This window comes from Streptomyces sp. SP18CS02 (genome assembly GCF_036322365.1).
GTDB lineage: Bacteria > Actinomycetota > Actinomycetes > Streptomycetales > Streptomycetaceae > Streptomyces.
Genome location: NZ_JAQYXC010000269.1, coordinates 226,535 through 283,124, shown reverse-complemented (window position 1 = coordinate 283,124; position 56,590 = coordinate 226,535). Strand labels below are relative to the sequence as shown.

Annotated in this window: 51 protein-coding genes, 1 tRNA gene and 1 pseudogene (2 of these 53 cut by a window edge); 26 read left to right on the top strand and 27 right to left on the bottom strand. The window is 71.1% G+C overall.

Annotation, left to right across the window (positions count from 1 at the left end; genetic code table 11):
* Positions 1-143, top strand: the 3' portion of a protein-coding gene (locus PUR26_RS10690) for a hypothetical protein (protein ID WP_329871501.1). 76 nt of this gene lie to the left of the window's left edge; 143 of the gene's 219 nt are visible here — the last part of the coding sequence; the start codon falls outside the window, past its left edge; it ends in the stop codon at positions 141-143.
* An 83-nt stretch (positions 144-226) separates the two neighbouring features.
* Here PUR26_RS10690 and PUR26_RS10685 read toward each other — a convergent pair whose 3' ends face one another.
* The gene (locus PUR26_RS10685; RefSeq protein ID WP_329871499.1) at positions 227-820 is read right to left on the bottom strand and encodes an MBL fold metallo-hydrolase; all 594 of its coding nucleotides are present in this window, start codon (positions 818-820) and stop codon (positions 227-229) included.
* Positions 821-903: 83 nt separating this feature from the next.
* On the opposite strand from PUR26_RS10685, the gene PUR26_RS10680 reads away from it, so the two are divergent.
* A complete protein-coding gene (locus PUR26_RS10680; protein ID WP_329871497.1) occupies positions 904-1,863 on the top strand; it encodes a GlxA family transcriptional regulator in 960 nt (319 codons plus the stop codon).
* A 203-nt stretch (positions 1,864-2,066) separates the two neighbouring features.
* Complete coding sequence (locus PUR26_RS10675) at positions 2,067-3,512, top strand: DUF4158 domain-containing protein (protein ID WP_329871496.1); 1,446 nt, start codon at positions 2,067-2,069, stop codon at positions 3,510-3,512.
* Positions 3,513-3,620: 108 nt separating this feature from the next.
* Here PUR26_RS10675 and PUR26_RS10670 read toward each other — a convergent pair whose 3' ends face one another.
* Both PUR26_RS10670 and PUR26_RS10665 read right to left on the bottom strand, forming a co-directional pair.
* The gene (locus PUR26_RS10670) at positions 3,621-3,830 is read right to left on the bottom strand and encodes a DUF4287 domain-containing protein (protein ID WP_329871494.1); all 210 of its coding nucleotides are present in this window, start codon (positions 3,828-3,830) and stop codon (positions 3,621-3,623) included.
* Positions 3,827-4,558 carry a DUF998 domain-containing protein gene (locus PUR26_RS10665; RefSeq protein WP_329871492.1) on the bottom strand — a complete coding sequence of 244 codons (732 nt, stop codon included), beginning with the start codon at positions 4,556-4,558 and terminating at the stop codon, positions 3,827-3,829. Before PUR26_RS10665 ends, PUR26_RS10670 begins: the two co-directional genes overlap by 4 nt.
* 126 nt (positions 4,559-4,684) lie before the next feature.
* On the opposite strand from PUR26_RS10665, the gene PUR26_RS10660 reads away from it, so the two are divergent.
* The 3 genes from PUR26_RS10660 (at position 4,685) to PUR26_RS10650 (ending at position 7,360) form a co-directional block, all read left to right on the top strand.
* Positions 4,685-5,332: a winged helix-turn-helix transcriptional regulator gene (locus PUR26_RS10660; RefSeq protein ID WP_329871490.1), complete on the top strand. Its 648-nt coding sequence runs from the start codon at positions 4,685-4,687 to the stop codon at positions 5,330-5,332.
* A 36-nt stretch (positions 5,333-5,368) separates the two neighbouring features.
* The gene (locus tag PUR26_RS10655) at positions 5,369-6,190 is read left to right on the top strand and encodes an alpha/beta fold hydrolase (RefSeq protein WP_329871489.1); all 822 of its coding nucleotides are present in this window, start codon (positions 5,369-5,371) and stop codon (positions 6,188-6,190) included.
* A gap of 222 nt (positions 6,191-6,412) precedes the next feature.
* Entirely contained in the window at positions 6,413-7,360 is a 948-nt protein-coding gene (locus PUR26_RS10650) for a recombinase family protein (RefSeq protein ID WP_329871487.1), read from the top strand.
* 788 nt (positions 7,361-8,148) lie between these two features.
* On the opposite strand, the gene PUR26_RS10640 is transcribed toward PUR26_RS10650, so the two are convergent.
* The 5 genes from PUR26_RS10640 to PUR26_RS10620 all read right to left on the bottom strand — a co-directional run bounded on the left by PUR26_RS10640 (position 8,149) and on the right by PUR26_RS10620 (position 15,574).
* Positions 8,149-8,598 (bottom strand): SRPBCC family protein, encoded by a 450-nt coding sequence (locus PUR26_RS10640; protein WP_329871485.1) that lies wholly within the window; start codon positions 8,596-8,598, stop codon positions 8,149-8,151.
* Positions 8,599-9,032: 434 nt separating this feature from the next.
* Positions 9,033-10,901 carry a CASTOR/POLLUX-related putative ion channel gene (locus tag PUR26_RS10635; protein WP_329871483.1) on the bottom strand — a complete coding sequence of 623 codons (1,869 nt, stop codon included), beginning with the start codon at positions 10,899-10,901 and terminating at the stop codon, positions 9,033-9,035.
* 258 nt (positions 10,902-11,159) lie between these two features.
* Complete coding sequence (locus PUR26_RS10630; RefSeq protein WP_329871481.1) at positions 11,160-13,484, bottom strand: Orn/Lys/Arg decarboxylase N-terminal domain-containing protein; 2,325 nt, start codon at positions 13,482-13,484, stop codon at positions 11,160-11,162.
* A 115-nt stretch (positions 13,485-13,599) separates the two neighbouring features.
* The gene (locus PUR26_RS10625; RefSeq protein ID WP_443077027.1) at positions 13,600-14,499 is read right to left on the bottom strand and encodes an SDR family oxidoreductase; all 900 of its coding nucleotides are present in this window, start codon (positions 14,497-14,499) and stop codon (positions 13,600-13,602) included.
* 577 nt (positions 14,500-15,076) lie between these two features.
* Positions 15,077-15,574: a quercetin 2,3-dioxygenase gene (locus tag PUR26_RS10620; protein ID WP_329871478.1), complete on the bottom strand. Its 498-nt coding sequence runs from the start codon at positions 15,572-15,574 to the stop codon at positions 15,077-15,079.
* 656 nt (positions 15,575-16,230) lie between these two features.
* Here PUR26_RS10620 and PUR26_RS10615 point away from each other — a divergent pair.
* Both PUR26_RS10615 and PUR26_RS10610 read left to right on the top strand, forming a co-directional pair.
* The gene (locus tag PUR26_RS10615) at positions 16,231-17,421 is read left to right on the top strand and encodes an amidinotransferase (RefSeq protein ID WP_329871476.1); all 1,191 of its coding nucleotides are present in this window, start codon (positions 16,231-16,233) and stop codon (positions 17,419-17,421) included.
* A gap of 478 nt (positions 17,422-17,899) precedes the next feature.
* Complete coding sequence (locus PUR26_RS10610) at positions 17,900-18,403, top strand: metallophosphoesterase family protein (protein ID WP_329871475.1); 504 nt, start codon at positions 17,900-17,902, stop codon at positions 18,401-18,403.
* A 332-nt stretch (positions 18,404-18,735) separates the two neighbouring features.
* On the opposite strand, the gene PUR26_RS10605 is transcribed toward PUR26_RS10610, so the two are convergent.
* From PUR26_RS10605 to PUR26_RS10590, 4 genes and pseudogenes are all read right to left on the bottom strand, one after another.
* Positions 18,736-18,812: transfer RNA gene (locus tag PUR26_RS10605), tRNA-Met, on the bottom strand.
* Between the two features lie 329 nt (positions 18,813-19,141).
* Positions 19,142-19,333, bottom strand: a pseudogene (locus PUR26_RS10600) (TetR/AcrR family transcriptional regulator); the annotation flags it as partial.
* Between the two features lie 71 nt (positions 19,334-19,404).
* On the bottom strand, positions 19,405-24,111 hold the full coding sequence (locus tag PUR26_RS10595; RefSeq protein ID WP_329871473.1) for a tetratricopeptide repeat protein: 4,707 nt from the start codon (positions 24,109-24,111) through the stop codon (positions 19,405-19,407).
* A 54-nt stretch (positions 24,112-24,165) separates the two neighbouring features.
* Positions 24,166-24,504 carry a trypco2 family protein gene (locus PUR26_RS10590; protein ID WP_329871471.1) on the bottom strand — a complete coding sequence of 113 codons (339 nt, stop codon included), beginning with the start codon at positions 24,502-24,504 and terminating at the stop codon, positions 24,166-24,168.
* Between the two features lie 331 nt (positions 24,505-24,835).
* On the opposite strand from PUR26_RS10590, the gene PUR26_RS10585 reads away from it, so the two are divergent.
* Complete coding sequence (locus PUR26_RS10585) at positions 24,836-25,900, top strand: hypothetical protein (protein ID WP_329871469.1); 1,065 nt, start codon at positions 24,836-24,838, stop codon at positions 25,898-25,900.
* 165 nt (positions 25,901-26,065) lie between these two features.
* Positions 26,066-26,815: a ZIP family metal transporter gene (locus PUR26_RS10580; protein ID WP_329871468.1), complete on the top strand. Its 750-nt coding sequence runs from the start codon at positions 26,066-26,068 to the stop codon at positions 26,813-26,815.
* Between the two features lie 189 nt (positions 26,816-27,004).
* Here the strand turns inward: PUR26_RS10580 and PUR26_RS10575 are convergent, their stop codons facing one another.
* From PUR26_RS10575 to PUR26_RS10565, 3 genes are all read right to left on the bottom strand, one after another.
* Positions 27,005-27,508: a hypothetical protein gene (locus PUR26_RS10575; protein WP_329871466.1), complete on the bottom strand. Its 504-nt coding sequence runs from the start codon at positions 27,506-27,508 to the stop codon at positions 27,005-27,007.
* A 393-nt stretch (positions 27,509-27,901) separates the two neighbouring features.
* The gene (locus PUR26_RS10570; RefSeq protein WP_329871464.1) at positions 27,902-29,038 is read right to left on the bottom strand and encodes an SRPBCC family protein; all 1,137 of its coding nucleotides are present in this window, start codon (positions 29,036-29,038) and stop codon (positions 27,902-27,904) included.
* A gap of 3 nt (positions 29,039-29,041) precedes the next feature.
* Positions 29,042-30,004: a histone protein gene (locus PUR26_RS10565; protein WP_329871462.1), complete on the bottom strand. Its 963-nt coding sequence runs from the start codon at positions 30,002-30,004 to the stop codon at positions 29,042-29,044.
* A gap of 214 nt (positions 30,005-30,218) precedes the next feature.
* Here PUR26_RS10565 and PUR26_RS10560 point away from each other — a divergent pair, with 214 nt between their 5' ends.
* The 8 genes from PUR26_RS10560 to PUR26_RS10525 are packed head-to-tail and all read left to right on the top strand — an operon-like array spanning position 30,219 to position 34,046.
* Positions 30,219-30,593 carry a gas vesicle protein GvpO gene (locus tag PUR26_RS10560; RefSeq protein ID WP_329871460.1) on the top strand — a complete coding sequence of 125 codons (375 nt, stop codon included), beginning with the start codon at positions 30,219-30,221 and terminating at the stop codon, positions 30,591-30,593.
* 27 nt (positions 30,594-30,620) lie between these two features.
* A complete protein-coding gene (locus PUR26_RS10555) occupies positions 30,621-31,079 on the top strand; it encodes a gas vesicle structural protein GvpA (RefSeq protein ID WP_329871459.1) in 459 nt (152 codons plus the stop codon).
* A 3-nt stretch (positions 31,080-31,082) separates the two neighbouring features.
* Positions 31,083-31,802 (top strand): GvpL/GvpF family gas vesicle protein, encoded by a 720-nt coding sequence (locus PUR26_RS10550; RefSeq protein ID WP_329871457.1) that lies wholly within the window; start codon positions 31,083-31,085, stop codon positions 31,800-31,802.
* A 45-nt stretch (positions 31,803-31,847) separates the two neighbouring features.
* The gene (locus PUR26_RS10545; RefSeq protein WP_329871455.1) at positions 31,848-32,096 is read left to right on the top strand and encodes a gas vesicle protein GvpG; all 249 of its coding nucleotides are present in this window, start codon (positions 31,848-31,850) and stop codon (positions 32,094-32,096) included.
* A gap of 21 nt (positions 32,097-32,117) precedes the next feature.
* Positions 32,118-32,540 carry a gas vesicle protein gene (locus PUR26_RS10540; RefSeq protein ID WP_329871453.1) on the top strand — a complete coding sequence of 141 codons (423 nt, stop codon included), beginning with the start codon at positions 32,118-32,120 and terminating at the stop codon, positions 32,538-32,540.
* Positions 32,537-33,418 carry a GvpL/GvpF family gas vesicle protein gene (locus PUR26_RS10535; protein ID WP_329871451.1) on the top strand — a complete coding sequence of 294 codons (882 nt, stop codon included), beginning with the start codon at positions 32,537-32,539 and terminating at the stop codon, positions 33,416-33,418. The genes PUR26_RS10540 and PUR26_RS10535 overlap by 4 nt, the downstream gene beginning before the upstream one ends.
* The gene (locus tag PUR26_RS10530; protein ID WP_329871450.1) at positions 33,415-33,633 is read left to right on the top strand and encodes a gas vesicle protein; all 219 of its coding nucleotides are present in this window, start codon (positions 33,415-33,417) and stop codon (positions 33,631-33,633) included. The genes PUR26_RS10535 and PUR26_RS10530 overlap by 4 nt, the downstream gene beginning before the upstream one ends.
* Positions 33,630-34,046, top strand: coding sequence for a gas vesicle protein K (locus tag PUR26_RS10525; protein ID WP_329871448.1), 417 nt, complete (start codon positions 33,630-33,632; stop codon positions 34,044-34,046). The genes PUR26_RS10530 and PUR26_RS10525 overlap by 4 nt, the downstream gene beginning before the upstream one ends.
* Positions 34,047-34,303: 257 nt before the next feature.
* Here PUR26_RS10525 and PUR26_RS10520 read toward each other — a convergent pair whose 3' ends face one another.
* Together PUR26_RS10520 and PUR26_RS10515 are read right to left on the bottom strand one after the other, a co-directional pair.
* Positions 34,304-34,582 (bottom strand): GlsB/YeaQ/YmgE family stress response membrane protein, encoded by a 279-nt coding sequence (locus PUR26_RS10520; RefSeq protein ID WP_329871446.1) that lies wholly within the window; start codon positions 34,580-34,582, stop codon positions 34,304-34,306.
* 352 nt (positions 34,583-34,934) lie between these two features.
* A complete protein-coding gene (locus tag PUR26_RS10515; protein ID WP_329871444.1) occupies positions 34,935-35,105 on the bottom strand; it encodes a hypothetical protein in 171 nt (56 codons plus the stop codon).
* A 685-nt stretch (positions 35,106-35,790) separates the two neighbouring features.
* Between PUR26_RS10515 and PUR26_RS10510 the strand changes: the two genes are divergently transcribed.
* The gene (locus tag PUR26_RS10510) at positions 35,791-36,204 is read left to right on the top strand and encodes an LGFP repeat-containing protein (protein WP_329871442.1); all 414 of its coding nucleotides are present in this window, start codon (positions 35,791-35,793) and stop codon (positions 36,202-36,204) included.
* A 315-nt stretch (positions 36,205-36,519) separates the two neighbouring features.
* Here the strand turns inward: PUR26_RS10510 and PUR26_RS10505 are convergent, their stop codons facing one another.
* Positions 36,520-36,993, bottom strand: a complete 474-nt coding sequence (locus tag PUR26_RS10505) for a GNAT family N-acetyltransferase (protein WP_329871440.1) — start codon at positions 36,991-36,993, stop codon at positions 36,520-36,522.
* 575 nt (positions 36,994-37,568) lie between these two features.
* On the opposite strand from PUR26_RS10505, the gene PUR26_RS10500 reads away from it, so the two are divergent.
* A complete protein-coding gene (locus tag PUR26_RS10500; protein ID WP_329871438.1) occupies positions 37,569-37,961 on the top strand; it encodes a hypothetical protein in 393 nt (130 codons plus the stop codon).
* Between the two features lie 164 nt (positions 37,962-38,125).
* On the opposite strand, the gene PUR26_RS10495 is transcribed toward PUR26_RS10500, so the two are convergent.
* Positions 38,126-38,770: a TetR/AcrR family transcriptional regulator gene (locus PUR26_RS10495; protein ID WP_329871436.1), complete on the bottom strand. Its 645-nt coding sequence runs from the start codon at positions 38,768-38,770 to the stop codon at positions 38,126-38,128.
* A 62-nt stretch (positions 38,771-38,832) separates the two neighbouring features.
* On the opposite strand from PUR26_RS10495, the gene PUR26_RS10490 reads away from it, so the two are divergent.
* The 4 genes from PUR26_RS10490 (at position 38,833) to PUR26_RS10475 (ending at position 43,513) form a co-directional block, all read left to right on the top strand.
* Complete coding sequence (locus tag PUR26_RS10490) at positions 38,833-39,810, top strand: GNAT family N-acetyltransferase (RefSeq protein WP_329871435.1); 978 nt, start codon at positions 38,833-38,835, stop codon at positions 39,808-39,810.
* Positions 39,811-40,065: 255 nt separating this feature from the next.
* A complete protein-coding gene (locus PUR26_RS10485) occupies positions 40,066-40,728 on the top strand; it encodes a lysophospholipid acyltransferase family protein (protein ID WP_329871433.1) in 663 nt (220 codons plus the stop codon).
* 177 nt (positions 40,729-40,905) lie between these two features.
* Positions 40,906-42,693: an acyl-CoA dehydrogenase family protein gene (locus PUR26_RS10480; protein ID WP_443077025.1), complete on the top strand. Its 1,788-nt coding sequence runs from the start codon at positions 40,906-40,908 to the stop codon at positions 42,691-42,693.
* Positions 42,694-42,835: 142 nt separating this feature from the next.
* Positions 42,836-43,513 (top strand): adenosylcobinamide amidohydrolase, encoded by a 678-nt coding sequence (locus PUR26_RS10475; protein WP_329871431.1) that lies wholly within the window; start codon positions 42,836-42,838, stop codon positions 43,511-43,513.
* Positions 43,514-43,764: 251 nt separating this feature from the next.
* On the opposite strand, the gene PUR26_RS10470 is transcribed toward PUR26_RS10475, so the two are convergent.
* Positions 43,765-45,900: an FG-GAP repeat domain-containing protein gene (locus PUR26_RS10470; protein ID WP_329871429.1), complete on the bottom strand. Its 2,136-nt coding sequence runs from the start codon at positions 45,898-45,900 to the stop codon at positions 43,765-43,767.
* 792 nt (positions 45,901-46,692) lie between these two features.
* On the opposite strand from PUR26_RS10470, the gene PUR26_RS10465 reads away from it, so the two are divergent.
* Together PUR26_RS10465 and PUR26_RS10460 are read left to right on the top strand one after the other, a co-directional pair.
* A complete protein-coding gene (locus PUR26_RS10465) occupies positions 46,693-47,448 on the top strand; it encodes a trypsin-like serine protease (RefSeq protein ID WP_329871427.1) in 756 nt (251 codons plus the stop codon).
* Between the two features lie 64 nt (positions 47,449-47,512).
* Positions 47,513-47,896: a hypothetical protein gene (locus tag PUR26_RS10460; RefSeq protein ID WP_329871425.1), complete on the top strand. Its 384-nt coding sequence runs from the start codon at positions 47,513-47,515 to the stop codon at positions 47,894-47,896.
* Positions 47,897-48,034: 138 nt separating this feature from the next.
* Here PUR26_RS10460 and PUR26_RS10455 read toward each other — a convergent pair whose 3' ends face one another.
* From PUR26_RS10455 to PUR26_RS10425, 7 genes are all read right to left on the bottom strand, one after another.
* Positions 48,035-49,261 (bottom strand): ATP-grasp domain-containing protein, encoded by a 1,227-nt coding sequence (locus PUR26_RS10455; protein WP_329871423.1) that lies wholly within the window; start codon positions 49,259-49,261, stop codon positions 48,035-48,037.
* A gap of 214 nt (positions 49,262-49,475) precedes the next feature.
* Positions 49,476-50,693: an ATP-grasp domain-containing protein gene (locus tag PUR26_RS10450; protein ID WP_329871421.1), complete on the bottom strand. Its 1,218-nt coding sequence runs from the start codon at positions 50,691-50,693 to the stop codon at positions 49,476-49,478.
* Between the two features lie 14 nt (positions 50,694-50,707).
* On the bottom strand, positions 50,708-51,664 hold the full coding sequence (locus PUR26_RS10445; RefSeq protein ID WP_329871420.1) for a cupin-like domain-containing protein: 957 nt from the start codon (positions 51,662-51,664) through the stop codon (positions 50,708-50,710).
* A 96-nt stretch (positions 51,665-51,760) separates the two neighbouring features.
* Positions 51,761-52,453 carry an alpha/beta hydrolase gene (locus PUR26_RS10440; protein ID WP_329871417.1) on the bottom strand — a complete coding sequence of 231 codons (693 nt, stop codon included), beginning with the start codon at positions 52,451-52,453 and terminating at the stop codon, positions 51,761-51,763.
* Between the two features lie 40 nt (positions 52,454-52,493).
* Positions 52,494-53,096: a GNAT family N-acetyltransferase gene (locus PUR26_RS10435; protein ID WP_329871415.1), complete on the bottom strand. Its 603-nt coding sequence runs from the start codon at positions 53,094-53,096 to the stop codon at positions 52,494-52,496.
* Entirely contained in the window at positions 53,093-54,769 is a 1,677-nt protein-coding gene (locus PUR26_RS10430) for an AMP-binding protein (protein WP_329871413.1), read from the bottom strand. Before PUR26_RS10430 ends, PUR26_RS10435 begins: the two co-directional genes overlap by 4 nt.
* A 100-nt stretch (positions 54,770-54,869) precedes the next feature.
* Positions 54,870-56,590, bottom strand: the 3' portion of a protein-coding gene (locus PUR26_RS10425; protein WP_329871412.1) for a hypothetical protein. The gene runs 43 nt beyond the window's last position; the window shows 1,721 of its 1,764 coding nt (coding positions 44-1,764); its start codon lies off the right edge, out of view; its stop codon occupies positions 54,870-54,872.

Sequence of the window (56,590 nt, the reverse complement as noted above, 5' to 3'; positions counted from 1 at the left end):
CGAACGCCGGGTGGGGCGCCGACGGCATCAGGGCGCTGCGCCCCGTCCCGCCCACGCACACCGGCCGCGGCCAGGAGCCGCCCGCCCTCCCCACGCGGCCCGCCCTCCCCCTGGAGGTGGCCCTCCTCGGCCTGGGGGCCTGAACGACCCACGGCGGGCCCGGTCCTGAGGCGTGTCCGAAGAGGTTCGGCGTCCGCCTGAAAGCGCGTCGCGGGCCGGGCAAGACCTAGAGAGGTACTCCTTCCCCGGCCCGGAACGGGCCGCCGTGGCCCGGGACGATGACATCGGCCGCCGCCAGGACGCGGAGGCGTGAGGCGCGCAGCGTGTCGCGGTCCGGGGCGACCGGGTCGTCGGCCGGGCCGTCCGGGCGCCACCAGAGGTCGCCGGCGAAGGCGACCACGCCGTCGGCGGTACCGGCGAGCAGAGTGATGTCCTCGGGGCTGTGGCCGGGGGTGCGGATCAGCCGCAGGGACCCGGTGATCTCATGGCCCTCGGCGTCGCGGTCGGTCCACTGGTCGTCGAGGTACTCCGCCTTGTGGTCATGGACCCGCGCCCGGCCGAACAGGCCCACGTTCAGGACGTTGTCGGGGTGGTGGTGGCTGAGCACCACGTCGGTGATGTCGTCGGGCCCCAGACCGAGTTCGGCGAGCGGGCCGAGGATGCGGTCGCGGCTCGCCACCATGCCCGGGTCGACGATCACATGCCGGTCGCCGTCCGAGACGTACGAGACGGTGGCGGCGACCCCCGGCCCGGTCGAGAGGGTGTAACCGGTGGTCAGGACGGTGAACTCGGCGGTGTTGCCGCGCGGCTGGTCTGTCATGTCCGTAAGCCTCGCCCGGCGGAGAACCGCAGACGAGTGGCCTTCCTGCCACGCATCGCGGGTTTTGTGCCACACTCCCGGCCATGCCGTTCCGCACCGTCGCCGCCTACGCCCCACCTCGCGTCGGGCTGCTCGCCGCCGGCCTCGTCGCCGAGGTCTTCTCCGACCGGGCGGGCGACCTCCCGTCCTTCGACTTCGCGTTCTGCGGCGACCGGCCAGGACAGGTGCCCACCGACGTCGGTGTGCCGCTGGCCGTCGAGCACGGCCTCGCCCGGATCGCCGACGCCGATCTCGTACTCGTCCTGCCCTGGGCCGACTTCCGTACCCCGCCGCCCGCCCCCGTACTCGACGCGCTCCGGGCGGCGCACACACGCGGGGCGCTGGTCGGGGCGCACTGCGTCGGCACGTTCGCGCTCGCCGCCGCCGGCCTGCTCGACGGTCTGAAGGCCACCACACACTGGCGCTTCGCCGGCCTCCTGGCCCACCGCCACCCGGACGTGACCGTCGACGCCGACGCCCTCTACGTCGACGAGGGCCGGATCATCACGGGCGCGGGCGCCGCCGCCGGCTTCGACCTCTGCCTGCATCTGCTGCGCAGGGAGTACGGGGCGGCGGCCGCCAACGCCGTCGCCCGCGACCTCGTCCTCCCGCCGCACCGCGACGGCGGCCAGGCCCAGTACCTGGCCGCTCCCGTGCCCGAGGACGGTGAGGACGAGCGGCTCGCGGAGGTACTGGCGTGGGCCCGCGCCCATCTTCACCGACCGCTGCCCGTGGCCGAACTGGCGCGTCGCGCGCTGATGAGCCGCCGCTCCTTCGCCCGCCGGTTCGCCGCCGCCACCGGTACGACGCCGCACGCCTGGATCCTCGGCCTGCGCCTGGGCCGGGCGGAGGAGCTCCTGGAGACGACGGACCTGCCCATCGAGGAGATCGCCCGGCTCGTCGGATACGGCAGTGCCGCCGTCCTGCGCGAGCAGTTCGTCCGGCGACGAGGTGTCCCGCCGCGCACCTACCGCCGTACCTTCACAAGAGCAGGCGCCTCCTAGGCCGAGTCCGCAAAGTGTCGCCCGGCTTGGTCGACCCGTCGGGGCGGCCGACCGGCGCCCCGCACGGCTCGTTCCTCCCGGCCCCGGAGTCCTAGCTCAGACACCAGCCGCAAAGCAGGTCGCGGTAGCCGCGTGGGCCTCGTTTCCCGGTCGCGGGGGTCGTCGTTGGTCTGATCGAGTGATCGAGGCCACAAGGGACGGGTGTGCGGCAAGAGTGGTCGCCAGAAGAGCTGTTGGCGAACTGGACGCTGGTGGACGGCGACTGGGGGTTGGTGGCGAACAAGAGCGGGACGACCCGGCTCGGCTTCAGCCTCTTGCTGAAGTTCTTCGAGTTGGAGGGCCGGTTTCCCGATGTGCTGGAAGAGGTCCCGCCGGCCGCGGTGGAGTACGTCGCCGAGTTGGTGAAGGTCCAGGCCACCGACTTCGCGAAGTACACGCTGGTCGGCCGGACTGCCGAGTACCACCGTAAGCAGATTCGCGAGGCGCTGGGGTTGCGTCCGCCGACGCTCGCGGACGAGGAGTCGCTGACTGCGTGGCTTGCCGTGGAGGTGTGCCCGGTCGAGCTGGTGGAGGACCGCCAGCGTGAGGTTTTGCTGGTGGAGTGCCGGACGCGGAAGGTTGAGCCGCCGGGCCCGACGCGGGTCGAGAAGGTTTTGGTCGCCGCGCGGGGCAGGTGGGAGCGGGCGTTTTGCGCCCGGACCATCGAGCGCCTGGGCCCGGTGGGCAGGAACCGGCTGCTGGCGCTGGTGGCCGAGGACGCGATGAAGCTGCTGAAGAAGTACGCCGATGTCGACGGCAAGACCCGCTTCTACGGCCCCGCTGTTGACGAGCCGCCGATGGACGGGGTGGTGCGCAAGGACTGGCGTGAGGCGGTCGTCGATGACAGGGGCCGTATCGAGCGCATCCCGTACGAGCTGTGTGTGCTGGTCGCGCTACGGGACGCGGTGCGCCGCCGGGAGATCTACGTCGAGGGCGCCGCCCGGTGGAAGAACCCTGAGGACGACCTGCCCGGGGATTTCGAGGCCACCCGCGCCGTGCACTACGCCGCTATCCGGCAGCCGCTGAACCCGCGCACGTTCATTGCCGATCTGAAGAAGCGGATGACCGCGGGCCTCGACGGGCTCACGGCCGCGCTCGCGGACGGCAGCGCGGGCGGGGCGAAGGTCACCACGCGCAGGGGCGAGCCGTGGATTACGGTGTCGAAGCTGGAGCCGCTGGCGGAGCCGACCGGCCTGCAGGCGCTCAAGGACGAGGTCGTAGGCCGCTGGGGCGTCCTCGATCTCCTGGATGTGCTGAAGAACGCCGACTTCATGACCGGCTTCACCGACGAGTTCTCCTCGGTGGCCGCCTACGAGCGCATCGACCGGGACGCCGAAACCTCGATGCTCGCCCTGCACCTGCTCCAGTCCGCACTCGTGCACGTCAACACCCTGCTGGTGCAGCAGATCCTGGCCGAACCCGCCTGGGCATCGAGGCTCTCGGACGAGGACCGGCGTGGGCCGACCGCGCTCTTCTGGTCGAACGTCAACCCATACGGCACCTTCCGCCTCGACATGGACAAGCGCCTCGACCTCGGGCTGTCCGCCGGCGTGCCCCGCCCCCGAAAGGCGGCGGACGCCGGCGACCGTACGAGCGCGGAGACACGATGAAGGACTTCGCCGACCTCACCGACCCCCGGATGAACGAGGCATCGTGGCGGGCACGGAATCTGATGCGCGCCTACGCCGCACGCGCCCGCAACGCGACACATCGAGGGCTCAACTGTTGCCTTCGGCCAACGTGTGTGCGACCAGTGCGTTGGCATGACCGTGACCCAGGCCGTGCTCGGCCTTGAGCCAGGCGACGAGATCCATGTGCTTGGTCAGCGGTGAAGTGCGGATGATGTCCTTCCACTCCGCTACGGGGCGGCCGTACTTCTTCTCGATTGCGGGGAAGTAGCTGGCGGGGCCCTTTGCCGGTGTGGTCATGCGGAGGTCTCCTGTCGTGCGGTGATGGGCGTGGTGCGGTTCCGGGCGGCGCAGCCGGGCCGCTCATGCTCTGTGGGGAGGGTCAGGCGGGCGGTGACGGCGCTGAAGCCGAGCAGGCCGAGACCTGCTCCGGCGGTGAAGGCCGCGACGGTGCTGGCGGAGGCCGCGAATCCGGCGAGGACCCCGACCGGCACGAGGCGGGCGAGCATGGCCCAGCCCCGCTGTCGGCGCGCGGTGAAGTGCCGGGCGAGTACGAGCAACGCGGCGCACAGCGCCAGGTAACCGCCCGCGCCGGCCAGCATGTGGACGGTGCCGTGTGCGCTCAGCGAGGTGGCCCGGCCTTCGGGGGCACCGTCGGGAAATCCGGCCCCCGGGTCTGCATGGAAGACCCCAGCGAGCAGGAAGGAGGCACCGAACGCACCGAGCAGCCGGGGCGCCCAGGTGCCGCCGGGAGCATCGCGTAGCTCCTGGCGTATCGCGATCGCGCCGCCGATGACCAGCAGGCCGGTGAGGAAGAAGACGGCGATCTGGATCCAGCCGAGGGCGCCGAGGCTGAGCTGGCTGAGGGCGTTACGGCTGAAGTCGAACCCGTCGCGCGTCAGGCCCTGGACCAGACCCGTCGCAAGGAAGAGCGGGCCTGCCGCGATACCGGCGGCCGCTAGGAGACGCGGCACCGTGCGGGCCGGGGTTATGCCGAGGGCGGCCGGAGGGTCAAGCGTCGGGGACATGTGGAGGTCCTTCCTGGTCATCGGTGAGGAGCGCGGCCATGTACGCCCATGCACCACTGAACGGGAAGTGAGCTTGTCTTTTGCAAGTGAACTTTGTCAACCGAATCCCGGGTTAGGATTTGCATCATGGCGACTCGGGAGTACAAGCAGTTCTGCGGCCTGGCCCGCGCGATGGAGATGGTCGGCGAGCGGTGGTCGATGCTGATCGTTCGCGACCTGCTCAACGGGCCCCGTCGCTACACGGATCTGCGCAAGGGCCTGCCTGCCATCCCCACCAACATCCTGTCGACACGTCTGAAGCAACTGGAAGAGGCGGGCCTGGCCACCCGGCGTGCGCTGCCTCACCCCGATCGCGCGGTCGTCTATGAGCTCACCGACTACGGGCGTGCCCTCGAACCCGCGCTCATCGCGCTGGGCCGCTGGGGCGCCCGGACGATGACCGAGCCCCGCCCCGGCGAAACCATCACCGCCGAAGCGGTGGCCATGTCCTTCCGTACCGCCTTCCGGCCCGCCGCCGCCCAGCACATCGCCGTCGGCTTCGAGGTGCGCATGGGCGAGTTCACCATCCGCCTGCAGATCACCGATGGCGTGCTCGCCGTCGGCTTCGGCCCGCATCCCGCCCCCGACCTTGTCATCGAGCGCCTGTCCGGCCACCCGGTCCGCGAGCTGATGAGCGGCACCAAATCCCCCGAGGAAGCACTCGCCGACGGCAGCGTGCGCGTGGCCGGCGATCCCGCTCTTCTCGACCGGTTCGCCGCGATGTTCCGCTTCTGATCGACACCTCTCCGACGACGCCGGGAGGAGACCCGCGTGCCCTGGTTTGAACGCATCGTGACAAGGAGCGGCGTCCGCCTGTCCTGCCGCGACTGGGGTGGCTGCGGTCCGCCCGTCGTCCTCCTGCATGGACTGGCCGGCCACGCCGGTGAATGGGACACCCTCGCCAGGGCCCTCAGCCCACGCTTCCGGGTCGTCGCCGTCGATCAGCGCGGCCACGGCGCCAGTGAGCGCTTTCCGCGCGAGGTGAGCCGCGCCGCGTACGTCGCAGATGTCATCGCCGTCATCGACCAGCTCGACCTGCACCTGCCCGTCCTGGCGGGACAGTCCCTCGGCGGCCACACCGCCATGCTCACCGCTGCCGCACGCCCCCACCTCGTACGCGCGCTCGTCCTGGTCGAAGCAGGACCCGGCGGACCGAACCCGAATGTGCAGGCCGAGATCGGCGGCTGGCTCGATGCCTGGCCGACTCCGTTCCCGTCCAGGGAGGCAGCCGCCGCGTTCCTCGGCGGCGGCTTGGTCGGCGAAGGCTGGGCTGCCGGGCTGGAGGAGCACGACGGGTGGTGGCCCCGCTTCGACCGGGACCTTATGGTCGCCTCGCTGGCCGAGATCGCCCAACGCTCCTTCTGGGACGAGTGGGGAAGGATCACGTGTCCGGTCCTGACCGTCCTGGGCCAGTCCGGCATCATCTCTCCGCAGGAGTCCGAGACCATGCTCCGGCGACTACCGGGAGCAACCACAGCGACCGTTCCTGGCGCAGGCCACGACGTGCACCTGGAGCGCCCGGACGTCCTGCGCCACCTGATCCAGGAATTCCTCGACGAGAACGCCGCACCCCGCGGGTCAGCGACGCCTTGACCGCCGAGCCGCCCGACTCCACCGCCCGCGTGCATCCGGTCGCAGCAGCTTGCCCCCATTCTGTCGTCAAACGAACGTTTGACGACAGGCGGCCGATGCGTCCAATGAACCCGTGCAATCCGGGGGTTCACGGCGGCGCGAATCCAATCAGATCCGATGGTGCTTTTGATGACAGGGTTTGACGACAGATAGGGTCCGATCCTCCGTACGGAAGGGCCCCGAGTGGCGAACCTGGTCTACAAGCGGGTCTCGACCGACCAGCAGTCGACCGCCAGGCAAAACCTCGTTCTTCACGAGGCCGGGATCGAGGACCCGATCGTCTTCGAAGAGGAGCCCGGCACCTCCAGCCGCCTCCACCCCCTCCAGCGACCGAAGTTGGCCGCCCTGCTCACCTACGCCCGGCCCGGGGACACGGTGCACATCTCCGAGATGTTCCTCCTCGTACGAGGAACGGGCCACATCCTCGACGTGCTCGACGTCCTCCACAGAGACCGGCTCGCCCTGCGCATCCACGACGGTGCTTTCTCCTCCATGGACCTCACCGCCCGCCACCCCCGCACCGGCGAGCTGCTGTCCACCGTGAAATTCATGGTGCAGACCCTCGCCGCCGCCGGCGAGCTCCAGCGTGACCTGCAGCGCGAGCTCACCTACGACGGACTGCGGGCCGCCGCAGCCAAGGGCAACAAGGGCGGACGCCGCCCCGCCGTGGCGGCCGACAAGAGTGCCGACGTACGCACCGCGTACCTGGAGGGCCGCTCGGTCGCGGCCCTCGCCCGCGACCACGGCGTCAGCCGCGGCGCCATCCGCACGGCCGTCGCCGACCTCATGCCCGACCACACCGCCATCGAGGGGGACGTATCCGCCCCAGAGCTGCCTGTTGCCCTCGACATGCCGGGCAAGGTCGCCGACTTCCTCCGTACCGCCGAGCTGGAGCCCGTCGAGCGGGCGGCGCTCGACGACGGCCAGGCCGTACGACGCGTCACCGGCTACACCCTCCGCGTCACCGCCGCACCCGCGGTCCACCGCCAACCCCTCGACCACTGCCGGGCCCTGGACAGCTCCCAGGCGATCCCCGCACAGCGCAAAGCCCGCCGCGAGTACGCGAACCGCGTCAACACCCTCGACCCCGAACAGGCCGCCACAACGGCAGGACCTAGATCACCCAGCTAGTTTGCGGCTGGTGTCTGAGCTGGGACTCTGGGGCCGTCTCGACGCGTCCGCGACGGCCGGCCCGGCCGGGGTTGGGTGATCGGCCTGCGCGCCGCCCAGGGGACATGCGGTGCGCTTCTCCAGCAGGCGACGCTCGCGCTGCCGAGGCCGACGTGTCCGGCCGACCGGCTCGCTACGCGGGTCGCCATCCGGACCGGTGCGATCGTGGTGGTGGCGGCGGGTCCGGTCCTCGGCGCCCCCGTCGCCGGTACCGCACTGCGCCTCTACGGCCCGCGCCGCCCGGCGATCGCCGGTACGGCCCTCGTCGTCATCGGCATCGCGGGGCTGTCCCGCACCGGTCCGACCAGCACGTGGATGGCCCGGCGAGGGTCCCGCCCTGCTGGCCCTGGCCGGACTGTCGGCCATCGGCCCGCTGCCGGCGTCGTTTCCTCCTTCACCGCCCCCCGGGCACGACGTGAACCGACCGCCCGGTCGGCAGGGCGTGGAGACGGCGTGAAGGTACTTCCGTCGACAGGCGGCAGCGGCCGGCGGCGAGCCGGTCAACGGTGGGGCGGACGGGCGGAGCCCCATGGAACACCGTCCGCCCCACCGGTCGTGTCATGAACACCGGCGGACACCGTCTACGGAACGCGTGGCGCCGGCTGTGCCCGGCGCCGCGCCGAGACGGGTGACTGCCCGATCCGTACGCGCCCGCTCGCGCACCGGCCCAGGGAGGGGAGCAGCCGGAGGCGCACGGTCGCCGCCCGCCCGCCTCGGGAACCGGGGCCCGCGGGCCGGACAGAAGGCGGTCAGACGTCGCCGCGCCAGGCGCCGGACTCGGCGCCGCGTTCTTCGATGAAGTGCTTGAACCGCTTGAGGTCGCCCTTGACCTGCCGGTCGATGAAGCCGAACTTGTCGGCGATGCTCTCCGCCATGCCGTCCGGGTCGAAGTCCATGTGCAAGGTGACCTCGGTGTGCGCGGGGTCGATCGGCCGGAAGGTGACCACGCCGGACTGCTCCGTTTCTCCGCCGATGGTCACCCAGGCGACTTTCTCGTCCGGGATCTGCTCGGTGATCTCGGCGTCGAACTCGCGCTTGACGCCGCCGATCTTGGTGATCCAGTGCGTGAGGGTGTCGCTGCGCTGGTCGATGCGTTCGACGCCGTCCATGAACTGGGGGAACGACTCGAATTGGGTCCATTGGTTGTAGGCGGTGGTGACAGGCACGTCGACTTCGATCGATTCCTTGACCTGCGACATGGGCCGGTCCTTTCCCGAGATCGCGGGGCCGCCCGGAAGCCCGGGGTGGGGCGGGGCGGTGAGAGAACACCATCACCCTTTCCCGGACGCGTGCGTCTGTCCTACTGCCGGGCCGGCATGCCACCCGACCGGTGCTGCGCGGGTGGCCCGCCCGGTGTCGATGGCCACGGGCACGGCGACCGGGCCGACGATGCGATCGGCTTCCCACGAGGCGGGCAGCCCGCCATCGGCCAGTTGCAGTACGGCGGTGGGACGCGCACCCCACCCGGAAACCGCCACCGCCACCGGATGACGGGCCGGCGCCCGGCCGGCCACAGCGCCGGGCGGCGGCGCGCAGGGCGTTCCCCGGGCTCCACGAAGCCCGAGCCGCTGTCATGCGTACGTTCCCCCTCGGCGGCCAGGACCAAAGCCGCCCGGAGGCTTCCGGAAGCCGTTCAGCCTTCGGCCACCACGATCACGCGGTCCTGCGGTCCGAACCGTACCGTCCGCCGCTTGTCCGGATTGACCCTGACGCCGTAGGCGGGGCCCGTCGAGGCTTCGGCGCGCAGACGGTAGCCGATGGCGCATTCACGACGACGGCGGGCGGATTCCACGACGGTGGCGAAGCCGACCTCACGGCCCGCGACGACGTAGTCTGTGGCCGGCTTGAGGTAGATCTCGCTTCCCTCGGCGGTGAACAGCTCCTCGAAGAGACCGGCCAGGTGCCGGTTCTCCGAGATCTGGGTCATCAGCAGACCGATCAGCCGGCCGCTGACGATGAAGTCGGCGCCCTGCCGCACAGGGGCCAGCAGGCGGTTGCGGTCGTCGGTCATCTCGGTGATGACGGACAGCTCCCGCCGGGTGGTCTCCTCGATGGCCCGCAGGTGGAGGAGTGTGACCAGGGTCCGGTCGTCCGTCCCCATGTCCCCTTCCGCGGTGTGGCTCTCGTCCCCGATGACCATCACACTGTCGTACGCCGGTACGTCCAGCCGGGCCAGCGTCCGCCGCTCGGTGATGGCACCGTTGTGGAAGGACACCAGCAGACGGCCGGGCCGCCCACCGGCGGTGTCCGCCGCGTGGCTCGCGGCGGCGTCGCCCAGGGCCACGACGTCGAGCGTGGAGCCGGGCTGCACGTACTGGTCGAGCTGATCGATGATCAGCGGGGCACGGCGGTTCCAGCCGAGGAGCAGCATGCGCTCGGCCGTCGGGGTACGGGGAGGCGCCGTGACGATCGCGCTCTCGTCGACGGGCAGAGCGGTGCCGGCGGGCACGGCGGTGTCGTCGTCCTCGGTGATGACCAGGAGCTGATCGCCCGCCCCGATCCGTGTGCCGGAAGGCGGATTGAGGACCACGCCCCCGTCCGCGCGCACGAGGCCGACCACCGAGGAGGTGGCGAAGGCCCCGAGCGCCTCACCGAACGTACGGTCGACGAGAGCGGACGCGGGTACGACGTAGAACTCGTCGCCCGCGAAGTCCAGCAGCTCCTGGTAGACGAGGGAGAGGCCCGGCTGACGCGAGGTCTGGACGAGCAGCCGGGCGACGATGTCGTCGATGCTGAGGACGTGGCCGTGCCGGCCCGCCGCCAGGGCGGCGGCCACATGGTGGCGGGGGTCCCGTACCGCGGCGACCACGACACGGTCACCGGAGGGGGGACCGGCCGCGTCCAGGGCCAGCAGCGTCTTCACGACGTGGGCGTCGCCGCCCTGACCGCCCGGCGAGAGCACCAGTACGGCCTTGGCCGTGTCCGGACTCACCCGGGCGAGGACCGTCGGGTCGCTGGTCGAGCCACTGCGGCAGATGATCCGCGTGGCTCCGGTGCCGCCGACATGGCTCGCGATCTCGACGTCCATCTCGGCCTTGTCCTTGTCGGCGAGGACGGCGACCGCGGCCCTGCGGCGGTTGGCGTTGGCCGCCACCAGCTCCGCGATGACGGGAAACACCTGATCGGACCAGCCGAGCAGTACCGTGTGCCCCTCCTCCAGGACGACGGACCGGCCGAGCCGCAGCGCCAGGAGGCGCTCGTTGAGCCCCGTGGTGATCAGACTGACGAGCGCCGACACGAACAACAACGCCACCAGCGCCAGCAGGACGGACATCAGCACATAGACCGGCGGTCCGACTTCGCCGCCCAGCCGGAGGGTGCGGCCGACGCTTCCCCAGACGGCCGCGACACGCCCGGAGAAGGACGGCGGCGCGCCGCGGTCCGCCCAGACGAGCACCACGCTGGCCGGGACCACGATGCCGAGGCAGACCAGTGTGAGCCAGCCGATGAGCACGGGGGTGCCGTGGACCATCAGGTTGTCGAATCCGTACCGGAGGCGCAACCACGATCGAGAAGCGCGCCGTGCCATACCAAGCCCCCTGGAACCGGGGCTCGAAGCCCCCGTGCGAAGTCCGGGCGGGGAAGCCCCGGCCCCTGACAGTCGGTCACCCCTGGGCGCATAGCGCGGGCGCGGTACCCCGGGGCATGTGTGCCGGAGGCGCTTGCGCGCCCGGCGGGTGCCGCGCTCAGGACAGCGCCGCCGCAAGCCTCGCGGCCGGCGCCGCGGTCCAGTGCGCCTCGGCGTTGTGCTGCCCCGGTCTCAGGCCGACGGCAGGCGCACGCACTCGATCAGGTAGTCGCCGGTGCCCGCTTCGATGGTGACGCCGTGGGCCTCGCTGTGGAAGCCGGGAAAGGCCCGGTCGAACGCCTCCAGCGCGCCCAGATAGCGCAGCAGCGGTCCGCCCGGAGCTCCCGTGGACTCGCCGGGCATCAGGACCGGGATGCCCGGCGGGGTCACCGTCACCATGGCGGCGGCGACCCGCCCAGCGGCCTCGCTCAGACGCAGGCGTTCGGTGCCGCCCCGGATCAGCTGCTGGTAGCAGTGCCGGGGTGGTGCGACCGGCTCGGGCAACTGCTGGAACGCGGTGTCGAGCGCGGTGATCAGACGGGCGCCGGTGAGGTGCTCGTGCATGTCCTGGCACAGGTCGCGCAGCGTCGTGCCGGTGTACCGGTGCGGGTGCTGCTCGACCAGGGCGGGCAGCACCTGGTCCAGGGGCGCGTCCGTGTCGTACAGCGCCTTGAAGTCCATGAGGGCGTCCATCAGGGTGCCCCACTTGCCCTTGGTGATGCCCATGGAGAAGAGGACCAGCGTGGTGTAGCTGTCGGTCTTCTCCACCACGATGCCGCGGGTGGCCAGGTACGCGGTCAGGACCCGTGCCGGAATGCCCCAGGACGAGGTCTCGCCCGTGGCGCTCACGCCCGGACAGGTCAGTGTCACCTTGATCGGGTCGAGCATGCAGTAGCCCTGCCCCAGGTCGCCGAATCCGTGCCAGTCGGCCCCGGGTTCCAGGTGCCAGCAGCTGGGTTCGCCGCGCAGCAGCGCGGGCCGGGCGTCGGCGAAGGGAACGCGTTCGCCGGTGTCCGGGTCGGTGACCGTGTCGGGCTGCCAGACGCCGAAGAACCACCCCGGCCGGTCCCCCGCCCCGGAGATGCGCCGTGCGGTGCGCACGACCGCCTGCCGGAAGCGGATGGCCTCGGTCACGGCCTCGTCGATCAGCCATTCCCCCTGCGGGCCGTCCATCATGGCGGTCGCCACGTCGAGGGAGGCGATCGCCGGATACAGCGGCGAGGTGGTGCCGTGCATCATGAACGCCTCGTTGAACCGCTCGTGTACGACGGGGGCCCTGGGCGCCGACCTGACGTGGACCATCGCGGTCTGCGAGAGGGCGGCCAGGAGCTTGTGGGTCGACTGGGTGGAGAAGACGGTGGGTCGCTCCGGCCCGGCGAAGGTCTCCGGGCCGACGGCCATCCCGTACCGTCCCGCGTACAGGGGATGGAAGCGGGCGTAGGCGAACCACGCCTCGTCGAAGTGCAGGCGCGGCGTGCTCGGGGCCAGCGCGCGGGCCGTGGCCACGGTGTCGTAACACAGCCCGTCGTACGTCGAGTTGGTCAGCACCGCGTACTGGGCCTCGTGCGAGACGGCCCCGGCGGCCAGGGCATTGGCCCCGATCCGGTCGGCGACCGTGGCCCGGTCGATCTCCGTCGGAGGCAGCGGCCCGGCCAGTCCGTAGCCGTTGCGCGACGGCACCAGATAGACGGGACGCGCACCGGAGATCACCAGGCCGTGCAGTACCGACTTGTGACAGTTGCGGTCCACCAGCGCGATCTCGTCGGAGGTGACGCTGTAGTGCCCCACCATGCGGTCGGCGGTCGAGTCGCCGTGCAGGACGAAGTACGTGCGGTCGGCCCCGAAGACTCGGGCGGCGTTGCGCTCCGCCTCGCCGATCGGCCCGCTGTGCTCGAAGAGCGAGCCCAGCTCTCCCACCGAGATGGACAGGTCGCTGCGGAAGAGCCGCTCGCCGAAGTACTCGAAGAACGCCCGCCCTGTGGCCGACTTGAGGAACGCGACACCTCCCGAGTGGGCGGGGGTGTGCCACGAGTACTGGTGCGCGTCGTCGAAGCGGCGCAACGCCTTGAAGAACGGCGGAAGGATGTCCTGGTGGTAGGAGCGGGCAGCGGTGACGACACGGCCGGCGATGAAGGCGGCGGTGTCCTCCAGCGGCCAGATGTAGCCGACCACCGTCTCGGAGACCCACAGCGGCAGCCGCTCCAGGTCCTGGTCGGCATCGTCCGCCATCAACAGGAAGACGGGCAGGCTCGTGAACCGCCGCTGGATCTGGCGCAGGACGTCGGCCCCGCCCTCCCCGTCGCTGGCGCCGGCCTCCGGCAGGTCCCAGGCGACGAGCGCCGCAGCGAGCCTCGACTCCGTACGCAGGGCGGCGCGGGCTTCCTGGGCACTACGGGCCCACCGCAGCTCCAGCCCCTGGTTCTCCAGTTCCTTCCCGATACGACGCAACTGCTCGGTGCCCACACCACCACCGAGAGGGTTCTCCCTCAATGCCAGCAGAACTGTGCCCATCGCCATGACGCCCGCCTTCTCCGGTAGGTGCACCCGTAGACCTGTCGTCACAGTCTTGTGGGGGAACCCGCGGCAATACCGGGCTTCGGGGCACTCTTCACCCCCAGGTGGCACACGACGGCTAGACGTCGGTACGCCCCGCGGCGTCGCTGTCGGCCAGACCACCCGGGCCCAGCAGGCCCGTGGGCGCGAACTCGGTGTCCCGCGACAGACGGGCCAACTCGCGTGCCGAGATCCGCGTGACCAGGGGAGGCAGGGCCGCCCGGACCACCTGGACCGCACGCAGCCAGGACGGAACGTACACGGCAGCCGACCGCCGCTCGATCTGGGTGACCAGGCGGGCCGCGACCTCGGGGGCCGGTCTGACCTTCCTGGCGGGGGGTGGCATGTGTCCACGCAGCTCCCGCAGGACCGCGTGCACGTCGCTGTCACGGATCATGTCGGTGTCGGTCCAGTTGATGTAGCTGATGCCCACTCCGACCCCCTGGTGGGCGAGCTCCGCGCGCAGGGAGTGCGCGAACGCCTCGACGCCGGCCTTGGAGGCGCAGTACGCGCTCATCATGGGAGAGGTGCCGAACGAAGCGAGGGACGCGATCTGCAGGAAGAAGCCGCGGGTCTCCAGCAGGCCCGGCAGGAACACGCGGGCGGTGACGGCGCTGCCGATGAGGTTCACCTCGATGACCCGTCGCCATGTGGCGGGGTCCGACGTGAGGAAGGGCCCGCCCTCGGCGACACCCGCGTTGGCGACGATCACGGAGGGTGCACCCATCACGGCCCGGACCTCCTGCGCGACGCGTCGCATGCCCGCGTCGTCCGTGACGTCGACCTCCCAGCACCGTGCCTCGGTGTCGAGCTGCTGTGCCACGTCGGCCAGTGTCGCTTCCTCCCGGCCGATGAGCGCGACCCGCGCGCCGCGCAGTGCCAGCTCCCTGGTGAGAGCCGCGCCCAGGCCGCGCGCGGCTCCGGTGACAACGGCCACCCGGCCGCGCAGGGGACTCGTGACCGTCACCGTGTACTCCATGGCATAGGAACCGTGGCCGGCCGGCCGGCCGTGCCGGCCTGAGCCGTGGCTGATGCCGGTGTGATCACCTTAGGCACACGCGGGTGGTCCGTCCGTCGTGATGCTGTGCCATCAGGGTGACGGAAGAGGGTTTGGGCCCGTACCGCCGTTGCCGCTTGCACAGCAGGGCGAGGCACCGCCGGGCCGCCCGGGTGTCCGTCACCGGCCGCGAGGCCGTACCTGTATGTCCTGATGTCCTGCGTCATGACCCGCAGGGTGTCAGGTCGGGCCAACGGCCACCCTGGGCAGCCGTTGGCCCGGACCGCCTGGCCCGGCGGCGAGAGTCGTGCCCGTCAAGGGAGCCGGTGATCGGCCCGGGCCCCCGGTCGGGATCCGACTGCCGCGCCGGGACGGTTCCGCCGCCGGGGAGGAGTGCGCGAGCTGCCCGCGAACGCGCTTCACGCTCCCCACGCGGCAGCCCGCCCCATCTCCGGAGCCGATCGGCGGACGCCGGACGCGCTCAGGGCTGCGGCAGGCAGGGGGGCGAGGTCGGGGCGGGGTGCGGCGACGAGTCGCCGCGGTGAGGAACCGGTCGTCGTCATCGCGTCCGCCACTGGTGGTCGGGCAGGAACCGTACGTCGTACTGCTCGGGCACACCGGCGAACCTGCGCGGTTCGGGAACGACGGGTTCGCGGGGCAGCCCGAGACCCTCTGCGGGTGCGCCGAGGGTCTCGAAGAACCGCTCGAAGGTGCCGCCGGGGCCGGCGGCAACGCCGACGACCTGGCTGTGGTGACGCTCCATGCGGTAGGCGTGGGGGCAGTTCCTGGGTACGAAGCCGAAGTCGCCGGGCGTCAGGAGTTTCTCCTGCTGATGGCCCTCGGTGTCCTCGACGAACAGCCGCACGGCGCCCTGGGCGATGTAGAAGACCTCGTGGGTGTCGGGGTGCAGATGAGCCGGGATGAGATCCCCCTTGGGACCTTCGACGGTGAAGAAGTTGAAGGTGTTCTCGGTCTGCTCGCCACCGGCGTAGATGGTGATCAGGTCGCCGAACAGGTGCGCGCGGTCCCCCTCGCCAGAGCGGCTCGCCGAGCGCATCGGCGCCGATGGTGTCCGGGCCCTGCGGACGGCGCTGGAAGCCCCGTGGGGCCGGCCGTCCCTCCCGGATGCGGACCCGAACGCGCGATAGGGCGCCCTTTCGCGGAGTGGGTTCCCTCTCCGTCGCCCGGCCCGCCCGGCGGGCGGTCACGTCGGTCCTGGCGCTCGGGCCCTCGGGAGTGGTCAGGCGGCGGACCGCCTCGACGTGGGCCGCTCGGTGCGGCGCCCGCCGCTGTCGGCTCCCGCCGTGGCCGTCCGCCTCGGCCCCCGGCGTCCGGGCCGCCCCCCCGGAGCCCACGGCCGCCACCCGCCGGGCCGCACCGGGCTGCGCCCGTCGAACCACTCCGGTGCCCGGCCGGAGAGGGGAGGGGTGCTTCCCGGAGAAGTGCGCGGGTGCGCGCACGCGCGCCGTTACCCGGTCATCTCGTGCCGCGGAACGTGCATGAGGAGGGCTGTGAGGGCAACTGGTACAGCGCGAGGGCAGTCGCGTGCCCCGGAGGGGCATGGCGCGCGGATCGCGGGGTGCGGCGCGGGAAGGACTCCCGCGTCGGCCGTGGTCGGCGCCGCTGGCCGACGCGGGGAGTGCCGGGCCTCGGGCCCGGCCTGTACCCGTCCGGTCGGCGCGTTCCCCTCCCCCTCCGTGATGGGAGCCGAACATGGTGGCAGAGCAGGCGACCGGCAGCCCGGTGACCGGCGACGTGGGCATCGAAGCCCCGGAGCGGGCCGTCACCGCCCCCGCGACGACGCCCGACGGCACGGAGGGGCCTCTGGTGTCGCCGGTCGGTTCGCACAACGAGTGGGACCCGCTGGAAGAGGTCGTCGTCGGACGTCTGGAGGGCGCCACGTTCCCCTCCGCGCATCCGGTCGTCGCCTGCAACATCCCGCCGTGGGCGGCGCGCATCCAGGGGTTCGCCGCCGGTTTCAGATACCCGCGCGCGCTGATCGAGCCGGCGCAACAGGAACTCGACCGGTTCATCACACTCCTGCGGTCCCTCGGTGTCACCGTCACCCGCCCGGACGCGGTGGAGCACCGGCAGGGCTTCGGCACCCCCGACTGGTCGGCACGTGGCTTCTGCAACAGCTGTCCGCGGGACAGCATGCTCGTCATCGGTGACGAGATCATCGAAACCCCCATGGCATGGCCGTGCCGGTACTTCGAGACGCACTCCTACCGGACGCTGCTCAAGGACTACTTCCGCCGCGGTGCCCGCTGGACGGCGGCACCGAAGCCCCAGCTCACGGATGAGCTGTTCGAGAAGGATTTCCGCGTCCCCGGGGCCGGCGAGCCCATGCGCTACATCCTCACCGAGTTCGAGCCGGTGTTCGATGCGGCGGATTTCGTACGCGCGGGACGCGATCTGTTCGTCACGCGCAGCAATGTCACCAATCGCATGGGCATCGACTGGTTGCGTCGCCATCTGGGACCCCTCTACCGAGTCCACGAGATCGAAAGCCGCTGCCGCGTGCCCATGCACATCGACACGACGTTCCTGCCGCTCGCGCCCGGCAAGGCACTGGTCAATCCGGAGTACGTCGATGTCGACCGTCTGCCCGACATCCTGCGGTCGTGGGACATCCTGGTCGCCCCGGTGCCCGATCCGGTCGAGGAACGCACCCTCAGGCTCACGTCGATGTGCGGCAAGTGGCTGAGCATGAACGTTCTCATGATCGACCAGAAGCGCGTGATCGCCGAACGGCACCACACCGGGATGTTGCGCGCGCTCGAGAAGTGGGGGTTCGAGCCGATCCCCTGCGACCTGCTGCATTACGCGCCGTTCGGCGGCTCGTTCCACTGCGCGACACTCGACGTCCGGCGTCGCGGGGTGCTGGAGTCCTACTTCCCCTGATCTTCCCCTGATCGCGTCCGCGTCGGTGAGGCGGCCCACGGTCGGCCGTCGCCCCCTGGCCGACCACTGGCACCCTGGCCCTGGCCCTGGCGCGGGCTGCGATCGCGGCCCGCTGGTCGCCCTCCTCGTCTTCGCCGGAGGCACGCCGCAGAGCCATGAGGACGACGCGGCCCCCCGGCGCCCATCGGAGGACCGGACCACTGCTGTCGTAGCGGCGGGGACGACAGCGAAGGTGCGAGGTACGGGCGGGTGACCACGTCCGGGCCGGACCTTGCGCCGGAACCTGCGCCGGGGCCGGCCCGGACAGGCTCGATCGGACAGGGCCCTCGCTGCCCTGAGGCTGTGCGCGCCGCACCCGCCGCCACCCAGCCGTCCAGCCCTGCCGGGGGCCCGGGGCCCGGCGGCCCGGCCGGAGGCCACAGCCCCCACGAGCGGACGCCGCACGGCGATCGGGGGTCAGCAGGCATACGGTAGGCGCATGCGGCTGCTGCTGACCTCCGACACGCATGTGCCCGCCCGGGCGAAGAGCCTGCCGGCAGCCTTGCTGGCCGCGATCGACGAAGCCGATACCGTGATCCACGCCGGGGACTGGATCGACGAGCCGACCCTCGACGTGTTGCGGTCCCGGTCCCGCAGGCTGATCGCCGTGTACGGCAACAACGACGGCCCGCCGCTGCGCCGACGGCTCCCCGAGGTCGCCCGCGCCGAGCTGGCCGGACTCCGGTTCGGTGTCGTGCACGAGACCGGGGCAGCCACCGGTCGGGAGCGCCGCTGCGCCGCACGCTTCCCGGACCTTGATGTCCTGGTGTTCGGTCACAGCCACATCCCGTGGGACTCCACCGCTCCCGACGGTCTGCGCCTGCTCAATCCCGGGTCCCCCACGGACCGCAGGCAGCAGCCCTTCTGCACGTTCATGACCCTGACCGTCTCCGACGGGGCACTTCACGACATCACCCTGCACCGGTTGCCGCCGAGACGCTGAGCCCGCAGGGCGGTGGACCGGTGCCATCCGCGCGCCCCGTTCCCGTGCCGCTCCCAGGACCCGCGGGGCTTTCCCGCGAAGAGGTGAGGACGGCCGGTGGTGGCGCTGAGGTAGAACCGGGCGGCCGTAGCGTGGCCGCGGCCGGGCGACGTGGCTCGTGGCGGGCTCGCGGTGTTCGGCGGCCATCGAGCCGATCCCGCCCGCACGGCTGCGACCCTCCCGCCGGAGGCCACCGGCTCGCCTCTCACGTCGAGTACCCGGCACCCGAGGGCGCGCGTCACCCGCCACACATGCTTCCGGCCCCCTCGACACTGGGTCGAGGGGGCCGGAGTTGGTAGCGGGGACAGGATTTGAACCTGCGACCTCTGGGTTATGAGCCCAGCGAGCTACCGAGCTGCTCCACCCCGCGTCGGTGATCCCCACTGTACGGCACCAGAAGCACGGCCCCGTACACATGTGCCGAACGCGTCGGGTTCCGGGTCCGCGTCAGCAGCACCGGTGTCGTCACCAAGCGTGCAAGCGTGAGGGCTGGCAGTCAGGACTTGCATCCGGTACGAGGACGACTCGGTCCGCAGCGTCGAGTTCGGGCAGCTCCGCCGGGGCAGTGACGACGGGTCCGTGCCGGGACGGCGGGTCAGGTCGGCGAAGGGGCACCCTGATCCGTACGCGACTCCGTACTTCAGCTCGCACACCGAGCGGAATCCGCAGACAGTGCCACGTGCGACCTGGGCGCTCAGGTCACGACTGGGGTGATGGCAAGGCACCGGCGATGACTGGGGTCACCATCTTGCGGACGGCGGAGGTCTGCGGCGGGGTGCTTGTCCGGTCGGCGAAGAGCAGGTGCCCGGCCCCGACGAGGGCGGGGGCGAGTGTGTCGATGCCGGCGTCCCCGGTCAGGCGCCCTAACTCCCGCTCGGCGGTGAGGTATGCCTGGTGCCGTCGGCGTGACGCCGGCCATGGTGGCTGGGCACCGCACAGGGAGCGCACTTCCCGTCGGCGGATCACGGGTGCAGCCGATCGTGGACTTCGTAGGCGTCGGCGGCTAGCCGGGCCATGGCAAGCGGCTGCTCCCGCGCCAATGGGCCGACCAGGGCGACGGCCTCGGCTGAGGCCGCGCGGGCGGCGTCGGAGCGGTCACCTGCTGCCAGCCGGGCCTGCGCGGAGGCGGTGAGGGCCTTCGCGAGAACCTCTCGATGGGCCCGCGGATCCCTGTCCGAGAGGTGGCGTGCTCGCCGGACCGCGTCGTCCGCGACCTCCACGGCGTGCTGTGCTCGTCCGGTCATGGCGAGTCCCCGAGCCTGCTCGGCCAGCGACTCGGCCAGCGCGGGGCCCAGATGGGGGCGGTCGGCGGCGTGGCGACGCAGGATCGACAGAGCGCGTCCGTTCGCCGCGGCCCCTTCCTCCTCCCTGCCCGGCACCGTCACCGCGCACCTTCCGAAAGCGGTGAGCGCACCAGCGAGCAGCAGCTCCGCCGATGGCTCTTCCGGCAGGGACTCGCAATAGCCGACGGCAGCGGCGAGCGGTTGCAGGACCGCCTCGGTACAGGCAGCGTCCGAGGCGGCCGCCACCTCTGCCAGCAGTACCGCGCGGGACAACAGGGCGAACGCCGTCAGGGGATCGTCGAGCGATGATCCGGCGTCGGCATTGGCGTCGGCGTTGGCGTTGGCATTGGCATTGGCATTGGCATTGGCGTCGGCATTGGCGTCGGCGTCGGCTGCCGCGCGGGCGACAGCGACCGCCTCGGCTACGGCTGTCTGCGCCCCTGACGGGTCACCGGCACGCCACAGCAGGCTTGTTCGCCGTACGAGCAGGGCGGACAGCTCGGCTCTGAGGCCCGGCGCATCCGTGGCGTAGAGCGTGCGGAGCCGGGCGAGGGCGTTCTCCATGGGGACCAAGGCGTCCTGCCAACGGCCGCATTCCTCCAGTACCTGGGCCAGGAGGCTCTCCGCGCGTGCCAGGGCCAGGCCGGTGGTGTCGTCGCCTTGTCGCTGGTGTGCGGTACGCCGGTGAGCGCGGGCTTCGTCCGCCGCTACGGCCGCTTCCGCCGCGCGCCCGAGCCACCACAGTCGCTGCGCCTGTACCTCGAGATCGGCTGCCCGCTGTCCCTCGTGGCGTTCGGGGTCCCGCTGGGCCCAGCGGCCCTGGATCTCCAGTGCTTCGCACGAACGCCGGACCGATTCCTCGTGCTCGCCGGAGAACCACAACCAGCCGCCGGTGGCCGACAGGACGGCCCACAGGTCGGTCTCGTACCGTGCGGGTGCTTCGACGCTGAGCGTACGCAGCCGGACCAGGGCCTCCTCACCTGCCCGGAGTGCCTCCTCGTGGTTCCCCAGTTCGCTGTGGCACCGGCAGGCCGTGAGCCAGTTCCTGAGCATGGGCTCGGCGAAGGCCGCCGGAAGGGCTTCCTCCGCCCTGCTGTTCACGGCCATGGACTCTTCCACGACGCGCAGGGCTTCGTGTGGTTCGCCGAGCAGGAGGTGGGCGCCCGCCAGGTTGTTCAGACAGGCGGCGAGGTCCGGCAGGTGAGCGCCCGGGGCGGTCCCGGACAGCTCTCGCAGGATTCCCGCCGCCTCCCGGAGGCAGTCGACCGCTCCCGCCGCGTCCTGCGGCCCGGCCTCGGGCAGCAGCGTGCTGGCGAGGGTGCTCAGGGACATGGCCAGATGGTCGCCGAAGCCACCCGGCACGGAGTCGGCGAGCCGGCGGTACCGGTCGACGCTCTCCCGCGCGATGCGGTGCGCCTGGCTGTTGAAGCCGTTGGCCTGGCTCTGTACCGCGAGTGTGTTGAGGGCGAGGGCCAGGCGGGGGGTGTGGATCTGTGGCTGCTCGGCGGCCAGACCGCGGTAGAGCCGTACCGCTTCCTCGGCTGCGTCGAGCGCCTCGGCGTCGTGTCCCATATTGCCGAGGTCGATGGCCAGACTGTTGAGTGTTGCGGCCAGGTCCGCCCGGTAGGCCTGGGGACGTGCCCGCGCGAGGAGCCGACGGGTGTCGACGGACTCGCGCACCCTCTCCAACGCCTCGCGGTGGAGTCCGGCCGACTGGGCCGCCGAGGAAGCCGTGGAAAGGGCCAGGGCGAGCCCCGCGAGGTGGGCGTCGGGGTCGTCGGTGGCGAGCCGTCGTTGGAGCTCGACCGCCTCGCGGGCCGATGCCAGGGCCCTGTCGCGATGGCCGGAGCCCATCGCGACGATGGCGTGGTTGTTCAGGTGGTTGACCAGGAGAGGCGTATGCGCCGCCCGGTCGCTTTCGTAGAGGGCCTCGCACAGTTCCCTGCACTCCTCGGCGACGCGCCACGCGGTGTCGTGCTCTCCGACGCCGCCGGCGGCCACGGCGAGCGTGTCCAGGGCCTTCACGAGGTCCACCCGGCTCACGGGATCGTCGCGACGGAACGCGGCACGCAGGAGGTCCACGCCCTCCCGAGCGGCCTGGTACGCCTCGTTCCGACGCTCCACCTTGGTGAGGAAGATGGAGGCGTTGATACGGCAGGCTCCCCTTTCGGCATGGTGGCGGGGGTGGCTCGCGGGGATCTCCTGCCACAGGTCGTGGGCCTCCTCCACCGCGCGGAGGCACGCCTGCCGCTCGCCCATGGACGACAGGCGTTTGGACACCTCCCGCAGAGCGACGGCGAGACCGGGGCGTGCCCCGGGGTCGGCTGCCGCGCGCAGCCGGTGCAGAGCGACGACGCGCTGGTGCAGGTGGAGTGCCCACGGGGCCAGCAGGTGGGTGCTGGCCGGCACGGCGGCGGCCAGGTCCGCGAGCTCGTCGAGCGTTGCGTGCGGGCGGTCGGCGAGGGCCTGCAGCGCGGCGAGCACGGGTGCCGGATCCTCCAGCCGGGAGACCAGGGAGAGGGCTGCCGGGCCGAGGACCGCGGGGTGGCGCAGGCACCAGTCGGTCGGTTCCTCGGCCGTGGGGCCGGCTTCGCGCAGGGAGGCGCGGGTCACCAGCGTCAGGAACCTGGCGGCCTGATGGGGTGCGGCGGTCGGCAGCAGGGCGTCGAACAGGCTCGGCTCCTCGCGCAGCCGCCCGCCCACGAACCGTTCGGCGAGCCGGTCGGGAAGCAGGTGCCCGACGGTGTCACCGTCGCCGGGAAGCACGGTCCTGATCCATGCGTGCACGGCGCGAACCGTTCCGGCCGTGCCGCTGCCGGCGCCGAGCACCGCGCTCAGGACGGCCGCGGTCTCACGCGGCCCGCGGGGGCCCAGGGCCACGACGGCGGTCACCGCGTCCTGCAGCGTGCTCCACAGCAGGGGAGGACTGAGCCGATGGGTCCTGGCGGTACCGCGCCAGTGCGCCCGCTCATGCGCCAGCAGCCGCTCTTCGATGGCGGAGGCGTCACCACCGGTGAACCCCTCTCCCCGCGCCGCGTCCAGGAGGTGCACCAGGGCGGTCATGTGGAGCGTGAGCGGAGACCCATGAGCGTCGTCGGGCATGTCCGGCGGGGTGCGTTCGGCGAATTCGGTCCATGGCCGACTCGTCTGGCCGGGCATGGACCGCAGCCCCGCGGCCAGGCCACGGGCGGCGGCGAAGTAGCCGGCGAGATCGTCCGACGGCAGCGCCGGGAGTTCGAGGACCGGCGCGGCCGCCAGCATCGTTCCGCGTTGCAGCGAGTCTCCGGCGGCCTCCTCGAGCCAGGCGCCGGACGAACGGGCCAGGAGGATCACCTTGACCGGCGCCTCGCGATGCCGCGCGGCGAACTCCAGGACGGAACGCGTCTCCTCGACGCGGCCGTCCGCACCGTCGACCACCACCATCAGCGGCAGCCCGGGTGCGCGGGTGCCGGGCCCCATCCGCTCGCCGGGCCGCAGCCACAGGAAGGACCACACGGGGTGCAGGCGGCTCGCGAGTTCCACCACGAGCCGCGTCTTTCCCCGGCCTCCGGGCGCGTGCACCACCGCGACCTCGCCGTCGGACCGCTCCGACCACTCGGTGAGCGTGCGCAGCTCCTCCTCGCGGCCGTGAAAGGGCACGATCGCCCTGGCCGGGTGCAGCAGCTCCACCGCGGAACGGGGCGCGTGCCGCGGTCCGACGTGGTGGTCGGGGTCGGCGAGGGCCGTGTACTCGACAGGCTGGGCGGAATGAGGGCCCGGCGCCCCGTACTGTTCGAGGGCGGCGAGGAACGAGTCGTCGCGAAGAAGGGTGATGACGCGCTCCGCCTCCAGACGGGCCGGAACACGGTCGGGAACGTCCCGGACCACGACGCCCACCACGAGGTCGCCACAGAGCACGGCGGCCCCGGACATCCCTCGCCAGGCCGAGTCATCCGTTCCCCGGTCGCGGTAGGTGGTGCAGTCCAGGACGTACATGCCGCCGACCAGGCCGCTGAGGGGACTGATTCTCCCTTCGGCCTGCTCCGACTCCCGGGAGCGCTTCTCGGAATGCGGGAAACCGGTGGCCCGCCACGGGACGGATTCGCTGTCTCCGACGATCCGGCCCCACGGTGCCCGGCCGGGCGCAGCGGGTTTCCAGGACTGCGCCGAGACGTGCACCAGCGCGGCGTCCGTACGGAACCGGCCGCTTCCGTCCGGGTGTCGCGGCATTCCGCGCCACACGACGCGACCCTCGTGGTCGATGCGCTCCTCGGTGCGGGAGACCGCGACGGGCGAGCCGACGGTGGCAACGGCGTGCGCGGCCGTCAGGACCAGGCCCGGCGCGATCTCGTAACCGGCCGCCCACCCGCCCGCCGTCTCCACCCGCACAACACGGTTACCGCTCAACGGGCGCTCTGCTCCTGTGCCGTTCCCACGGTGGCGGGAGAGGGGGACACCCGGTCAACGGGCCCGCCGGGCGCGGTCCTCGTCCCCCGGCGCCTCGCCGCCGGGCAGATCCGTGCCTTCCGCCGAGATCCGCACCGGACCGCCCCCGCGGCGCGGCGTGAGGGTCACCGTCACACGGTGGCTGCGGCCGCGGGCCGCGACGCCTTCGGCATCCGCGGTGACGACCCACGCCCGGAAGCCGGCCTTCGCCCGGGCCTCCTGGCGGATCTCCACGAGGAACTCCATCTCGATGGGGCCGACATCGAAGGTGATGTCCTGGTCCTCGCCGCGCCGGGCGGCCTCCATGAGGTCGTTGCGCAGTGCCTCGACGGCATCCCCGAGCTTGACGTCCATGCAGATCCCCCGTGATCCCCGCGCAGCCCCGGCGTGTAGCCGTGCACGCTCCCCTCCCGGCCCCCTGACCGGGGGACCGACTGTAGCCAAGCGGCGGTTGTCCTGTCCGGCGGATCGGGAAGGCCGGCCCGCGCGACGGATGCGCGGACCGCGACCCCGAGCGGTGGAACGCGCCCGGCGGCGGCCTGTCACCCCGGCCCGTCGTCCCGGGCCCGTGCGCGGACCCCGACGTCCGGCGTGCACTGCCGGAGCAACCGCCGTGCGCTGCGGGGCAAGGAGGGGCAGTCCCTTCGCCCTACCGTCGCGGGTGACGGAAAGGAAATCCATGTTGATGACGCGCAGGCACGCGGCTTTCACCACATGGCGGACGATGGTGGTCGCCCTTGTCGCCGGCCTGTCCATGCTCATGGCGCCCGGCCCGGCCGCCGCGAGTGAGGGCTCCTGGCAGAATCTCGGTGGCGAGGCCACCGCGCAGTCCTCCCTGTACAGCGTGACGATCACCGGCAACGTCTACGACGTCGTCAGGGGCAGTGACAGCAATGTCTGGTTCCGCTACAACGGCGGGACCTGGAGACCCCTGGGGAACTTCGGGGCGGCGAGGACGGCGTCCCCGCCCCGCATCATCGAATTCCCGCCGGGACGGGCCTTCGTCGCCATTCGCGGAACGAATTCGGAGATCTTCTACTCCCAGGTCAACAGCGGGTCCGCGAATTTCTGGACGCCCTGGCAGCAGATCGCCTCCAACGCCTGGGCCATGGGCAGTCCCTGGCTGTCGCTCAGCGAGGTCACGGGCAGTCTGAGGATCGACGTTCCGCGCTATGACGGACGCATCAACTACCAGTACGTGATGAACGACAACGGCTCCATCAGGCCCGGCTCCCAGTGGACGTACAGCCAGGGTTTCCAGCTCGCCGGGAACTCCAGGGACATCGAGGGCGAGAGCCAGATCGCGCTCTGGGGATACGGCTGGCCGGAGTGGCAGAGCTATTTCACCGGCACCGACAACCGTGTGTACCGCGCCCGCACCGACCAGCGCAACGGGCAGGTGACCAACGTCGATCAGGTCCCCGGAGGTGCCATCTGCCACAGCGGGGTCTCGGCCGCCCGACTCGGTAATCCGACCCGGGTGGTGCGGCCCGGCGAGGGAGGCTACGCGAACCAGCAGCGCGTCCTCATCTCCTGCGTGGGAACCGACGGCATGACGTGGATCAACACCTCCTCCAGCGGCGGGAGTACGTGGACCGGATGGCGGCAGCCCTCGGGGGGACCGGCCCCGTCGAGCGCCACCCCGGCGGTCAACGCCACCTATGACACCTGGACCCTCACCATCCGGTGGAACCGCTCCCGCAGCACGCTCCACCCGGACAACGCCCTGGTCGGCAAGCGCATCAACTGACCCGGCCCCGCCCCGCCCACGGCCCCGTTCCCCGCTCCGGGAGCGGGGCCGTCCTGGTGAGCGTCGCGATGGACGTTGCCGCACCCGCCGTGTCGGCCGACCGGTCATGGGGCGCCCATTGCCGGGTAGGAGGGCGCGTGTATCGACCAAGGAAGTGGAGCGGTGATGAGCGGAGCGTTGACGGCGGGAGGGTGGGGCCTGTTCGCGGGGGCGGCTCTGCTGGTGGGCGCTGCGATCGGCTCACTGGTGCGCGTGCCGCCACGGCTGATAGCCCTGGTCATGGCCTTCGGCAGTGGCGTGCTGATGGCCGCGGTCTCCTTCGAGCTGATTGCCGATGCCTATGAACGCGCGGGGATCTGGCCGGTGGTGGCGGGAGCGGTCGGCGGCGCGGCGGTGTATTCGGGAGCCAACGCGCTGCTGGCACGGCACGGCGCGCGGCACCGCAAGCGGTCCGGGGAACAGCAGCCGTCCGAGGCCGAGGCACCCGGGTCGGGGAACGCCATCGCGTTGGGGGCTCTGCTCGACGGGGTCCCGGAGTCCGTGGTCATCGGGACGAGCCTGCTGGGCGGCGGCCACCTCGGGGCGGCGACAGTGGGAGCGGTGTTCATCAGCAACATCCCCGAAGGGCTCGCCAGCTCCGCCGGCATGAGGAGCGCCGGACGCAGCCGGATGTACGTGTTCGCCCTGTGGGGGAGCATCGCCGTGGCCAGCGGACTGGCGGCGCTGGGCGGCTACGCCCTGCTCGGAGGCGCTTCCGAAGCGTTGATGGCCGTGATCACCGCCGTCGCGGGCGGGGCGATCCTCTCGATGGTCGCCGACACGATGATCCCCGAGGCCTACAGCAAGGTGCACCTCCTGACAGGACTGGTCACTGTGGCGGGATTCCTGTCGGCGTTCGCACTGTCCCACCTGTAGAAGCGGGGTCGTCCGGCGGATCGAGGGCCGTCACTGGGCCGCCGGCCCGCACGGGGAACCGGCTCCCGCCGACGGAGAAGGCCATCCGTGCCTCTCACCGTCCGGAAACACGCCCCTGTCACCGTCCGGAAGCACGCCCGTGTCGCACGGATGCGACGAGTACGCCCCTGGTGGCTCTCCGTCGTCCGGTCAGAGAGCGGTCGGCACCGATGCGACGTGCGGCTGCCGCATGTGCGGGCACAGCCCCTCGGAGGTCGTCGTGGGGATGCGCATACGGCGCAGGAGGTCTCGGGTGGTGCGCAGGCCCATGGTGCTGCGCCAGACCATGTCCGGGTAGCGGGAGCGCAGATGGGACAGCGCACGGGTGCCCAGGCCGGTATGGAGGAAGCGCTCCTCGATGACGACACCGGTGATGACGGCTTCGGCGCAGTCGACACAGATCCGGTAGTGGACCTGGCCGACCACCTTGCGGACATGGACCAGGAGCAGGCATTCCTCACCGGGGCCCGAGTCCCCCGGGACGCGGGAGGACAGGAAGTCGATCGCGCGGTAGGCGAGGATCCGGCGCCGGAGGCGGCCGGTGCCCTTGGACCGGCGGGAGTGCTTGGCGGTGCCAGGACCCGGCGGCGGTGCTCCGTCCTGACCGGGCCGGCCGAACAGAGAACTCGTAGGACGCGCATGTTGTCCGTGCATGGGAGCGCGTGTACCCGGTCGGCGACCGTGAATGTCCCGGAAAGCCAGGGCGTCGCTTTCCGGCGAGTACGACGAGCCGACGCGAAGGACGGGCCCACGGTCCTCTTCGGGGGCCGGTTCCCGCCCGCTGCCGCCCTCCGCACCCTTGCCGCAGCACGGATGCCGTACGGTGGCGTCGGCTGCTCGGGGCACCCGGACCCCGACACCCGGACCCCGGCACCCGGACCTCGGGGCACCAGGACCTCAGGGCACGAACCCTGACAAGACGCGCTCGAAGAGGTGAGGCGGCCTCGGGCCAGGGCGATACGGTCCCCTTCCGCGCGGAGCGCCCATCAGACAGGGCCTCGACGACGCCTTGCGGAAGCCGCCCCAGGTCCCCGTCTGACCGGGTGGTCACTGTCGCTGTCGCTGTCGCTGCCGCCGACGCGGACGGCGGGTGTCTTCGTCCTCGACGTCCTCGTCGTTCTCGTCGTCCTCGTATTCGTATTCGTCCTCGTCCGCGGTCTCGTCCTCGACATCCTCCTCCGGGACTTCGCCCTCCTCGTCCTCGTCATCCTCCTCCTGGGCCTCGCCCTCCTCATCGGCGTACCGCCCGTCGGGCTCTTCCTCGCTCTCCTCCTCGTCACCCTCTTCGTACCCGTCGGCGCCCTCGTCCTCTTCCGGCGTTTCCTCGTCGTCCTCTTCCGGCTCTTCGCTCTCTTCTTCCTCTTCGAGAGCCTCTTCGTGGGTGCGGACCACCTCGCTGTCGCGGATCTCGCCGCGCCAGCCTTCCGGCTCGTCGGTGGTGAGCGAGACATGCCGGAGGAAGTGCTTGAGGTCCAGACGCAGGCGGCGCCCCTGAGCACGCCAGATGTTGCCGGTCTTCTCGAAGAACCCCGACGGGTAGTACTCGACCACCACGACGATCCGGGTGAGGGTCGGAGTGACTTCGTGGAAGCTGACGCAGCCGCGGGTGGTGCCCTTGGCGCCCTCCGAGGTCCACACGATCCGCTCGTCGGGTATCTGCTCCTGGACGGTGGCCTTGAAGCCGCGTGTGGAGGGGCCGACCTTCACCTTCCAGTCGCTGGTGGTGTCGTCGTTGCGGGAGACGTCGCGCACTCCCTTGGTGAACCCGCTGAAGTCCTCGTACTGCGTCCAGTGGTCGTACACGGTGCGCAGCGGCAGACCCACATCGATGAACTCGATGATGTTGATGACCTTGCCACCGCTCTTGCGGCCCTTCTTGCCCTTCCCGAACATCTGGGAGGCGGCACCGGTCACTTTGTCCTTCAGGCTGCCGAAACCCTGTCCCGCTATCGCTTTCAGGGGCGAGTCGCCCTGCAACATCCGCCCCCCGATGCCGGCGACGTCGGACAACTTCCCTTTGCCGTCGGCCACGTCGAGAAGCTGGTCGGTGACGTTCCCCAGCTTGTCCGACGCCTTGTCCGCGAGCTGTTCGGCCTGGGCGCCGAGGAACCCGGACAGTTCCCCCAGCAGTTGGTCCAGCCCGGACTTCGATTCCGGCGCGCTGCCGCGGTCTGACTGTGCCATGACCTACCTCCGCGTGGACGGCTTGCGACCCGCAGTCTTCTTCGCTGCGGTCTTCTTGGCTGCCGTCTTGCGCGCCGGAGTGCGCGTCGCGGTCTTCTTGGCTGCCGTCTTGCGCGCCGGACCGCGCGCGGCGGCCTTCTTCGCCGGTGCCGCCTTCTTCGCCGGTGCGGCCTTCTTGGCGGACTTCTTCGCGGCGGTCTTGGACGGTGCGGCCTTCTTGGCGGCGGATCGTGGTGGCGTCTTCTCCGCCGAGGTCTTCTTGGCCGCGGTCTTCTTGCCGGCGGTCTTCTTGGCGGGGGCCGCGGGTGCCGAGGGGCTCGGTCGCCGCGGCGTCCTGCGGGGAGTGTCCGCGTCGGCGGAGCGGGTCCGTGTCGGGGGCCGACCGCGCCTGCGAGGCGGAGGTGCTTCTTCGGGTTCCTCCTCCGGCTCCTCCTCGGATTCCTCCTCCGGCTCCTCCTGGGCCTCGGGCTCGAACGGCTCCTCCTCTTCCTCTTCCTCCTCGCCCTCCTGCGGTTCTTCCTCTTCCTCTTCCTCCTCGGCCTCAGGCTCCGCGAAACCCTCTTCGTCCTCGTCCTCGTCCTCGGCTTCGGCTTCGGCTTCGTACTCGTCCTCGTCCTCGTCCTCGTAAGGCTCTTCCTCTTCGGACTCATCCGAGCTGCCGAGTTCGAGCGTCCGCTGGTGCAACGAATCGGCGAGATCGGCGAGTTTGCGGTTGGCGGCGGCTCCCAGCGCCTTCTTGCCCGCCCCCAGGGCCTCTCCCCGCAGCTGATCGCCGATCTCGGCGAACTGGGGCATCTCCTTGAGCTTGCTGAGGCCCTGCGTCATGAGCTGGCCCGGCTCAAGACCGAAGCGGCGGCCGGCGAGGTACGTCGCAGCCGTGAACGCGAGGCGGCCCTTCTTGGCCCGTCCCAGTGCATAGCCCCCGGCCACGGCGGCCGCGAGCGCGATTTTGGTCGTGTCCTGCATGAGCTGCTATCCCTTCACCAGGGCGCTTGCGGGTTGTCATCGCCGCCCGGGAAGCCGTCCTGGTCCGTGGATGCGCCGACTGTGCCGGCGCTGTCGACCGGGTGCGACCGCCCCGCTCGGGCGATGTGCGGACGACTCACCCCGAGCCGAGAGAAATGTCCGTATATGATGCCATTATAGTTTCGGCAAGCGGTGTCCCCCAGTGGAGTGACCTATGGCCGCACCAGAACCGGCACGTCCGCGCAGAGCTCGCCCCCGCCCGGCCGACGACGCGGAGGAGCGGGACAGGACGCCGTCGCGCCGGGCTCCCGCCGGCCGGCGGGCAGGGGTCCCCGACGCGGCTTCCGCCATGCGCTCCGCGGCGGGGCAGCTGGCACAACTGCTCGGCAGGGCGCCCGACTCCGTCTCCTCCCTCAAGCCGACCGAGGACGGCTGGGAGGCGCAGGTGGAGGTCCTGGAGCTCGAACGCATCCCCGACACGACCAGTGTGATGGCCAGCTACAAGGTCGCCCTGGACCCGGACGGGCAGCTGATCTCCTACGAACGGACCCGCCGTTACAGCCGCGGCATGATCGACCGGCCGACCTGAGGCAGGCCGCCCGGGAAAGGAGGCGCCATGACCATGGTGCCGCAGAGCGGCAGCAACGTAAGCAGGGGCGGAAGCGGCTCGAGCAGCCTGTACGACGTCCTTGAGCTCATCCTCGACCGTGGTCTCGTCATCGACGTCTTCGTCCGCGTCTCTCTCGTGGGCATCGAGATCCTCAAGATCGACGCCCGCATCGTGGTGGCCAGCGTCGACACCTACCTGCGTTTCGCCGAGGCATGCAACCGGCTCGATCTCGAAGCCGGCCGCAAGGCACCCGCCCAGCTGCCGGAGGTCGTGGGAACCATGATGGAAGGCGGAGCCCGCGGCAAGTCCAAGGGCGCGCTGAGCGGAGCCGTCGACGCCGTGACCGAGTCCCTGACCGCCCGCTCCGCCAAGGCGGAGGAACCGCAGGAGGAGGAGAGCGAGGAGGAGGCCGCGCCCAGGCGGCGGCGTCCCGCCCGGCGACCGGTGCGCCGGGAGAAGGAGTAAGCGATGGCACTCTACGTCTACGCGATCACGAGCAAGGACCATCCCCACCGGCTTGACGGCCTGACCGGCGTGGGATCCCGCCCCGCACCGGTGCGCACCGTCACCGCCGGACCCCTGTCCGCAGTGGTCAGCGATGTCTCGGAAGAGATCAGACCCAAGCGCAGGGACCTGCAGGTGCACCAGGAGGTGCAGGAACGCCTCATGACCGACGGGGTGGTCCTGCCGCTGCAGTTCGGCTACATCGCCGCCCACGAAACGGCCGTCCGGCAGGCCCTCGAAGGTGACACCGACGCCTACCTGGCCACTCTGGAACGACTCGACGGCTGCGCCGAATACCACGTGCGGGCCTCCCAGCAGGACGAGGACGAGCTGCTTCGCCGGATCCTGCGGGATTCGCCCGAAGCGACGGCGCTCAACGACCGGATCCGCGCCGGCGCGACGGACCCGCAGCTGCCCCTGGCCCTGGGCGAACTCGTGGCCCGCGACGTGCAGGAACACCACGACGCGCTGGCCGAGGGGCTGGTCCGGGAGCTGCTCCCTTACGCCCATGAGCACGCCACCCATCCGTCCGCAAGCCCCGACTTCCTCAGCATCTCGCTCCTGGTGCCCCAGGAGCGGCGGGCCGACTTCCTGGCAGCGCACACCGACCTCGCGCACCGGATCGAGGACGGCGTCGAACTCCGCCTCACCGGCCCCCTGCCCCCGTACAGCTTCGTGCAGTGATCACCGCCGACCCCGTCACCCCCGGGGGAGAGGAGGACACGGACCATGGGACTGCTGACGCATCTGCTCACTCTTCCCGTCGCCCCGGTGCGGGCCGCCGTATGGGCCGCCCAGCGGGTCGTGGAGAAGGCCGAGGACGAGTACTACGACCCGGCCCCGGTGCGGCGCGAGCTCGCCGACCTCGAGCGGCGGCTGCTGAGCGGTGAGGTGGATCAGGACACCTTCGACCGCCGGGAGGACGAGCTCATCGACCGACTGACCGAGATCGCGGAATTCCGGCAGCAATTCCGCTGATGGGGAAGCGAGGACGTCATCGTGTCTGATCCGCTACCCGGCCGGCTCGGGTCGTACCCGTCCAGAGCCGCCCCGACGCCGTACGGGCAAAGTTCGTCCAGCCTGGCCGACATTCTGGAGAGAGTTCTGGACAAAGGCATCGTGATCGCCGGCGACATCCGCATCAACCTCCTCGACATCGAGCTGCTGACCATCAAGCTGCGGATCCTGGTCGCCTCCGTGGACAAGGCGAAAGAGATGGGCATCGACTGGTGGGAGCACGACCCCTCGCTCTCCTCCCGGCACACCGGCAGCCCTCTCGAACTGGAGAACCGCAGACTGCGCGCCGAACTGGAGGCCCTGCGTCAACAACGGCTCGACGATCAGGAGCTCCTTCCGCGCACCGCCGATGAGGAACCCGGCAGCGAAGCGGACGGCGGGCCCGCACGAAGGCGACGGCGATGAGCACGCCGGAGGAGACCCTCACCTACGTCTACGCCGCGGTGCCCCTCACGGAACACCTGCGCGACAGCCTGGCGGGCCTGCGCGGGATCTACGGGTCCCCCGTGCTCTTCGTCACCGCCGCGCCCCGGATCGGCCCGGTCGGCCCGACGGCGTCGTCCCTGGCCTTCGCCACGAGCCGGGTGCCACTGAGTGACTTCGGCGAGACCGCGTTGAAGAACCACTTCGAGGACATGGAGTGGCTCGAGAGCGTCGCCCGTGCCCACCACGATGTCGTACAGGCACTCTCCGCTCACACCACCGTCCTCCCGCTGCGCATGGCCACCGTCTACCAGGACGACGACCGTGCCCGTCAGGCCCTCGCGGAGCAGCACCGGACCTTCGCCGAAACGCTCACCCGGCTGACCGCCCACACCGAATTCGGTGTGAAGCTCTACCTCGCCCCCGCTGCGGATCCGCCCGAGGATGCCCCTGCCACCGACACCGGCTCCGGCGCTCCCCGCCCTCCCGCCACTCCCGGAAAGGCGTACCTTCAGCGCCGCAGGGCCCAGCACCACGCCTTGGAGGCCGTCTACGACCAAGCGCAGGAGGCCGCCGCGACGGTGGAAGCCATCGCCTTCCGTTACGCCTCGCAGCGTGTACGTCATCAGACCCAGCGTGGCGCCCTGACAGGGCCGGCCGAGAACGTGGTCAACGACGCCTATCTCGTACCTGACGAGCACAGTCAGCAGTTCAAGGCCGCCATCGAGGAGGCCGCGGGAACCTTCGGCGGTGTCCGCGTCGAGGTGACCGGCCCCTGGGCGCCCTATTCCTTCGCCATGCCGCCCGAGCCGCCCGACGAGAGCCGGCCCCCGACTCCTGCCGAGGAGCCCGGCCCATGACCATCGCCGAACACGGGCAACCGCTGCCGGGGCGCCAGGTCGCGCTGGTGGACCTCCTCGACCGTCTGCTCAGTGGCGGTGTGGTCATCACCGGCGACATCGTCCTTTCCATCGCCGACATCGACCTCGTCCGTATCTCGCTGCGGGCCCTCATCGTCTCCGTCAGCTCCGAGGCACCTCTCCTCGCGCAGGCTCCGCGGGAGCGGGCGCCATGAGTGAGGAACGCCCGGGGGCACACCGCGGCCCGGCTCCGCCACCCGGCCGGGAGCTCGAAGACGTCGGGGACAGGATGTCGCACGCGTTCCGGCTTCTCCAGGCACCTCCCACGGAGCACGACCCGGCCGGGCGCGCCGCGCACCGCCTGCGCACCGACCGCGAGACCGTGGAAGAGGATCTCCTCAAACTCGTCCTCACCCTGGTGGAACTGCTGCGTCAGCTCATCGAGCGCCAGGCCCTGCGCCGAGTGGACGCGGGGGACCTCAGCGACGAACAGGAGGAGGAGCTGGGGGCCACGCTACTGGCCCTGCACGACCGGCTGGCCGATCTGTGCGCCCAGCACGGCTACGCGCTGGAAGACCTCAATCTGGACCTCGGTCCGCTCGGGCCCCTCCTTCCGCCCAGGAGCTGAGGGGGACGCTCCCTGCGGTGCAGCCTGCTGAGGGACGCGGCGGCGTCCGCTTCCGGACACGCACCGGGCGTACAGACCAGTCAGCGTTGTCGACGCGGCTGATGGGCGGGTGTCCGTCGAGTGCGGTGTGGCGGCGGTGCGGACAGGAGCCGCCGGGCGCCACACGGTGACGGGTGACCGGGGAAGAAGAGGACGGCTTCCCCCTCGACGAGGGGGAAGCCGTCCTCTTCTTCCGCGCGGTACGCCGTTGTGCCGATTCAGGCGTGACGGTGCGTGTGGCTGCCGCGCGAGAAGAGACGGTAGAGAGCAAGGAGGATGAGGGAGCCGACGATGGCGGCGATCCATGTGGAGAGGTCGAAGAAACCGTCGATGGAGTCCACACCGAAGAGGACCTTGCCGAGCCATCCGCCGAGCAGTCCGCCGACGATGCCGATAAGCATCGTGATGATGATGCCGCCGGGGTCCTTGCCCGGCATCAGCATCTTCGCGATGATGCCCGCGAGCAGTCCGATGAGGATCCAAGCAATGATGCCCATGATGCCTACCTCGTCGTGGGAAGCCAGTGATAAGCAGCTTTTTTACCGTCGGCGCATCGGCAAACGTGTGAATCCATGATCTTCCCTGCGAGACCGCCAGGGCCGTTTGCCGTGCCACCGCAACTTTGCACGGGGCGACGCCGGGCCCGGGACATCGCGACCGGGCCCCGGACGCCGGCCCCTGAGTCCCGGCCCCTGACAAACGGCCGCGCGACCTGCACACGGCCCCGACCGGGCCGGGCGCGGGCGGTCGGCCCGGTCGGTCCGCCGTACCCGTCGGGCCGGCGGACGCCGGGCGGAAGTCGTCCGACGAAGCACCGGAGTGAGGCGGGACGCCTCACGGCGCCATCAGTCAGCGGAACCGGTCCTTGGCCTTTTCCTTCCCCTGGCGGGCCTTGCCCCGGGCTTCCAGGGCGGCGCCCTTGGCGGCCATGGTCTCCTTGCGCAGCGCGTGGGCTGTTTTCCGCACGGCCTTACCGGCAACCTGTTCGATCTGAGCCTTGGCCTTCTCGCCGGCACTCACGACGTCGGTCCCTTCGCAGCGGTCCTGGCGTTCTGCCCGAATCCACGGCGCGACACCATGGCGGTCGCCGCACGGCCACCGTGTGCCAGCGTGCCGCGCCGGGGGCCGAAGAGTTATGCCCGCCGGCGGTGGGTTCCAAACCGGCGGTGACACGCCATCTCTCAGCAGGACAGGGGGACCGGGCGTCCGATCGTGGGATCCCGCGCTGCTTGTCGCGGCTCCGGAGCTCCGGCCTCATGCCGTGATGTCAATCGAGCAAGCGAGCGATTCACCTTCCGGAGTGGTGCTCACAGCAGGTGTTCCGGCCACCGGCACAGGTGGCGGTCGGGGCGGGTGTGCACCCAGGGGCTTCGCGGCGGAGCGGCGCCGGGCGACGGGCCGCGTACCGCCCGGGAACGGGTGCGGCAAACGAGCGGTAGCGGATTGTCCAGCAGTGGCGTCATGTGACTTTCGGCAGTCGGTCGATTGCGCTTTGCTCTCGGCGGTGTCCGTGTGTCCGTGCCGTACCCGGCCGCAGGAGGCAGACGCGCCCCGGAACCCGGCGCCCGGTTGTCGCGGACACCCCGGGCGGCACGCATTGGCGAGGAAGGAAGGCGGGCGGAGAATGCGCCTCAGCGCGATTCCAGGACGACGGGTGCGGGGCCGGATCCCCGTGGTATTGGTCCTGCCGGCGCTGTTGGCCGGCGTGCTTCTCGTGTCGGCCGCGCCGCACGCGCAAGCCACTCCCTACTGTGATCCGCCCCGCGAGGTCGTGGGGGAGATCGAGCGGACGTACCTTCGCATGGGTGGCCCCGGCGGGGCCCTGGGGTGCCCGCTCACCGACGAGTTGGTCAACCCCGACGGGTTCGGCCGACGCACGCAGTTCCAGCACGGAACGATCTACTGGTCTCCGCGCAGTGGTGCCTTCCCGGTCTGGGGCGATATCGGTGCCTGGTGGTGCGGCCAGGGATGCGAGGCGGGATGGCCGGGCTACCCCACGTCCTACGAGTACACGGTGGGCGACGAGGTCCGTCAGAACTTCCAGTGCACGGTGGTGCGTTTCAAGGCCGGCCCCGGAGGGGTGACGAAGACCTGGTCGGACGGCAACACCTGCGTCTGACCCGTGGAGGTACAGGCCACGGCCCTCAGGGCCTCATCCGTGCCACCGCCGTCGTGTGCCGTGCAGAACGCCCTGCCGGTGACCGCCCGGCAACCGAGCAGACCCGGCGGCAGACCCCCTTCAGGAGGTACGCGGACGTCAGCGCCCCGCCATCGCGGGAGACATCGATCGGCGGTCTGCGGGGCGCGTCGCCCGGGACCGGCTCGCGGTCTCCTCGCCCGATCCTGCCTCCCCAGGGCCGTCGGTCCGGGCAGGCCGGTCCGACGAGCAATCTCCGGCTCCGGTCACAAGGCCGTGCGACGGAAGTGCGTCTCATCAGATGTCGAGCGGAAGTTCCAGCAGTTCCTCCGGGGGCTGGAAACCGAGGCGCTGATACAGCGGGGTGCTGCGCTCCGACGGCCAGACGATCAAGCCCTCCAGGCCCGTGCTGTGTGAATGCCGCTTCAGCGCCTCAAGGAGCGCGGAGCCGGCTCCTTTGTTCCGCTGCGACGGCAGGACGAAGTAGTTCGTGACGTAGCCGACCGGGTTGTTGTCCTCGTAGGGCTCCGGCATCCGCTCCACCAGGTGGAGGAAGACGTGACCGCAGATTTCGCCATCGGCCTCCGCGACCCAGGCCAGCCAACTGCCGTCCCCGAGCCGGTCGCGGATCCAGCGCTCCGCGTCTTGCAGGGGTCGCGCCGGAGTCGGGGGTCGCCCTTCGTGGTCCTCTTGTTTGAACGTCCAGCGGAGTTCGGCCAGGCGGCCCGCGTCGGCGAGCCGGGCGGGGCGCACGGTGAAGTCTGTGGTCATGGGGCGAGTCTGCCGTTCACCCCGTGGTGAGACGAAGCGATTTCCGTGCCGGCTCTGTCCGGGATGGTGCAGTGGATCCTCCGTTTGCCCACGTGCGCGGTTCTTGCGGGAGGCGTACGCCTTGTCGTCCCGCACTCGGCCGGGGCGGTCCGGGGCCTGCCCGGCCCCGGACCACGTACCGGGGTCTTCTCCAGTAGGGGCCCGAACTGAGGGGAGCCCGGCGCCGCCCTGTTGTGATCACGATCGACACCGGCTTCTGCCCCTGTCCGACGGCCAGGTGCGCCCTGGTGGTCGGGCCTCCGCGTGCGCCAGGGAGCAGGTCGTGCACGCGGCCCCAGGGGTCGTGCCGCTCCGGCACGGTCCGCCGCGGCGCCCCGGTCGGTGTTCGCCACCGTATGCCGTTGATCTGCTCCACCGGGTCCGTATCGGAGGCCGTTCCGGCTTCCTGCCCGTGGGCGACAGCCAACTCCGGCCGGAACCACTGAGCATCGGTCAGTTCTCCGGGTTCCACGAAGGGAGATCATCTTCCGTCGACTGCTTGAGGGGACACGCCAACGGCTGGGACGATCCGTGACGTGATCGTCTGGATGCACCGCGCCCCGCTCTGGGTGGTGATGGTGGTGTGCGCCACCGCAGCCGGCCTGCTCCTCGTCGGCGCCGTCGCGCATGTCACCGACCTTCTCCACCACGGCCTGCAGGCCTACGACTGGGCTCCGAGGTGGCTCAACCTCTACTGGTCCTCGCTGGCGCTCCTCGACCTGCTCGCAGCCGCGCTGCTGATCAGCGGCAAGCGCCGAGGGACAGAGCTCGTCTGCGCCATCATGGCGACCGACCTCGCCGCCAATTGGTACGCGATCTATGGCATCCAGCACAGCGACCTCGCCGCTCAGCCCGGCCTCCAACGACTTCTCGGCTTCAGTGTGTTCGTCCTGGGAACAGCGCCTTTCGTCCGTCGGCACCTCAGTTGAGCCGAGTGGGCTGTTCCCCGTCGAGACGCCACCTCGGCGACCTGTACGACCGCGACCAGTGCGTCACGCCCGCCGCCGGCTCATCGCGTTCTCGGGAAGTACCTCACCTGGGACCGGCGCGCGGGGCGGGCCGGCCGGCCGGTGCAGCCCCGCCGTGCGACTCCCTATGGCCGTTCGCCGGGATCGTGGGGCGGTCGGCGGGTGCCGCCGTCGGGGCGGGGCATCGTGGTCGAGGCCAGGAAGTCGTCGAGCATCACCACCTGTACGTCTTCCGGGAATCGGCCGGGATCGAAGAGGGCCTGGACGACGAGTCCGTGGGTGAAGGCGACGGCGGCTGCGGCGAGCCGTTCCAGGTCGACGTCCGCGGGGAGCTGGCCGAGGTCGCGCGCGGCCTCGAGGTGCGGACGGAGCATCGAGCGCAACCGGGTGTAGCGGTCGGCCTGCTGCGCGGTCAGCCCGTCGTCGGCGAGGGAGAGATCCCAGGAGCTGACCCAGATGCGATTGCGAGCGGTGTCGCCCGGGGTCAGCGGCAGGATGTCCAGGAGCATGGCGCGCACGGTGGCGAGGCCCGGGGCGGGGCGCGCGCGGCGGGGCCTCTCCGCGGTGCGCTTCTCCAGCAGATCCAAGGCGTGGGTGATCAGAGCCCGTTTGGTCGGGAAGTAGTGCATGAGCATCCCGGTCGAGACGCCCATCGCAGCGGCGACGGCACGCAGGGTCAGCCCGCCGAAACCCTTTTCGGCGAGTACGTGCCACACCGCCTCGGATACGTCCTTGCGGCGGGCTTCACGGTCTCCAGGTGCGGGCGGCATGCTGCTAGCTTACGTACCGAACGCTTGTTACGCACCCTGCGCACCCAGAGAGCGAGACTCCGATGTTCACGTATCCCCTCGGCGACCGCGCCCAGCTCCGGCCCCTGGAGCCCTGGCAGGCGGAGGAGTTCCTCGCTCATATGGACCGGGCCCGGGTCTCCGTCGACCCGTGGATACCCTGGGCGACGTTCAGCACCGATCCCGACTCGGCCAGGGCTTCCCTCCAGCGCTACGCCGACCGTCTGGCCCAGGACACCGGCCGGATCCACGGCATCTGGCTGGACGGCACGCTGGTCGGCGGCGTCATGTTCACCCGCTTCGACCATGCCTCGGGAGTGTGCGAGATCGGCTGCTGGCTCGAGCGGTCGGGTGAGGGGCGGGGGCTTGTGACCCGGGCCTGCCGGGTCCTGATCGACTGGGCCTTCCGGCAACGCGGGATGCACCGCGTCGAATGGTGGGTCGCGGCGGGCAACACCCGCAGCGTCGAGACCGCGCGCCGGCTGGGCATGTCCCGCGACGGCGTGCTGCGGCAGCGATTCCCGTACCGGGGGGTACGGCAGGACAGCGAGGTCTGGTCGGTCCTTTCCGAGGAATGGCCGTCTCCCGGGGAAGGGTCCGTGCCGGGCGTCCAGGCCGAGCTCGACCGGCTGATGCGCGTGTTCGTCGGCGCCTTCACCAACACGGGCGACACCCGGCCGGATCTGGGAGTAATCCGCGACGTCTTCATTCCGGAGGGGAGGATCATCGCGAGCGCCGGGGGCGAGCCCGTGGTGTACGACCTCGACGCGTTCATCGAGCCCCGGCAGAGGATGCTGACGGACGGGACGCTGACGGAGTTCCGCGAATGGGAGGTCGCCGAGCGGACCGAGGTCTTCGGATCGATCGCCCAACGGTTCAGCGAATACCGCAAGTCGGGCCGCCACCAGGGCGAGTGGTTCGAGGGCGCGGGCCACAAGACCACCCAGTTCGTCCGGACCCCGGCGGGGTGGAGGATGTCGTCGCTGGCCTGGGAGGACGAGCCCGCCACCACCACCGGATGACCGTGCGTCACCCGGCTGCGAAGGGCCCGGGCTGTGCTCCCGGGCTTCCGCGTCAGGCTTCGGATTCCGCCCGCTCCGGCCGAAGGGCCCGTACGGGGGCGCGTCGCCGCGCCACTCGTGCCCTGACCGGCTTGGCGGGCCGTCACGGCCCGGGCCTGGGTAGGGGGCTGCGGAAGATGAGTGCGGCTACTCACGCCCGGAGCGCCGTCCACGGCCGACGATGGAGATCAACCTTACGAGCTCGGGAGATCGAACATGCTCAGCCGCCTCGCCGACGTCCTGGTGCCGGCCGTCGGCCGCCTCACGATCACCGCCGACGCGGGTGCCGAACTCGCTACCGGCAGCATCATCACCGCGAACCACACCTCGCTCGCCGATCCCGCCATCGTGCTCGCCGCGCTGCACCGCCTCGGCGTCCGCCCGGTCGTCATGGCGACCGCCGGGCTGTGGCGTGTTCCGGTACTCGGCCGCGCGCTCGCCCGCGAAGGGCACATACCCGTCCACCGCCGCGACCGACGCGCGGCGAACGCCCTGGACGCGGCCGCCGAGGCACTGGAGCGGGGACGCCTCGTCCTTCTGTACGCCGAGGGCGGTCTCCCGCACCGCAGGGACGCTGCGGAAGCGGCACCCGGGACGTTCCGCAGCGGCTTGTCCCGGCTCGCCCGGCGGACAGGGGCCCCCGTCGTGCCCGTGGGTCAGGCGGGTGCCCGCCGGGTCACGTCGGGAAGCGTGCCCAAGCAGCTCGCGGGCCTGTTCACAGCGCCGCTGCGCCGCCCGGACCTGCATGTGCACGTGGGGAAGTCATTCCAGCTGACAGAGGAGGGTGCCGCCCGGACAGAGCGGGCCCGGGCAGCGGTGACGGACGCCTGGCGCACGGCAGCCGCACAGCTCGGTGAACCCGCCGCGCTCACCGCGTGATCGCGGAAACCGTTCAGGGCGGAAGGCATCCTCATTCAGGACGAATGCTCGACCGGTCCGACTGCTGGGGCCGGATTCAACAGCAGCGTGAACGGGCAGATGATCTCGCCGGAGCACGTTCAATCGTGGCCATCGTCACGCTGATGCAGTTGATCACATCCGATACCGTTCCGGACCGTGACCACCCAAATCGCTTCTGCGCAAGACCAGTCCGTGAATGCGGCGCTCACGCGAGCTCTTTTCGGAGCTGACTTCGATCAAGTCCATGAGCCCTGGCGTCGACTTTTCAGCAGCAGCACATTCCATTACCGGGAAGGGCTGACCCCTCAGGAGCGCACCGAACTCTCCTACGCCCGGCTGAGGCTCGTCAACAAGGCACTCGCCGACCCCGAGGACCTCGTCACCGACGTGGAGCGACTGGCTGCGCTGCACGAGTGGGCCGGTCCGGTCGACCCCGGCCTGGGCACCGTGGCGTCCATCCACTACAACCTCTTCCTCGGAAGCCTTCTGGACCATGACGGCGCCCGGCGCGACCTGCGCGAATTCAGCGAGCTACGCCGCATCGGCACATTTCTGTGCACGGAGGCGGCGCACGGCAACTCCGCCGCGCAGCTGGAGACCACGGCCACGTACGACCCGGAGAGCGGCGGCTTCATTCTGCACACGCCGAATCCGGGGGCTCGGAAATGGATGCCGAACACGTCGTCGGCCGGGGGTCCCAAGACCGCTGTCGTGGCGGCCCGCCTGATCACGAGCGATGGCGCCGACCACGGCATATTCCTGTTCCTCACCCCGCTGAGCGACGACGAGGGCAACCCGCTGCCAGGCGTGACGGTACGCAGACTGCCGCAGACCACGACAGCGCCCGTCGACCACTGCGCCACCGGCTTCGATCACCTGCGCTTGCCCTACGAAGCACTCCTGCAGGCCGACCACGGACGCCTCGCCCCCGACGGGACGTTCACCAGTTCCATCGGCAGCCCCCGGAAACGTTTCCTCAGTTCCATAGGCCGCATCACCACCGGCAAGCTGTGCATGAGCGCCTACAGCCTCGGCACCACCCGTCACGCTCTCACCATCGCCGTACGCCACGCGTACAACCGGTACACCACCGGCATGACAGCGGGCACCAGCGTCCCGCTGTTCGCACACCGCAGCCATCACACCCCGCTCCTGGACGCCCTTGCCACCACCTACGCGGCGACCCTCCTGCACCGCAGCACCGTCAGCCGATGGGTCCACAGCGATCCGGCCGAGCGGGATGACGTGGAGCGCCTCATCGCCATCGCCAAGGGATGGATCACCTGGCGCGCACGGGAGGTGATGACCGAGTGCCGTGAACGCTGCGGCGCCCAGGGGCTCTTCCTTGCCAACGGCATCGCAGGGCAGCTCGTGGCCAACGAGGGCACGATCACCGCGGAGGGCGACAACCTTGTCATCTGGGTCAAGGCCGCCGGTGAACTCCTGCTGGGGAACTTCACCCCCCGGCCGCCCGGTACCAGGCCCGCTGGAGAACGCGATCTCGACGATCCGGAGTTCCTGCAGGACCTCCTGGCCGACACCGAGCGCATCTGGCACCAACGGGCCCGTACCCGTCTGCGTGCCGGAAAGCCCGGCAACCGTTGGAACCGGACCGTCACCCCAGCGCTGGAACTGGTCGACGCGCATGCCCACCGCCTGGCGGCCGCGGCCCTCCTGACCGCCGCGGAGCAGGCCGCACACGACGAGGCCCGCCACCTCCTGCACCACGTGCACCGGCTGTTCGTCCTGCGGCGCGTGGCCGCCCACAGTGGAGACCTGCTGGCGGACGGCCGCCTGACGCCCGATCAGGTGCACCGACTGCCCGACGTCACGGAAGCGGTCATCGACGAGCTCGAAGCGCATGCCCTTACGCTCACCAGCGCCTTCGGCGTTTCGCAGGACACTCTTCTCGACCACCCCATCACCACCCAAGGAAGCATGTAGGCGTTCGAGAGGGACCGGGTGCACCGGAGCGGGCCTCGGGGAAGGGGCCGGCACCCCGAGTGCCCGATCAGCCCGATCCCGGCGCGTCGACGACCGCCGCGTACGATCAGCCGGTCCGCCGCCCCGCGAAGGAGTCTCTCCGGTGACCGCCGTCGTCCCGCCGCCCCGCACCGCCGCTCTGATGCCCGTGCGGCAGCTGACCCGTCAGGAGGACGGCGAGGAGCTGCGCGCGCTGCTGTGGTCCGCCGGGCCCGGTTGGCGCATGATCAGCAGTGCGGTTCTCGGCGGAGGCGTAGGGGAGCGGGCCTGGGTTCTCAACGCTCAGGTCGCCCACGGCTATCGCCGGACCGACCCCGCCCGGCACCTGGCCCGGATGGCCGACGCCGCGGGCGCGCGCGGGAGTGGCGTGGGGCTGATGACGGCCGCCGACGTCTCGGGATTCGCCCAGGTGCACGACGGAGGCGTCGAGGCGGTCGCGACCGCAGGAGTCACGGTCCGTGGCTGGGCCGCCTCCCCGGCCGAGGGCACGCCCGTGCCGGCGAAGCCCGGCACGATCAACGTCATCGCCGCGGTTCCCGTCGCGCTTTCCGACGCCGCGCTGGTCAACGCGGTCGCCACCGCCACCGAAGCCAAGGTGCAGGCGCTGCTGGAAGCGGGTTACGACTGCTCCGGCACGCCGACCGACGCGGTGTGCGTCGCGGCCCGCGCCCCGCGCCCCACCGATGAGGTGCACACCTTCGCCGGACCCCGCTCCCTGTGGGGCGCCCGCCTGGCGCGCGCCGTCCACGGCGCGGTCCGCGAGGCGCTTCCCCTGCCGTGACGAGCACGCGCGGGGCCGCCCCGGTGGTGGGACCCGGCCGGCGCGAACCCGCTACCTCGGTGATGGAGCCCCGTCGCGTCCGCGTGGCGAGCGGCGACGACGCGGCGAGGCGCGGTGCCGGGCGCCGCGAGCCCGGCACGAACCCGCTACCTCGGTGATGGAGCCCCGTCGCGTCCGCGTGGCGAGCGGCGACGACGCGGCGAGGCGCGGTGCCGGGCGCCGCGAGCCCGGCACGAACGGCGAGAGGCCCCCTACCCGACGCCGGCGAAGTTCTTCCAGCCGGTGCCTATCTTGACTCCCGCGCCGATGGCGCCCGTGCCGTTGCCGGCGTAGCGGTAGAGGTCGCCGCCCGTGGTGCGGCCCAGGATGTCGTCCTTGCCGTCGCCCGTGAGGTCGCCGATGCCGACGAAGTCCGCCATGCCGCCCCAGCCGGAACCGATCTTGACGCCGCCGCCGATGGTGGCCTTGCCGGTGCCGTAGTACCGGTAGAGGTCCCCGTTCGTCGTACGGGCGACGAGGTCGGCGTGCTTGTCCCCGTTGAGGTCGCCGGCGCCGACGATGGTGAGCGACTTCCAGCCGTTGCCGATCTTGCCGACGCGGTTGAAGCCTCCGCCCGCGGTGCCGGCGTACAGGTAGAGGTCGCCGGTGGCGGTCTGACGGGCCACCAGGTCGGGCAGGCCGTCCGCGGTGAAGTCACCGGAGTAGGTCAGGCCGTCGAAGGCAGTCCAGCCCGAACCCACCTTCGCCGACGGCGACCGGGGGGTCACCACGTCGCCCGCCTCCGGGCTGTAGCGGTACAGATCGCCCGTCGCGTCCGTCACCAGGGTGTCGTTCGCCCAGTCGCCGTCCAGATCCCCGAACGGGACCAGCGTGGACGTCGTCGGCCAGGTCCCGCCGTCCGCCGTGGCCGACACCTTTCCGGCCGCGTTGCCCTGGTACACCAGCAGCGAGCCGTCCGTCCCGCGCGCGTACAGATCCGGGAAGCCGTCGTTGCCGACGTAGTCCCGGCGTTTCGCGGGCGCGGCGGGCTTGGCGGCACCTGTGGCCGTCGTCCAGACCTGGTTGATCGCGTAGTGGTCACCCGTCAGCCCGAGCTCCTTGTTCCACACGGCGACGGCACGGCCACCGGCCCCGGTGGCGACGGAGCCCCGCGCGTGGAGGTCGACCTGACCCACGCGCACGGGCTGCCCCCAGGTTCCGCCGGAGCGCGTGACGGCCCACAGCTCCCCTTCGAGGGTCGTCCACACCGCCGCGAGCGAGCCGTCGCTGCCGAGGTCCGGGCCCCAGATGTTGAACACATGGTTCTCGGCCAGTGTCCGGGGCTGCGACCATGTGCCGTCCACCGCGCGGGTGGCCGTCCGCAGCAGGGTGCTGTCACTGCCCCACAGCGCGGTCACCCGGCCGTCCGACTCGAGCTGCGGGGGCGAGGTGCTCCCCCTGTTCGGGTCGGCCGGAAGGGACTCGGTCGCGCCCCAGGTGAGGCTGCCCGCCGGGCGGTAGACGAAGGTGCGGGTGAGGTTGTACTCCCACCAGCTGAGCAGGGTCGCGCCGTTGGCGGCCGTCTGCACGTGGATCTCACCGGTGGACGAGTCGCCGCCCCTGACGACCTCGGGCGCGCTCCACTCGGTCGAACCCGCCGCTCGGGTCGACACCCGCAGCCTCTCCGTACCGTGGAGCTGGGCCTGCCAGGCCACCGTCACCGTGCCGTCGTCCGCCGACGCGGCCGCCAGCTCGTAGGAGGTTCCACCGCCGATCCGGACCGCGTCCGACCAGACGGCGCCGGGCGCCGTCAGGTCGGAGGCGTACATCCCCTGATCCGTGGCGTCCTCTCCAGGGGTCGGGTCGCCGTCCCACACGGCCGTGAGACGGCCACCGGGACCGCTCAGCAGGACGAGGTCGGTGGCGAAGAGCGCCGAGGTGATCGGCGCCGGCGCCGTCCACGCGTCGGCCCCCGGGAGGAGCGTCGACGTACTGTGCGAGTCGAAGCCCTCGGCGTTGGAGCGGTTCCAGGCCACTGTGGCCGAACCGTCCTGCCCGGTGACCAGGTGCACGCCCGTCACATGGCGCTGGTCGGCGGCGATCCGGACCGGGGTTTTCCACTCGGTGGCGCCGACCGGGCGGATGGCGCCCCAGAGCTCCTGCGGGTCACCACCCGTGCCCCGGGTCCACACCGTCACGGCGGTGCCGTCCGCGGTGATCTTCACGCCGGCGCTCGTGTTGGCGCCGGCCTTGTCGGTCAGCGCCTCGGGCGCCCCCCACGTTCTCCCGGTCGCCGCGGCTGCCGGAGCTGCCGCCGCGAGCGCCGTCATGACGCCCGCGCCGACGACACCGAGCGTCAGCGTGAGCGTGGGCACGAGCGCCATACCGATGATCTTGTTTCCGCGCATAGGGACCCCCCTGTTGTGCGTTGACAAACGCTGACGAACCTAACAGGCGCAACAAGGGCCCCAACAGCGGGGTTTACGTGTCCCTCGGCCCATCGCCGCAGGTGCCGGCGGCCCTGACGACACGACAGCCCACTTCGCAGGCCGGCGCGGCGCTCCACTCTTGGCCGCCGCCTCGCCGGGGTCCGGCACCAGGAGCCGGCGTCGTCCTTCATGCCTCGTACGGGCCCGGGGCGCGACCGGTGCCCCGGGCGCCCGGGCGCTGTACTGCTCCATCGACGCCTCATGGCCTTCGGCAGCCGAGGAGTGGCGCTCCACACGAGGTACGCGCTGCCGTTGCCGCGCTTCCGGGTCCTCATCGCACCGGAGACCGCCTCGGACGCTCCCATGCCCGGCCGCGGTGAACACCTGCCCAGGACCCGGTCACCGCATCGGCCCCGCACCCTTCCCCGCCGTTCCCGCGGCCACCGGTGAAGTGGCCGGACCGACCGGCGGTCAGCCGCCACGTCCCCGCCTCCGTTCCAGGAAGCCGTTCCAGGAAGCCGTTCCAAGAGACCCCTGTTTCCGCTGGTCAGACCCCACGCGATCATTCCGGCGTCCCCCGTTTCCCCGCTGGTTGGCGCGAACGCCGAGACGACCCGCATCGTGGGTGCGGCGCAGCCCGGACTGCCGGGCCGGCCGGCCGGAGGCGGTCACCGCCCGGGCCGTACCGGAACCGGTTCCCCGGTCCGTGTCCCGCCGGCACCGATCACCATCACCCGGCCACCATCACCTCAGCGTTCGGAGAAGAACACAGTGAAGAAGACCCGCAAGCCCCGCGTACGACGTACCGCGACCGCCGTGCTGCTCTCCCTGGGCGTCGCCCTCGGCATGGCCACCCCGTCCGCCCAGGCCGTCGAGGGAGGGACGACGATCGAGTCCAGGTGGGGCACCGGCATGGCCCAGGTGTGGGAGATGACGGCCGGCGGCCCGGCGTACCGCTGCAGCGGCAGCGTCGTCGGTCCGATCAAGGTCCTCACCGCCGCCCACTGCTTCAGGCCCGGCGTGGACTACACGGACTTCTACGTCCTGATCGGCCATACCGAGAAGGGCAAGGGCCACCGGATCCGGATCGGCAACGTCAACAAGCACAAGGACCTCGCCGTCGCCAGCCTCACGGCCGACGTCACGCGCTACCCCGAGGCCCACCACGTCGCGCTCAACACCAAGATCGAGCCTGCCCACGGCCAGTACGCCCATGTGCAGGGCTGGGGGCGGACCTGCCTGGACTGCTTCGGCTCGACGCACCTGAAGCAGGCCCGGGTCAGGGTCATCGACTACGGCACCGACCTGGTCGGCGGTCCGGCGTACCGGGTCTTCGGCTCGGTGAAGAACGGAGCGCTGCGCGAGGGCGACTCGGGCGGCCCGATGATGTGGAACGGCAGGCAGGTCGGCGTGGTGTCGGACGACGGCGGCCCGAGCGACCCCAACCACGCCCAGATCTCGCTCTTCGACGACAGCGCGGAGCGGTTCCTCACCGACATGCACGTGCCGGTCAACACCGCCTGGTGAAGCCCCGGCCGGGACCCCGCCCCACCACCGTCCACCCCGCACCGACCACGAACGGGAACCTTCCATGAACAGCACCGCACAGCGGGCGGCCCTCGGCCTGGGCGCCCTCGTCGCCCTTGCCTCCGCGCTCGTCGCCGCCCCGACCGCCCACGCCGCCGAGACGATGTGCGCGACGGCCGGATTCCAGGACGAGTCGACCATCTGCGTCTACGACAAGCCCAACGGCTACCAGGGCGTCCTGTACCCGAGCGAGGACATGTACGAGCACCAGGTCGAGTTCTCCCTGCTCTGCTGGAGGGACGACCGCGTCTACGGCGGCACGTCGTACAAGGTCACCACCAGGGTTCTGAACTGGACGTTCAACGTCCCCCGACAGGGCTACTGCTCCTTCCAGGTGAAGGACCTCACCCGAGGAAAGTCCTGGCGCACCCCGTCCATCCACCGCTGACCCCGGCCGGCCCGGTCCGGAAGCCGAGCGCGCCCCGCGCGAGTCCCGGCCCCGCAGGCGGCGCACTCGTCGTGACCGCCGTACGGGCCCCTTCACGTGAACGCGCACACCCTTCCGGCCGGGCCGCGCCCCGCTCGCTCACACTCCCGAGGCGCTCCAGGCATAGACGAAGCGCAGCTTGCCGATCGCCTCGCGCGCCCGGCTCAGTGCCTGTCGGGGCGAGTCGCCGACGGCGATGACACGGCCGGAGCGGTCGAAGTTCTGCCGCACGGCGGACTGCGGGCTTCCTGGTTCCTTGAGCAGCGTGACGGCGTGGACATGGGGCAGCTCGCGGACCTGGTCGATGCCCTGCACCTCCACCAGGATGTGGGTCGGGGATCCGGAGGGGTCCGCGTACCAGGCCGCGGCGCTGCGCTCGTGGACGATCACCCCGGGCAGCAGGGCGCCGATGTCCTCGCCGATGCTCTGGCGGGCGACCAGGTCGTACATGTCCACACCGGTGGAGAGGTGGACGAGGTCCATGATGGCGTCCCCGGCGACGCGGTTGTGCATCTCGATGATCCGCGGCCCGCGGTCGGACAGCATCACCTCGGTGTGCGAGGGGCAGTCGTGGAAGCCGAAGGCGTCGAGGACGCGGGTGACGTAGGCCGACACGGTGGCGTGTTCCTCGGGGCTGAGCGGAGCCGGCACCACATGGCCCCGCGAGACGAAGGTCTCCTCGTCGGTGAACTTGCGGGTGATGGCGACGATGTGGTGGCGGCTGCCCACGGAGAGCGCTTCGACGCTGAACTCCGTGCCGTCGAGGAACTCCTCGACCAGAACGCCTCGTTCGATGTGCTCCGCGCCGACCCGGTGCAGTGCCGCCTCGATGTCCTCGGCCGCGTCGACGCGTGCCACGCCCACACTGGCCTCGGTGTCCACCGGTTTGACGATGCAGGGCGGGCCGATCTGCGCGACCGCCTCCAGCACGGCCTTTCGGCCGCGGGCGAAGGCGTGGCGGCAGCTGGGAATCGCGTGCTTGTCGAGGACATCCCGCATCTTCGACTTGTCCAGCACCCGCTCGAACAGTTCGAGGTCGACCGTGCTGGGAACTCCCAGTCGTTCGCTGACGGCCTGTACGAGGGGGTAGGTGTGTTCGTTGTAGGCGGCGACGGCGTCGAAGGGCGCACTGCGATGCAGGGCTTCGGCGATGTCGGCCCACAGGCCGGTCCCGCCACCGTCGCCGAGAACCACCACGTGCGCGTACGGGCCGGTCGCGTCCTCGCGCCGTGCCCTGCTGCGCGGGACGAAGAGCACCAGTTCGTGCCCCTGGTCGCGCAGCCGCTCGTGGCACATCCTGTTGGTGCCGATCACAAGGACTCGCATGGTGCCTCCTCGACTCGGTGCTGGGACCGCCGGGCCCGGGCGCGGCGTCATGGGCCGGCACCCGTGCGTGCCGCGTCCGTGGGGAGCGCCGCGGCCGGTCGTGGGTGCGCGGCCGGCGGGGGAGAACTGCCGGAGCCCCGGCCGGGACGGCCGTGTTCGGCCCGGAGGGGGTGAGGGGTCGTCCGACCGGTCGCCGCCCCGGTCGACGGCCGCACTACCGTGCCGGCGTGCCGGCGAGCGGCTCGCAGCCCACTCGGACGAGCGCGCACGCGGCCTCCGCCCTCGCCACGGCGTCCTCCGTGCTGTCGCCGGCGCACAGTACGTACCCCTGGCGGGAGTCGGAGGAGGAGAGGGGACCGAGCTCCTGGCCGGGGCTCAGGGTGCACACCACCCTGAGGACGCCGGGGGAGCGTTCGGCGTCGGGCACGCCCCGGACGTTGCGGATGCGGACGTTCTCGCGGGAGAAGAAGCGGATGGCGGCCGCGCGGGCCCGGGGGATACGGGGAGGATCGGGAAGGCCCAGCAGGGCGGCGAAGGTCTCGGTGATCTGATCGGCCCCGCTGACCATCTCGCACATCTCCCAGATCTGGTCGCCGCCGACGCGGGTCTGGGCCTCGATGAGGCGGGGGCCGTCAGGGGTGAGGCGCAGCTCGCTGTGGACGGGCCCGGTCCGCTGGCCGATGAGATCGAGGAACTCCACGATCAGCTTCTCGATCGCCTCACGGTCGCCGCTGCCGAGGCGGGCGGGAACCTGGTGGCCGAGCTCCACGAAGCCCGGGAAGGCGGTGGTCAGCTTCTCGGTGACCATGACGACCTCGTGCCGTCCGTGCCGGGAGACCGACTCGACGCTGAACTCGGGCCCGGTCAGGTATTCCTCCGCCAGCACCGGTTCCCGGCCCGCGACGGCCGCGGTCAACGCCCAGCGCTCGGCGAGCCGGCCGGCGGACTCGACGACGTACACCCCTTCGCTGAGACCGCCCGAGCAGGGCTTGAGGACGATGGGCCGGCCGCCGAGCTCGTGCAGGAAGGCGGCCGCGTCCGCCTCGGTGGTGCACACCCGGTGGCGTACGGGACTCAGGCCGTGCCGGTCCAGCAGCGCGCGGGTCCTGGTCTTGTCGCGGGTGGCGAGGACGGCGGCCAGGTTGTCCCCGGGCAGGCCCAGGTCGACGGCGACCCGGGAGGCGGGCTCGAGGCCGTACTCGGTGAAGGAGAGCACGGCGTCGAACGGGTCCGCCCCGTGCCAGCCGCGGACCACCGTGAGGAGCTCGTCCAGGTCGCGGTAGTCCAGGACGGCGTAGTGCGCGGCGGCGGCGGCGTGCTCCTCGCTCACCCGCTCCGGGATCTGGACCATCGAGTAGCGCAGCCCGAGCGCCGTCGCCTTGGGCAGTTCGTGGCCACGGCCGCCGACCAGCAGAACGTGCTGTTGCCTCATGGACTCTTTCTACCTCACTGACGCAGGCGGGACAGGTCGATGTCCATCCGGTCGGCCAGGGCCCGGGCCCTGGCGATGACGACCTCGAACAGTTCGGAGTGGGTGACCCGCAGCTCGTCCGGATTGAGGGCGAGGGCGAGCAGTTCGCCGATGCGCTGGCGGACGTGGGCGCGGACGTTCACCTCGTCCAGGCATTTGCGGCCGAGCCCGATGGAGTCGCTGAGGAGCTCGATGCGGTGGAACCACAACGCGGGCAGGTAGAGCACGTCTCCGGGGCGCAGCACGAAGCGCATGAGCCGGGTGTCCGGGGAGGCGCACAGCGCGTCCAGTCCCGCCTCGCCGTCGGGCCCGGGCACGAGCTCGGCCTCCGGTCCCATGATGAACCACAGCTTCTCACCGAGGATCTGCGCGTGCATGACGTCGACGGAGTACGCGTCCTGGTGCAGACGGGTGATGCCGCCCTGCTGGCCGATCCACAGCTGATGGTTGGTGGACGCCGCCTCGCCGTACAGGTTCCGCCGGAAGTCGTACTGGGCGATGTCCAGTTCGGGCATGTCCTCGGCGATCTCCGGAGCATTGATCTGGTAGTACCACTCCTGCAGGTAGAGCGGGGCCGCACCGCTGCCCGCGCTCTCCTCCAGCCGGGTGACGAACTCGCCGAACGTGGTCTTGCGCGCCGCCCTGCTGCTGTAGCTGTCGACCACGACCGGGACGTCGGCGCAGCGGCCGGCCAGGTACCGGAAGGACCAGCCGCGCACCGAGGGCCAGTCGGCGGCGTACCCCTCCAGGACAACCGGACGGCGCTTGAACCGGTACTCCTGCTCGAACTCCTCGCGGGTCATACCGCTGCGGCGCTCCAGCTCCGGGGCGGAGTCGAGAAGTTCGGCGAACGGCCCGGAGCGGAAGGCCGCCTCGACCGTTCTGAGGGCGCCGACATCACGCCGTTTCAGCAGGTTCTGCTCGGTCTGCATGGCGATGCGTCTCCTCGGGCGTGGAGGGCGGAGGTGGGTTGTGGACGTGGATTCGCCGGACGGGCGAGTACGGGGACAGCGGACGTGGATACCCGGTCAGGCGGTGAGCAGGCGCAGTACGGCCTGGGTGATCTCCGCCCGCGGGTGTTCCTGGTCGGGCAGCCAGCGGTGGACGAAATGGTCGCAGCCGTCGAGCCAGACGACCTCGGCCGTGCGGGCTCGGCGGGCGTGTTCGAGGTATCCCTCGATGACCGCGGGCGGGCACACCTGGTCCTTCCGGCCGCCGACGATCAGCAGATCGCCGTCGAAGTGGCGCAGACCGGCGTACGCGGGCGAGTCGGGGTGGTTGGCGGGGCGTACCAGGCTGCCGTCGAAGGGCAGGTCCGCGGCGTGCGCGGGATAGGTCGCCGGGCAGAACAGCACCAGGGCGCTCGGGCGCAGCTCCGGGACGGTCGAGGCGGCGAGATGGGCGCCCATGCTGGTGCCGATGACCACGGGCGGCCTCGTCCGGTCCAGCCACTGGGCCGCGGCGAGGGTCTCCGTGCGGCGGCGGCGCAGGGTGGACCGGGCGAGCTCTCCGGTGCTGTCGCCGTTGCCGGAGAAGTCGAAGGTGAGTGAACCGTGTCCGTGGTCCGCCAGCGCGTCGAGCAGGTAGCGCGTGCGGTGCCGGGTCGCGGTGGGGCCCAGACCGTGCAGGGACAGGATCCGCGGATCCGACTCGCCGGTTCCGGTGGTCCTCGTCGCCGCCAGGCGCTCTCCGGCGGCTTCGAAGGCGAACTCGTACTGCACCGGGTCTCCCTTCGTGGACGTTGTGCGCTGGTCGTGCGGTTCAGCTGTCTGCGCCGGCAGCCGTCCCGAACCGTTCCTTGCGTACGGCGGGCCACTCCTCGCGCAGGATGCTGTAGTAGACGACATCACGCCTGCGTCCCCCGGGCATGAAGTTGAAACTGCGCAGGACGCCGTCCTCGACGGCCCCGATGCCGGCCAGTCCCGCCCGCGCTCCCGTGTTGAGCACATCGGTCTTGAACTCGACCCGCTCGCAGCCGAGTGCGCCGAAGGCGTGGTCGAGCAGGGCCAGCTTGGCGGCCCGGTTGACGCCGGTCCGGCGGGCCCCGCTGTGCAGCCAGGACCAGCCGATCTCCAGCCGGCGGTCGGCCGCGGCCAGATTGCCGTAGGCGGTGCTGCCGACGATCCCGCCGTGGGCGTTGTCGATGACGGCGAACACGATGCGGATGCCGGTCAGGGTGTCCCGGATCGCGGTCTCCATGAACGCGTGGAGGTCCGTCGGCGTCTCGATGCGCTGAACGAAGTACCGCCAGATCTCCGGCTCGTACACGATCCGGGCGAACGCGTCGGTGTCGGCGACGCCGACGCGCCGCAGGGTCACCCGCTCGTTGGCCAGCTCCAGATCGGCGAGCCTGTCCCAGCTCACTGCGGATCACCCTCCCCGTGCCCGTCGCGCGACGGGACCGCCGCAGGCGTCACCAGCACGGGTGCGTCGCCGACGGTGCCGTCGTTGTAGACATGGTGTTGCCCGTAGACCCGTTCCAGGTCCCCGGCGTAGCGCGCGCCGATGTCTGCGCGCATCAGCTTGTACTGGGCGTTCAGCAGGCCGTTCTCGATGCCGAACGGCCGGTCCGCGATGACGGCGGCGTAGACGCGCTGCTCGTAACGGAGGTCTTCGTTCAGCTCGGCCAGATCACGGGCGAGCTCCTTTCCGTCGAGGTCCGGGGTGGCGGGGGAGACGACCGCGGTGAGGTAGGGCCGGCCGTCGCCGAAGACGGCGCAGTCGTGCACCCCGGGCAGTTCGCGGACGCGTTCCTCGACGAGGGGCACCAGGATGTTGAGCGCTCCGCTCAGGGTGACGATGTCGTCGACGCGGCCGTCGATGTAGAGAAAGCCGTCCGCGTCGACGTGGCCGACGTCGTAGGTCCTGACCTCGCCGGTGGGGAGGAACACCTTCTCGGTGGCGCCGGGCGGGCTCCAGGCGTAACGGGTGTTGACGGGGTGGCTGCTGCCGACGATGAGAACGCCGTCCTCGTCGAAACGGACCCGTTTGTGGGGCAGGACCTGGCCGACGCTGCCGATCCGGAAGGCACCGGGGTGGTTCTTGGAGACGATGCACGTCTCGGTGAGGCCGTAGCCCTCGTAGAGCGGAACACCGGCGTCGTTGAAGAAACGCAGCACCTGGCGGCCGGCCGGGGCCGATCCGGTCCACAGGTAGCGGATACGGCCGCCGAGCGCCTCCTGGATGGCAGCGCCGCGTCCGGCGGGGGCGGCGGGGACACCGTCGGCCACGAGCCGGGCCTTGAGCTGCTCGTAGAACCCGGGCACGCCCATCACCACGGTGGGGGACACGACGCGCGCGGTCTCGACGGCGGTGAAGCGGTCGACGAGGGTGACGTCGTGCCCGTATGCGAGGGCCGAATAGATCCAGTAGCGCTGCTGCAGGAACCGGATCGGCAGGAAGACCATCAGGTTGTCGCCGTCGCGGTGGTCGAACATCGCCTGGACGGCGGCGATCGAACGGTCGACGCTGGCGGTGGTGACCTCGACGCCCTTGGGCGGTCCGGTGCTCCCGGACGTCTGCTTGATCGCGCAGATGTCGGCGGGACCGTAGCCGGGGTGCGGCGGCAGGGCCGGCGCGTCGTCGTCGGGCGCACCCGGGTCGAGGGCCCAGCCGCGGACCTCGCCGATGTCGTGTACGCCACCGGCCGGGGGGCCGGTCAGGTCCTCGGCGTCGGCGAACAGCAGCCTGAGAGCGTACTCGGCGACGAGGTCGGCGGGCCGGTAGCGGCCCGGTTCGATCCCGGTGGTCACGGCGCCGAGCTTGAGCGTGGCGAGGTCGAGCAGTACCCATTCGATCCGGTTGGGCGCCATGACGCCGACCCGGTCGCGGGCGCGGACGCCGAGCGCGTGGAGCCGGGCGGCGACCCGGCGGGCGCCCGCGTCGAGCTCGGCGAGGCTCAGGGAGCGGATCCCGCCGTCGGCGCGGTAGTGGATGTGGTGGCGGGTGTCGTGACACGTGGTCCGGGCGATGGTGTCGATGACGTTGTCACCCGGCGCCCACGGACCCTGCCGCGGGCCGTCGGTCTGCTCGGTCATACGGAATGCCTCCTCCTCTTCGGCGGGTGGATGCGCCCGCGCCGGCCGCCCGTGTCGCCTCGGCACCGGCTGTCGCCGTGTCGGCGGGGCGGCACCGCGCTCAGCCGGGCACGGGCAGAGCCGCGGCGGCCAGCGCCTGCGCGTCCAGCCGCTCCCAGCCCCGTGACGCGTACCAGGCACGGTCGAAGCCGCCCACCGGCCGTACGGGCAGGGTGCCGTTCTCGACGCCGTCTGCGAGGGTCCGCCACAGCTGGTCGACGAGAGAGCAGTGGCGTACGGCCTCGTGCAGCTCCCGCACGGTGTAGGCAGGGCCCTCCATGCGGACCAGCCGGATGTCGTAGCAGCCGCGGAAGCCGTGCCCGAACACCGTGAACGGCGGACGCCACACCTGGGCGCCGGGGGCGCGGATCGAGTAGCGCACGCGTGAGGCGATGTGACCGCCGTGGTGGTGCTCGCCGTGTTCGGCGATGTCGGGAACCTGCGGCGGAAAGAAGTAGTGCCGCTTCTCGGGGATGACGTCGCGGTCGAACTCGCCCGGGGCGAAGTGCCAGCGGTTGTACATCATGCGCTGGGCGGCCCGCCACAGGATGGAGGCGGTCTCGTCCCCTGCCTCGGCCATGCGGGTGGTGTGAGGAAGGCAGCAGCAGAAGAAGTCGGCCTTCTTGAGCTCCAGTACCCCGTCGGGCCCGCCGGGCCGGGCACCGCGCAGCCGCCTCAGATCGCGGACCGAACTGCTCATGCCGTAGTCCGAGTCGGTGGTCCGGACGGCGGAGAGCACGATGGCGGCGAGGAGTTCCCCCAGGGCGCCGTGGCCCGTGCCGGACGCGCTCTCCGTGCCGGTCCGCGCATCGAGGACGACGGCCGCGGTGGTCAGTGAGCGCATGTCCTCCCGTACCCGTCCGGTCGGCTCGACGCCCAGGCGGACGCGGCCGTGGCGGGCCACCAGGTCCGGCAGCGCGTGCGGGTCGCGGGGGTGCGGGAAATCGGCCAGGTACTCGTTCTTGACGAAGGTCAGGCCGTTGATGCGACGGTAGCGCATGAGCGGTGAGCGCCGGTCGACCTCGCTCTGCAGAGCGCGGACCTCCTCGGCCAGCTCCGGCAGCGGCGTTCCGTCGGGGTCGCCCGGCGGGCGGCCGATCGCGGCGCAGTAATGCGCGTGGCGGTCCAGAAGATACTGGCGCAGCAGCGTAGCCGAGAGTTGCTTTCCGTTGAATTCCTCGAAACGGACGGAGCGGCCACTGCTGAACAAGCAGTGCGCGAGAACGACGAATAATCGGTCCGCCGGGCGCCAGGCGTCGACGGGAATATTCCGCAGGCTGGAAAGTCGGCCTTCGCGCGTCAAGGTGTTGCTGCCGGCGTCGGACTTCGAGAAGACCTCGCGGTCCACGAAAACGTATACCGTTTCGACGCGTTCGACCCAGTCGGCCAGCTGGACCAGTCGGCGATCGAGTTCGCCCTTGTCCTCCCAACCGCGCAGAACGGTGTCGACATGGTGGAATTCGGCGGCCTCACGTGCCTGGGCGCACCGCGCCTCCTCGTCGACCATGTCGAAGACCTGGGGCGGCACGCGCAGCCAGCCGAGCAGCTCCGGAGCGGGCGTCGGCAGCTCACCGGGAGCCCAGAAGGAAACGCCGGAGAGCGCCGATCGGGTCACCGCTATGAGGTCGGTGCCGGAGTCCGGGGAGGCGGCCCACTCGATGTCGTTCCGGCCGAGTACCTGCTGGACGAGCAGCGCCTCCCAGACCGTCAGCCTCTGACATGCCAGCCGGAACGAGATACGGCCATCGCTGGTGAGCTCACTGAGTAACCGGTTCGACGCTT

Bases quoted from the DNA above. Each gene is read 5' to 3' on its own strand.
- PUR26_RS10685 (WP_329871499.1), bottom strand. From the start codon at position 820: ATGACAGACCAGCCGCGCGGCAACACCGCCGAGTTCACCGTCCTGACC.
- PUR26_RS10680 (WP_329871497.1), top strand. From the start codon at position 904: ATGCCGTTCCGCACCGTCGCCGCCTACGCCCCACCTCGCGTCGGGCTG.
- PUR26_RS10670 (WP_329871494.1), bottom strand. From the start codon at position 3,830: ATGACCACACCGGCAAAGGGCCCCGCCAGCTACTTCCCCGCAATCGAG.
- PUR26_RS10665 (WP_329871492.1), bottom strand. From the start codon at position 4,558: ATGTCCCCGACGCTTGACCCTCCGGCCGCCCTCGGCATAACCCCGGCC.
- PUR26_RS10660 (WP_329871490.1), top strand. From the start codon at position 4,685: ATGGCGACTCGGGAGTACAAGCAGTTCTGCGGCCTGGCCCGCGCGATG.
- PUR26_RS10640 (WP_329871485.1), bottom strand. From the start codon at position 8,598: ATGTCGCAGGTCAAGGAATCGATCGAAGTCGACGTGCCTGTCACCACC.
- PUR26_RS10630 (WP_329871481.1), bottom strand. From the start codon at position 13,484: ATGGCGATGGGCACAGTTCTGCTGGCATTGAGGGAGAACCCTCTCGGT.
- PUR26_RS10625 (WP_443077027.1), bottom strand. From the start codon at position 14,499: ATGGAGTACACGGTGACGGTCACGAGTCCCCTGCGCGGCCGGGTGGCC.
- PUR26_RS10620 (WP_329871478.1), bottom strand. From the start codon at position 15,574: ATGCGCTCGGCGAGCCGCTCTGGCGAGGGGGACCGCGCGCACCTGTTC.
- PUR26_RS10615 (WP_329871476.1), top strand. From the start codon at position 16,231: ATGGTGGCAGAGCAGGCGACCGGCAGCCCGGTGACCGGCGACGTGGGC.
- PUR26_RS10610 (WP_329871475.1), top strand. From the start codon at position 17,900: ATGCGGCTGCTGCTGACCTCCGACACGCATGTGCCCGCCCGGGCGAAG.
- PUR26_RS10590 (WP_329871471.1), bottom strand. From the start codon at position 24,504: ATGGACGTCAAGCTCGGGGATGCCGTCGAGGCACTGCGCAACGACCTC.
- PUR26_RS10585 (WP_329871469.1), top strand. From the start codon at position 24,836: ATGACGCGCAGGCACGCGGCTTTCACCACATGGCGGACGATGGTGGTC.
- PUR26_RS10580 (WP_329871468.1), top strand. From the start codon at position 26,066: ATGAGCGGAGCGTTGACGGCGGGAGGGTGGGGCCTGTTCGCGGGGGCG.
- PUR26_RS10575 (WP_329871466.1), bottom strand. From the start codon at position 27,508: ATGCACGGACAACATGCGCGTCCTACGAGTTCTCTGTTCGGCCGGCCC.
- PUR26_RS10570 (WP_329871464.1), bottom strand. From the start codon at position 29,038: ATGGCACAGTCAGACCGCGGCAGCGCGCCGGAATCGAAGTCCGGGCTG.
- PUR26_RS10565 (WP_329871462.1), bottom strand. From the start codon at position 30,004: ATGCAGGACACGACCAAAATCGCGCTCGCGGCCGCCGTGGCCGGGGGC.
- PUR26_RS10560 (WP_329871460.1), top strand. From the start codon at position 30,219: ATGGCCGCACCAGAACCGGCACGTCCGCGCAGAGCTCGCCCCCGCCCG.
- PUR26_RS10555 (WP_329871459.1), top strand. From the start codon at position 30,621: ATGACCATGGTGCCGCAGAGCGGCAGCAACGTAAGCAGGGGCGGAAGC.
- PUR26_RS10550 (WP_329871457.1), top strand. From the start codon at position 31,083: ATGGCACTCTACGTCTACGCGATCACGAGCAAGGACCATCCCCACCGG.
- PUR26_RS10545 (WP_329871455.1), top strand. From the start codon at position 31,848: ATGGGACTGCTGACGCATCTGCTCACTCTTCCCGTCGCCCCGGTGCGG.
- PUR26_RS10535 (WP_329871451.1), top strand. From the start codon at position 32,537: ATGAGCACGCCGGAGGAGACCCTCACCTACGTCTACGCCGCGGTGCCC.
- PUR26_RS10530 (WP_329871450.1), top strand. From the start codon at position 33,415: ATGACCATCGCCGAACACGGGCAACCGCTGCCGGGGCGCCAGGTCGCG.
- PUR26_RS10525 (WP_329871448.1), top strand. From the start codon at position 33,630: ATGAGTGAGGAACGCCCGGGGGCACACCGCGGCCCGGCTCCGCCACCC.
- PUR26_RS10520 (WP_329871446.1), bottom strand. From the start codon at position 34,582: ATGGGCATCATTGCTTGGATCCTCATCGGACTGCTCGCGGGCATCATC.
- PUR26_RS10505 (WP_329871440.1), bottom strand. From the start codon at position 36,993: ATGACCACAGACTTCACCGTGCGCCCCGCCCGGCTCGCCGACGCGGGC.
- PUR26_RS10495 (WP_329871436.1), bottom strand. From the start codon at position 38,770: ATGCCGCCCGCACCTGGAGACCGTGAAGCCCGCCGCAAGGACGTATCC.
- PUR26_RS10490 (WP_329871435.1), top strand. From the start codon at position 38,833: ATGTTCACGTATCCCCTCGGCGACCGCGCCCAGCTCCGGCCCCTGGAG.
- PUR26_RS10485 (WP_329871433.1), top strand. From the start codon at position 40,066: ATGCTCAGCCGCCTCGCCGACGTCCTGGTGCCGGCCGTCGGCCGCCTC.
- PUR26_RS10470 (WP_329871429.1), bottom strand. From the start codon at position 45,900: ATGCGCGGAAACAAGATCATCGGTATGGCGCTCGTGCCCACGCTCACG.
- PUR26_RS10460 (WP_329871425.1), top strand. From the start codon at position 47,513: ATGAACAGCACCGCACAGCGGGCGGCCCTCGGCCTGGGCGCCCTCGTC.
- PUR26_RS10455 (WP_329871423.1), bottom strand. From the start codon at position 49,261: ATGCGAGTCCTTGTGATCGGCACCAACAGGATGTGCCACGAGCGGCTG.
- PUR26_RS10450 (WP_329871421.1), bottom strand. From the start codon at position 50,693: ATGAGGCAACAGCACGTTCTGCTGGTCGGCGGCCGTGGCCACGAACTG.
- PUR26_RS10445 (WP_329871420.1), bottom strand. From the start codon at position 51,664: ATGCAGACCGAGCAGAACCTGCTGAAACGGCGTGATGTCGGCGCCCTC.
- PUR26_RS10430 (WP_329871413.1), bottom strand. From the start codon at position 54,769: ATGACCGAGCAGACCGACGGCCCGCGGCAGGGTCCGTGGGCGCCGGGT.